A 57671-nucleotide genomic window follows, 5' to 3' on the forward strand; every position below is an offset into this window, starting at 1 on the left:
GGCTTGCGATCTAATATCTCATTTTTTCGGGGGCCCCCGGCGGCCCGCGGCCCCCGGGGGGGGTGGCGGGGGGGGCCGCTCCCCCCCCCCCCCCCCGCCCGCGGTGCGCGCTACAACTCGATGGGGCCGCGCGGCTGCTGCGGCGGGATGGGCGCGGTCGCCGGGCCGCCGGAGTCCTCGTCCGGACGCGCGGGCTTGGCCTGCGGCGGGACGGAGGGCGCGGGGCCGTCGCCGACCGGGGACGGCTCGGGCTTCTTGACCGGGGGAGCGGTCTGCGGCGGGACCGGCTGTGCCGGGCTCGCCTGCGCCGGAGCGGCGGCGGGCGAGGGCTTGGCCGGGGCCGGGGCCGGCTTCGCGGCGGCCGGCGCCGGCTTCGCGACCGGCTTGGCCCCCGGGGACGCGGGCTGCTGGGGAGCCGCCTGCGCGGGCTGCGCCTGCGGGGCCGGCTTGCCCTGGGCGCGGGGCGGCGGGCTCTGCCGGACCGCGTCCTCGACCATCTTCTCCAGCGGACCGGCCTCGTTCTCGGCGGTCAGCAGGCGGTGCAGCGTCTCGCTGATCTCGGTGAGGCGCTGGAGGGCCTGGGTGTGGTTCTTGGTGAGCGCGGTGAGCCGCTGGGTCGCGCCCTCGTTGATCACGCTGGCGCGGCGCTCGGACGCGGTGAGGGTGCGCTCGGCCTCCAGCCGGGCGCCGGTCACCGTCTGCTCGGCCTCCTGCTTGGCGGCCGACAGGACGCTCTCGGACTCCTTCTTGGCGGAGGCGAGCACGTGCTCGGCCCTCTCCTGCGCCTGCGCGAGGTTCCGCTCGGCGTTCGAGCGGGCGTCGTCGATGATCCGCTTGGACTCCTGCTCGGCGTCCTTGCGGATCTCGGTGCCCCTGGCCTCGGCCTCGGCGAGCTTGTCCTGTGCCTCGTCCTCGGCGAGGTTGATGATCTGCCGGAGGCGGTCGCTGAGGTCGTCGCCGGTCGGCTTGCGGGCCTCCCGGACCTCGGCCATCTCGCGGCGGATCCGCTCGACCTCGTCCTGCGCGCGGGCGAGCCGCGCCTCTAGTTCACGGTGCTTCTGCTGGGCGCGGGCGATGTAGTCGTCGACCTGGCGGCGGTTGTAGCCGCGCATGACGATCTCGAAGGACTCTTCTTGGAGGAGGTTCGGCAGGATTTCGGCTTCGTTGCTCATGATGCCTAAGGGGTCGTTGGCGGGGGTCATCACCCCGTCAGGGTCGGTTGAGATGCGATCCTCACCCGCCGGTGAGCGGCCCACGGTGGGAAACGTCAGGACGACTCTTGTCCGGTCCACCCCATTCGCGCAACCGGAACCGCACTACTCGCAGCCGTTTCGTCACATGGACATGCGCGACAAACTATCCAATCTGCGGAGAAAACCCTCCGCCGGGGGGGCGGCTACCATCGGCGCCATGAGCTACCTGGGAGCGTTGGGCGAGGACCGGCCGAAGATCGACCCCGCGGCGTGGGTCGCGCCCGGCGCGGTCGTGGTCGGACGGGTGACGCTGGGCCGCGCGTCCAGCGTCTGGTACGGCTCGGTGCTGCGCGGGGACGACGAGGAGATCATCGTCGGCGAGGAGTGCAACATCCAGGACCTCAGCTGCATGCACTCCGACCCGGGCATGCCCGCGGTCCTGGAGGACCGGGTCAGCCTCGGCCACAAGGCGATGGTGCACGGCGCCCACGTCGAGACCGGCTCGCTCATCGGCATCGGCGCCATCGTGCTGAACGGCGCCCGGATCGGCTCCGGGACGCTGATCGCGGCCGGCGCGCTCGTCCCGCCCGGCAAGAAGATCCCGTCCGGGGTGCTCGTCGCGGGCACCCCCGGCAAGATCGTCCGGGAGCTCACCGACGACGACCGGGCGGTCCTGCGGTACACGCCCGAGGTGTACGTCCAGAAGGCCGAGCGGCACCGCACCGCCCAGTGGGACTGAACCGCCCAGGGGACTGAACCACGCAGGGGGCCGAGCGGCTCGCCCGACCGAAATGTGCGGTACGGCCGACCGCGAAGTGCCCCGCGGATCGTCCGCCCCCACTGTTTCCCGCCTCTGATAATTCGCTGACCTGCGGGGACACGGCGAATGGGCCGGTGAGGGGAGCCCCGGCCGGATTCTGCTGACTACCATGACCATCGTGGTGTGGGGACCGGGCTATGGCAGTGCTCCGCCGCCCAGCCCCGCTGCGGGGCAGGATCCGTTCACGGAGGCAGAGCGCGACACGAGGGCGATGGTGGCCGCCGCATGGTGGCCGTCGGCGCCTCCGCAGCAGCGCCATCACGCCATCGCGGGGCGCATGCTCGTCCTGCCGGACGGGACGTGGTGGCTGTTCGGGGCGTGGGCCCGCTGGTACCGGCTGCACCCGTCCGACGGGCAGTGGTACCTGTGCCCGCCGCCGCGCATCCCCGCCGTCCGGATGGCCGCGAGGCCCGCGCAGCAGCGGCCCGGGCAGGTGCCCGCGCTGCCGCCGCACGTCATCCCCGCCGGGCCCGACTTCTCCTACGACCCGCCGTCCGGGCTGCCCTTCGTCGCGCACGGGTTCGCGACCGAGCTGACCTCGCGGGTCCGCTCGACCGTCGAGTCCGCCGCCACGCTGGCCGCGCAGGACTACCCGCACTGGTGGCGGGAGTTCACGAGCGAGGCGCCGTCCACCGTCGCCGTCGCCTGGGGCGTGATGCTGTGGTGCTCCGCCGCGCCCGCGTTCGACTCGCGGCTGGACGCCCAGATGCTCGACCTGTGGAAGCCCTACCGGGCCAGGCCCCTCCCCGACGTGGACGGCCCGCGCTGGCTCACCCCGCCCGCCCTGGAATCGCTGGTCGCGCTCTACTCCGAGCGGCTGCGCGCCAGCCGGGTGGACGCGGCGGTCGTCGTCCTGCGGACGATGTGGGCCGTCGCCAGCGCGCTGCGCGACGACGTCCGGTTCCAGGTCAGGGCGGACGCGCTGCTCGCCATCCTCGGCACCACCCTGTCCAACCCCACCGTCGACTACGGGGCGCTGCCCTACGGTGACCAGGCGATCGTCCAGCAGTGGCTGACGCGGTGCCCGCCCAACCTCGTGCCCGCGCTGAGGAACGAGAGCTCGCCGGGGGACAACTTCCGGCACGCCTTCTACACGCTCAGCGAGCTGATAGCCGACCTGTCGGGCGACCCCGCCGAACCGGCCTACATCGAGCCCCGGCTGGTGGCCGCCGCGCTGCTGGCCGCCGACCTGGACGTCGTCCGCAAGGACATGGTGGGCACCATCGTCCCCTGGCTGGACCCGGAGATCCGCTACACCGTGCAGGCGGTGTCGGAGCAGCGGGGGCATCCGCTGCGCCGGCTGTGGCCGCAGGACATGCGCCTTCCGGAGCCGCTGCGGTCGGCCGCCGGATCCGGTCCGGGCGCCGAGTCGCTGCTGGCGGCCATGTACGAGGTCGACCTCGCGTGGTGCCGGCTCGGCGGCATGCCCGCCCGTCCCCGCGGCTTCCCCGTCCCGACCGCGATCGTCGCCGGGATCATCGGACGCAACCGGGCCCGCGCCACGGCCGCCGCGCCGACGTCCACGCCCAACCCGGTGCCGCAGCAGCCGTCCCCGTTCAACATGCCGAGCCAGCCCGGCCTCGCCCCCGGCGCGTCGCCGCAGGGGGCGTCCGGGGCGAACTTCGCGCCGTCCGAGCCCGACCGCCCCTTCGTCCAGCCGCCCGCGCAGCCCGGCTGGGAGAACGCGCCCGGCCCCGCCGCCGGGCATGCCCAGACCCCGGCGCCCGGCCAGGGGCAGCAGGCCGCGTTCAACTCCCCGGGGTTCGCCGCCCCGGATCCGATCTCGGGCGGCCACTCGCCCGCCGAGGACGACAAGGACGAGGCCGCCGCCGCGCCGCCGTACACCGAGCTCGGCTTCCAGCGCCCCGGCGCGGCCCCGCCCGCACCCGGGCAGAGTCCCGGAGCCGTGCCGCCCGCACCCGTGCAGAGTCCCGGAGCCATGCAGAGCCCGGCACCGCCCGCGCCGATGCAGAGTCCGCCGCCGCCCTCGTCTCCGGCGCAGCCTCCGTCTCCGGCCCAGCCCGCCGTGCCCGAGCCGGTCCAGGCGGGCCACATGCCCGCGCCCCCTCAGGAGGCCGGCGGCTTCTCGCCTCCCGAGGAGGAGAAGCAGGACGACGACTTCCTGCCGCCGTACACGCAGCTGGGCTACCAGCCTGCGGGCTCGGCGCCTCCGCAGCCGAACGTCCAGCCGAACATGCAGCCGGGTCCGGCAGGCCCTGCGCAGCCCCCGTCCCCGGCCGAGCCGCAGCCCCAAGCGTTCGACCCGTACGCGACGCGCGTGGAGGACCAGGGCGGCCCGCCCCAGCAGAGCCGGCAGGCCCCGCCGGGGCAGCCGCCGGGAACGCGCGTCCTCGGCCCGGACGACCTCGAAGACGGTCCGCCGAACCCCGCGCCGCCGCCCGTCCCCGGAGGCGGCCCGGGGACGAAGGTCATGTCCCAGACGATGGTCGGCGACTTCGACTTCCTGGACGACACGCCCTCGCCGGACCAGCCCGTCAGCGAGATCCCGCCGCCGAGCGACCGCAGCACCCGCCGCGTCCTGGAGCGGTTCGGGTTCGGCTTCGTGTACGGCGAGCACGACGCCGCGACGCTGCTCGGCGACCTGAAGGCGCAGGCCGAGGAGTGGAACGCGGCGGGCGAGGACATCGAGCGCACCCGCGTGGACGGCGCGCCGAGCTCGATCAAGGCGGGCGTGCCCGGCGTACTGCTGGTCGGCAAGCCGCACTCGGGGCAGCGGCGGCTGTCCCGGATGATCGCGCTGACGCTGGCCAACGCCGGACTCGGCGACGGGTCGATCCGCGCGCACGACGCCGAGGACGTCCGGAACGCGCCGCCGGAGCGGATCGGGCAGCTGCTCGGGCAGCCCGGCCCGGTGATCCTCTTCGAGCGGCTGGACGTGGCCGTCACCGCCGCGGCCGACCCGGCCGCGGTCGTCGGCGCGGTGCGCCGCGCCCGCCGCGACCCGGTGAACACCACCCCGGTGATCGCGACCTGCGAGCCGGGCGCCTACAAGCGGCTGCTCCAGGAGCACCCGAAGCTCGTGCAGGCGTTCCGCGTCCACCGGCTGCCCGACTTCGGCGACCTCGACAACCGGATGACGCTCCTGCACCTGCTGGCGGAGGAGCGGCGCGTCACGATCGGCGCGTCGGCCCTGGAGGTGGTCCGCGCCGACCTGGAGCGGCTCCGCGGACCGGGCGACCTGGTCAACGCGCGGCTCGTCGAGGCGTACCTGGACCAGGCGGCCCAGCGCAACATGGAGCGCGCCGGGGCGTCCCACGACCGGCTCGTGCTGACCCCGGACGACCTCGCAGGCGTCGCCGAGGGGATCGAGCCGGCGCTGCGCCCGCCCGGCGACATCGACGGCTACCTGCGGCAGCTCGACCAGCTCACCGGGCTGGATGACGTGAAGGCGGCCGTGCTGGAGCTGACCGAGGAGGCGGGCCTCGCGGCCGACCGGGCCCGGTACGGGGTGTCCGGCGGCGACGCGCGGCACCTGGTGTTCACGGGGCCGCCCGGCACCGGCAAGACGACCGTCGCCGGCCTCGTCGGCGGCATCTACGCGGCGCTCGGGCTGCTGGACTCCGGACACGTGGTCGCCTGCCGCCCGGTCCACCTGGCGGGCCGCGACCGGGTCGACACCGAGAACCGGGTCGCGGGCATGGTCGACCAGGCGCTCGGCGGCGTGCTGCTCATCCAGGAGGCGTACCTGCTCGACCGGTCTCCCGCCGTCGTGGAGGAGCTGCTGCGCCGTATGCGGCAGGGCGGGGAGGGCAGGGCCCGGTTCATGGTGGTCTGCTCCAGTCCGGCGGCGGAGATGGAGGGCTTCCTCGCGGGCAGTCCCGAGTTCCGCGCCGAGTTCGGGCGGATCCTGGAGTTCACCGGGATGGGCGACCGCGACATGGTCCGGCTGTTCCAGAGCTACGCCGAGCGCGACCTCTACATGCTGGACGAGGAGCTGCGCGTCGAGTTGCTCAACCGGTTCTCGCGGCTTCGGGAAGACCCGCAGTTCGCCTACGCGCGGACGGTGCGGGCGCTGTTCGAGCAGACCGTGGCGCGGCAGGCGGCCCGGCTCGCGGGCGCCGACGTCAACGCCGCGACCGTGGCCCGGCTGACGGTCCGCGACCTGCCCGAGACGTCGCTGGAGCAGATGCTCGGCGGCTTCCACCAAGGGACCCGGGAGGGGTTCCGGTAGGGGCGGTGACCGGCCCGTCCGTGCCATGCGGCACGGGCCGCGCGCATCAGACGGGCCCCACCTGGGAAGGCTAGGCAGTCCGGGGTGCGGCTCCTGGGATCGGTGGGCCGCGGCCGTCTGGCGGCGCCTACCCCTCGGCGGGGGACCTCCCCCGGACGGACAGGGTCGGAGTGGCCCTCGAATGGCCCTCTTGGGTCATGTGCCCGCCGGGGCGAGGCGCGTAGCCTCGACGACGGGTGTGGGGAACGAACGGAGGTGGACGCGGTGCGCCAGAACCTCGATTTGCGCGTCCACGACCGCGTTGCGCTGGACGAGATCGAACTCTATGCCGAGATGCTGAGCGCGGTGGCCGCGGCGGAGCGGCCGCTGACCATCGCGGAGATCGACATGGTGCTCGGAGTGCGGTCCGGCGAGGCCGGTCGTCGTGAGCTGACGCCACGGGATTGAACCACCGCTGCCGGGGACGCCGTTTGGGGCGTCCCCGGTTCGTCTTTTCAGTCCGCCGAAGCCCGCCGCCCAGGTCGCGGCACTGTAACGAATCTCACTCGTGGTCATCCCTGTCGGGATGCTCGGCCGTCCCGCAAGCCCCGTTCTGACGGGCGTTCCCCCAGATTGGGGACTTCTCGCGGGGTATGTACCTCCTGATCTAGGGCAACCTTGTAGGTGAGAGGATGGCGGACAGCAGCCGAAGCCAGGGCAAAGGTTCTTTTTACGGCTGGTTGCGCCTACGATCCTCTGCGGACTGTTCCGGCACTTCAGGAGAACGACGTGCGCTTGCGTCTCACGCCGCGTGAGGACAGCTTCTACGACATGTTCGCCGACTCGGCGAACAACCTGGTCACCGGCGCCAGGTTGCTCGTGGAACTCATCAGCGACGGCGCCGACCGCGCGGCGATCGCGGAGAAGATGCGCGCCTGCGAGCATGCGGGCGACGAAAACACCCACGCGATCATGCGTCGGTTGAACGAAACGTTCATCACTCCGTTCGACCGCGAGGACATCTACCGGCTGGCCTCCACGATCGACGACGTCATGGACGAGATGGAGGAGGCCGCGGACCTCGTCGTGCTCTACAAGATCGACGAGTTCCCGAAGGGCGTCGTCCACATGGTCGAGGTCCTGGAGCGCGCCGCCGAGCTGACCGCCGAGGCCATGCCCCGGCTGCGCTCGATGAAGGAGCTCAACGAGTACTGGATCGAGATCAACCGGCTCGAGAACCAGGGCGACCAGGTCTACCGCAAGCTGCTGGCCCAGCTGTTCAGCGGCGAGTACGACACCCTGACCGTGCTGAAGCTGAAGCAGATCATCGACCGCCTCGAGGACGCCGCGGACGCGTTCGAGCACGTGGCGAACACGGTCGAGACCATAGCGGTCAAGGAATCATGAGCGCTGCCGAGGACACCGGCGCCACCCTCACCCGCGAGTCCCCGGCCGGCGCCGAGACCCTGGGCGAGCAGGCGACCCGCCGGGTGTCCGGACGCGCCTGGCTGCTGCTGCTGGCGGGCGTGCTGGTCGTCATGATCGCGGGCGTGTTCGGCCTGCGCTCGGACGCCCAGATGGCGGTGCTGGCCCTCGTCGTCGTGGTGGCCCTGGTGTTCGACTACACCAACGGGTTCCACGACGCGGCCAACGCGATCGCCACGGCGGTCTCGACCCGGGCGCTCACCCCGCGGGTGGCGCTCGGCATGGCCGCCGCGATGAACATGATCGGCGCCCTGCTCGGCGTCGGCGTGGCCAAGACGGTCAGCGAGGTCATCACGCCGCCGACCGGCCTGCACGGCCTCACCGTCGTCGCGGCCGGCGTGCTCGGCGCGATCACCTGGAACCTGATCACCTGGTACTTCGGGCTGCCGTCGTCGTCCTCGCACGCGCTGATCGGCGGGGTCGTCGGGGCCGGGCTGGCCTCGCTGTCGAACGTCAACTGGGCCAGCGTGGTCGACAAGGTCGCGGTGCCGATGGTGCTGTCCCCGGTGGTCGGGTTCTGCCTCGCCTACCTGGCCATGGTCGCGATCCTGTGGATCTTCCGGCGGTCCAACCCGAGCCGGGTCGGCCGCCGCTTCCGCATCGCGCAGACCATGTCCGCCGCGTCCCTCGCGCTCGGCCACGGCCTGCAGGACGCCCAGAAGACGATGGGCATCATCGTCCTCGCGCTGGTCACGACCGGGCACTCGGACGGCAAGACCGTCCCCTGGTGGGTCATCATCGCCTGCGCGGGCGCGCTTTCGGCCGGAACGTACGCGGGCGGCTGGCGCATCATGCGCACGCTGGGCCGCAAGGTGATCGAGGTCGATCCGCCGAAGGGGTTCGCCGCGGAAGCGACCGCCTCCCTCGTGCTGTACGCGACCGCGTTCATCTGGCACGCTCCAATCTCCACCACTCACACGATCACCTCGGCGATCATGGGGTCGGGCGCCACCAAGCGGCTCTCCGCGGTCCGCTGGGGCGTCGCGGGCAACATCCTCATCGCCTGGGTGCTCACGATGCCCGCCGCCGGGGCGGTCGCGGCGATCGTCTACTACATCGTCCACTTCTTCGGCGCGTGACCTCCGGGGGCCCGCCCCCCGAGCGAAGTACCGAGCGGACAAGTGTGTGGCCCGTGTCCCGGCGCCTGAGGCGCCCGGGACACGGGCCACACCTGTGATCGATCACCTACCGGAGATCATCACTTGCCGGAGATGCGGTCCAGCGCGGGCGGGGAGATCGTGCCCTGCGCGGCGAAGTAGGCGACGAGCGTGTCCAGGTCGACGGCGCCGAGGACCTGGTCCTTGCCCTCGGTGAAGACGGTGAAGCCGTCACCGCCGCCGAGGAGGAAGTTGTTCGCCGCGACCTTGTAGACGGCGGCCGGGTCGACCGGGGTCCCGCCGATGGTGATCGCCGAGACGCGGTCGCCGACCGGCCTGGTGCGGTCGATGGTGAAGTGCAGGTTCGCCGACGGCTGGAGGATCTTCTCGCCCGCCGGCGTCCACTGCTGCTCCAGGAGGGCGTCGAGCTGCGCGCCGGTCAGCGACGTCACGCCCATCACGTTGCTGAACGGCTGCACGGCGAACGCCTCGCCGTAGGTGACGACGCCGTCGCCCTCGTTGCCGCTCGCCTTGTAGATGAGGTCGGTGCGGACGCCGCCCGGGTTCATCAGCGCGATCTGGGCGCCGAGGTCCTTGGTCCCGGCGAGCTGGCCGTCGGCGATGACGTCGCCGAGCGGGGTCTCGCCCGCGGCGGACGGTTTCCGGTCCAGATCGGCGGTGATCTTGCCGATGGGCTTGTCGGCGATCGCGGAGACCCGGTCCTTCCAGGTCTGGACGAACCGCTGCGTCGCCGGGTCCGGCGTGACGTCCCGCGTCACGACGTGGTTGTCGCCCGTGACCGAGGACCGGACGATGTCGCCGGTGCGCCGGTCCACCTTGAGGTTCACCTCGGTGATGACGCGGCCGAACGAGGAGCCGGAGGAGAACAGCCGCGGTTTGCCCGCGGGGTCCTTCACCGAGCAGACGTACTGCTGGTGGGTGTGCCCGGACAGCACCATGTCGATCTCGGGATCGGCCTGCTGGGCGATGCGCGTCCCCGCGCCCGGCACGACGCCGCACTCGTCCGGCCGCGAGCCGGACTTGACCTGGTCGCCCTCGTGCACGAGCAGGACCATCGCGCGGACGTGGCGGCGCTTCAGCTCGCGCGCCGCCCGGTTCGCGGCCTCGACCTCGTCCTGGAACTTCAGGTCCTTGATGCCCTGGGGCGTGACGATGCCCGGGGTCGTCTTGGTGACGACGCCGATGAAGCCGATCCGGACGCCGTTGACGCGGCGGATCGTCCACGGCCTGATCGCGGGGCGGTCGTTCTTCTTCAGCAGGACGTTCGCGCCGAGGTAGTCGAACTTCGCGCCGCGCCACGTGCCCGCGGGGGAGCAGCCGTCGACCGGGTGGCAGCCGCCGTTCTGGATGCGGAGCAGCTCCTGGTAGCCCTCGTCGAACTCGTGGTTGCCGACCGCCGACGCCGTGACGCCGACGTCACCGAGGAACTGCACGGACGGCTCGTCGTGGTAGGCGGCCGAGATCAGTGGCGAGGCGCCGATCAGGTCGCCCTGCGCGACTGTGAGGGTGTCGCGGTTGCGCAGCTGCTTGAGATGCGCCGCGATGTAGGCGGCGCCGCCGGCGAAGACCTCGTCGCCGTTCTCGTCGATGGCCTTCCCCGAGCTTCCGGTGGGAGGTTCGAGGTTGCCGTGGAAGTCGTTCAGGGCGAGAAGCCGCACGGACGCGGTCGGCGCGGGGCGCGCGGCGGCGGGTTGCGCGGCCACGCCCACGACCGTCAGCCCCGCCGCGGCGCAGGCCAGGAAGGTGCGTCGTCGAATCATTCTGAGGACGGTAGATTCGCTCGGCATCCAGTACTCGGCGGCCTGATGACGTTTCTATGACGAATTGACCAGGGGACATGCTCTCTGGGGGGTTCGCTTGGCGTGTGCGTTACGTCGGCGGCCGTCGGCATAGGCTGTGGACCGTGAGTGAGCTGCGGGCGCGCGGGACGCTGGGGGACGGAGAGGTCGCCGAGGTGCTGGCGCTGGCGCTGGCCGCGACGGAGGCCGACGGTGTGGGGCCGTTGTCGGAGCACGCTCTGCTGGCCCTGCGGGGCGGCCGGTCCGGGCTCGCGGTGTCCGACCGGGGCGCGGTCGTGGCCTACGCCCACCTCGATCCGGCTTCCGGGGAGGAGCCCGCCGCGGGGGAGCTGGTCGTCCATCCCGAGCACCGCCGCCGGGGGCACGGCCGGGCGCTGCTGCGCGCCCTGCGGGACGAGGCCGGCGGGCCGCTGCGGGTGTGGGCGCACGGTGATCTTCCGGCCGCCGCCGCGCTCGCGTCCGCCGAGCGGATGGAGCGGGCCCGCGCGCTGTTCCAGATGCGGCGCCCGGCCGCCGATCCGCTGCCGGAGGTCCGTGCCGCCGAAGGCGTGACGATCCGGGCCTTCGAACCGGGCCGGGACGAGGACGCGTGGCTGGAGGTGAACGCCCGGGCGTTCGCCGACCATCCGGAGCAGGGCGCCTGGACGATGGCCGACGTCCGCGAGCGCGAGGCCGAGGAGTGGTTCGACCCGGCCGGGTTCTTCCTCGCCGAGCGGGACGGGCGGCTCGCCGGGTTCCACTGGACGAAGGTGCACCCGGGCGGGATCGGCGAGGTCTACGTCGTGGGCGTCGACCCGGACGCGCAGGGCCTCGGGCTCGGCCGCACGCTCACCCTGCGGGGCCTGCACCACCTGCGCGACATCGGCATGGACCAGATCATGCTGTACGTGGACGAGTCGAACGTCGCGGCCGTCCGCCTCTACGAGTCGCTGGGCTTCACTCGCCACGCCGTGGACGTCATGTACGCCACCACCGCGTAGCTCCCCGGCCCGCGCGGCACCCGACCGCGCGGCACCCGACCCGTGCAGCGCCTGCGACCTGGGAAAACCCGCGGTTACCCGCATCCCGGCGGGCCAACCCTCCTTGGGGCGGCCTCGACCGGGATTTTGGGCTTCTGAGCTGCACTGTTAACCCGGTGTCCACGACATATCGGGACATTCTTCGTAACTCTGCTCGTCCGCGTTCATTCGCCGTTCACCTGGATCGGGGCGGCTGGTCACCTCGCCTGCTTAGCGTCGTTTTCGACGGCGAACCCGTCGTCCGGTCGACGTGGGCCGGGGCGGCTCGGGGGACCCGCCCGACGAAACTCAAGGAGACCCTCCGGTGAAGAACGGTTCCCGACTCGCTGCCCTGGGCGGTGTGGTCGTCGCGGGGGCGCTGGCCCTCTCCGCTTGCGGAAGCGACAACAACACGACGGCGAGTTCGAGCGCTGCGCCGTCAGGCGACATCGACTGCGCCAAGGCCAGCGTCAACGCGGCCGGCTCCAGCGCGCAGAAGAACGCTATGGAGGAGTGGACGAAGCTCTACTCGTCCAAGTGCGCGGGCGCCAACCTGAACTACAACCCGAGCGGCTCGGGCGCCGGCATCCAGGCGTTCACGAGCGGCCAGGTGTCGTTCGCCGGCTCGGACTCGGCGCTGAAGCCCGAGGAGGCCGCCGCCGCGCAGAAGCGCTGCCAGGGGAGCAACGCGCTCAACCTGCCGATGGTCGTCGGCCCGATCGCGGTCGTGTACAACGTGAAGGGCCTGGACGCCCTGAAGGTCTCGCCCGAGACGCTCGCGAGCATCTTCTCCGGCAAGATCAAGACCTGGAACGACCCGGCGATCGCCAAGGAGAACGACGGCGCCAAGCTGCCGTCCGAGCCGATCAAGCCGGTGTACCGCTCGGACGAGTCCGGCACCACCGAGAACTTCACGAACTTCCTGAACACCACCGCGCCGAAGATCTGGACGTGGGAGAAGGCCAAGAAGTGGCCGAACTCCACCGGCCAGGGCGCGCCGAAGTCCGACGGCGTCACCAGCCAGGTGAAGAGCACCGAGGGTGCGATCTCCTACGTGGAGCTGTCGTACGCGACGAACAACAAGCTGCAGACCGCGCACGTCAAGAACGGCGCGGGCGAGTTCACCGAGCTGTCGCCGGAGAGCGCGTCCAAGGCCGTCGCCGGGGCGCAGGTCGTCGGCACCGGCAACGACGTCGCGCTGAAGATCGACTACTCGACCAAGGAGCCGGGCGCCTACCCGATCGTCCTGGTCACCTACGAGATCGCGTGCGAGAAGGGGCTGCCGGCCGAGCAGGCCAAGTTCGTCAAGTCCTTCCTCACCTACACCTCCAGCGCGGACGGCCAGAAGATCCTTACCGACAAGGGCTACGCGCCGGTCCCGCAGACCGTGCTGACCAAGGTCCAGGCGTCCGTCAAGGCGCTGTCCTGACAGCAGAACACGGAAACCGCAGCCCCGCCGCCGATGATCTCGGCGGCGGGGCCGCCGCGGGTTCCGCCGACATGATCGAAGGAGGACCTCCCGTGACGAGCGAGACCGGTGTCCGGGCGGCCACCGGCGTCGACCGCCGTGCCGCCGGGATGCGGATGAGCACCGGGCGGGCCGGAGACAGGCTCTTCGTCTCGGCGGCCCGCGGCTCCGGCATCATCGTGCTGCTGATCATGGCCGCGATCGCGGTCTTCCTGGTGTGGAAGGCGATCCCGGCGCTGCAGGACAACAAGGCGAACTTCCTCACCGCCGAGGAGTGGAACCCGAACGCGGCGCCGCCGAGGTTCGGCATCGCGCAGCTCGCGTTCGGGACCGTCGTCTCGTCGCTGCTGGCGATGCTCATCGCGACCCCGGTCGCGGTCGGCATCGCGCTGTTCATCTCCTTCTACTCGCCGCGGCGGCTCGCCTCCGGGCTCGGGTACGTCGTGGACCTGCTCGCGGCGGTGCCCAGCATCGTCTACGGCCTCTGGGGCCTGGCGTTCCTGTCGCAGCACATGGAGGGGATCAGCAAGTTCCTGAACGGGACGCTCGGCTGGATCCCGCTGCTCGGCGGCGACTCCCCGGGCAAGAACTCGATCTTCACCGCCTCCGTGGTGCTCGCGATCATGATCCTGCCGATCATCTCGTCGATCTCCCGCGAGGTGTTCCTGCAGGTGCCGCGGGCCAACGTGGAGGCCGCGCTCGCGCTCGGCGCCACCCGCTGGGAGACGATCCGGATGGCGGTGCTGCCCTACGGCCGCTCCGGCATGATCGGCGGCGCCATGCTCGGCCTCGGCCGCGCCATGGGCGAGACGATCGCGGTCGCGATGGTGCTGACCTTCGTCCCGGGGATCAACTGGCACATCCTGGAGAACGGCGGCGCCACGTTCGCCTCCAACATCGCCAACAGCTTCGACGAGGCGACGACGACGGGCCGCGGCGCCCTGATCGCCTCCGGCCTCGTGCTGTTCCTGATCACGCTGCTGGTCAACATGGCCGCCCGCGCGGTCGTCGCGCGCCGGAAGGAGTTCGTGTGAGCGCCGTCCCCACCCGAGGGCCCGCCTCCGGGGCCCGGCTCGCCCCGGTCTCCGCCGGGCGCAAGATCAAGGACCGGGCCGCCCAGGGGGCGGTCTACCTCGCGTTCGTGCTGGCGCTCATCCCGCTGGTCTCGGTGCTGTGGACGGTCGTCGTGAACGGCGCCAAGCGCCTCGACCCGACGTTCTTCCAGTTCTCCATGAACGCCGTGAGCGGCAGCGACCCGGGCGGCGGTGCCTACCACGCCATCGTCGGCACCCTGGAGCAGGTGCTGATCACCAGCCTGATCGCCGTTCCGATCGCCGTGCTCACCGCGATCTACCTGGTGGAGTACGCCGGGAACGGCCGGCTCGGCAAGGTGATCAGCTTCACCGTGGACGTCATGACCGGCATCCCGTCGATCGTCGCGGGCCTGTTCGTCCTGGCGCTGTGGCTGCTGACCTTCGGGTTCGACTTCTCCGGGCTGGCGGGTTCGCTGGCGCTGACGATCCTGATGATCCCGACGGTGGTGCGGGCCAGCGAGGAGATGCTCAAGCTGGTGCCGGCCGAGCTGCGGGAGGCGTCCTACGCGCTGGGCGTGCCGCGCTGGCGGACGATCATGTTCGTGGTGCTGCCGACCGCGCTCACCGGCATGATCACCGGGATCATGCTCGCGGTGGCCCGGGTGATGGGCGAGACGGCGCCGCTGCTGCTCACGATCTTCTTCACCAAGGCGATCAACACCAACGCCTTCAGCGGCCCCCAGGGGTCGCTGCCGACGTTCATCTGGGAGCAGGCGAAGGATCCGAACCAGCACTCGATCGACCGTGCCTGGACGGGCGCGCTGGTGCTGATCATGATCATCATGCTGCTCAACCTCGTCGCCCGTCTCATCGCGGGCCGGCGCAGGCCCGCGGGCCGCTGACACCCCGATAAGGAGTTATCACCCCATGGCCAAGCGGATCGAAGTCTCCGGGCTGCACGCCTACTACGGCGGCGTCCACGCCATCGAGGACATCTCGATGACGATCGAGCCGCGCTCGGTGACGGCGTTCATCGGGCCGTCGGGCTGCGGCAAGTCCACGTTCCTGCGCACCCTGAACCGGATGCACGAGGTCATCCCGGGCGCCCGCGTCGAGGGCAAGGTCATGCTGGACGACCAGGACCTCTACGACTCGGCCGTCGACCCGGTCGCGGTGCGGCGCGTCGTCGGCATGGTCTTCCAGCGGCCCAACCCGTTCCCCACCATGTCGATCTACGACAACGTGGCGGCCGGGCTGAAGCTGAACGGCGTCCGCCGCAAGGGCCGGCTGGACGAGGTCGTCGAGGAGTCGCTGCGCGGCGCCAATCTGTGGAACGAGGTCAAGGACCGGCTCGGCAAGCCCGGTGCGGGCCTGTCGGGCGGGCAGCAGCAGCGCCTCTGCATCGCGCGTGCGATCGCCGTCCAGCCGCAGGTGCTGCTGATGGACGAGCCGTGCTCGGCGCTCGACCCGATCTCCACCCTCGCGATCGAGGACCTGATCGAGAAGCTGAAGACGCAGTACACGATCGTCATCGTCACGCACAACATGCAGCAGGCGGCCCGGGTCAGCGACCGCACCGCGTTCTTCAACATCGCGGGGACCGGCAAGCCCGGCAAGCTCATCGAGATCGACGACACCAGCAAGATCTTCGCGAACCCGGAGCAGAAGGCCACCGAGGACTACATCACCGGCCGCTTCGGCTGACCGCCCGACCCTCAGGGCCGGCGGGTGCTGGTCCTTCGGGTCAGGGACCATGGCGCCGGCCGGGAGTCCGGCTCCTGGCCGCCGAGGATCGCCCTGGCGCAGGCCGCGCCCTGGTCGCGCAGGGATTGGGCGACCGTGGTCAGGCCCAGGGGTGCCGCCACGGCCGCGTCGTCCCAGCCGGTGACCGCCACGTCGCCGGGGACGGCACGGCCGGCCGCGCGCGCCGCTCGAACGACCCCGGACGCCTGCCGGTCGCTCATCGCGGCTATCGCGTCGGGTGGCTCCGCGGAGGTCAGGAGGGCCGTCGCGACGCGCTCCGCCTCTGCGGCGTCGTTGCGCGCGCATACGGCGACGGTCACGTCATGCCAGGCGGTCCCGGCGGCTTCGGCCGCCTCTCGATACCCCTCCAGGCGCTCGCGCGTCACCGGGAACAGGACGTCGGGGAGCTCCGCGCCCTTGGTGATCGCGGTCGTCCGGTCCCGCGAGAGCGGGAAGCTCACGATGGCCGGACGTGCGGCGCCCGCGAAGGCGACGGCGCCCACCGCTCGGGCCGCCGCGCGGTTGTCGATGCTCACCAGGCCCATCCCGTCCAGCGCAGGCCCGCCGTGGACCACCGCGGGACGCTTCGTCCCCCGGACGGCCGCGAGGACGGGGTCGTCGTCGGACGTGGTCCACACGACGAACCCGTCGACGGCGGCGTCGGTGATCCGGGAGACGTCGTCGGCGGCGCCCGTGATCGGCACGATGGTCATGCCGTAGCCGTGGTCGGCGCAGACGTCGGCGATCCCCGCCAGGAAGGACACCGCCTCCGGGTCGTCGAACGCGTAGCTCAGGTGCTCGCCCATCACCACGCCGAGCGTGCGGGTGCTGCCCCGGCGCAGGGACCGGGCACTCGGGTCGGGGCCCGGATAACCGAGGCGGGTCGCGGCGGCCAGCACCTTCGCCCGCGTCCCGTCCGATACGCGGTTCGGCCGGTTGTAGGTGTAGGAGGCGGTCATCACCGACACACCGGCCAGTTCCGCCACCTGGGCCAGGGTCGCCCGCTTCGCGCCTCGGGAGTGTTCCATGGCCCTCAGTTTAGATGTGTATCGTTACACAGATGAGGGTCGGCAATGGGATGACGTTCCGGGCTTACCTGGGCTTCGGGGCGTTCGGAGCGTTCTGGGGGGTGTGGGGCGCCTCGGTGCCGCGGGTCCAGGAGCAGGCCGGCGTCGGGGACGGCGGGCTCGGCTTCGCGCTGCTGTTCGTGGGCGCGGGGGCCCTCCCGGCGATGCTCCTGGCCGGACGGGCGCTGGATCGATGGGGGCCCGGAGTCGCGGGCGCGGCCCTCGCCGCTCTCGGCGGCGCCGGCATCCTCGTGGCGTTCACCGCTGTGGGCCTGGCGAGCCTTTGCGTCGGGTTGGCCGTGGTGGGGGCTACCAGTGGGGCGGCCGACGTGGCCATCAACGCGGTCGCCGGGCGGGCCGAGAAGGCCGCCGGAAGACCCGTCATCACCCGGGCTCACGGCGTCTTCTCCAGTCTGGTGGTGCTGGCGAGCCTTGGGACCGGGCTGGTGTCGTCGCTGCCGATCGCCGTGCCGTTCGCTGTCGTGGCCGCTGTGTGTGCGGGGGCGGGTGCCGGCTTCAAGGCGGGTGCCGGACAGGGGGCGCGGTCTCGGCAGGCCGGTGCGCTTCCTGAGGGGGACGTCGTCCGGCAGGAGGCGGCGGTGCCGCTCGGGCGGCGCCGGACGGTCCCGTTGGTGCTCGTCGGGGTGCTGGGGGCGTTCGCGTTCGCCAGCGAGAACGCCCACCAGAGCTGGAGCGCGGTCTTCCTCCACGACGAGTTCCACGCCGGCGGGCTGAGCGCCGTCGCGCCCGCCGTCTTCGCGGGGACGGTCGCGATCACGCGGTTCGCGGCGGGCGGGCTGACCGCCGTCCGCGGCGTCCTTCTCGCGGGGGCGGCGGGGGCCGCGGGCGGGGCCGCCGTCATCGCCGCCGCGCCCACGCCGGCGGTCGCCGGGGCCGGGCTCGCGCTGGCCGCCGCCGGGACGGCCGTGCTGTTCCCGACGCTGCTCCGCCTGGTCGCGCGGAACGTCGACGAGGACCGCCGCGGACGCGCGACCTCGGTCGTCACGACCGTGTCCTACCTCGGGTTCCTCGCCGGGCCGGTCTACGTCGGGCTGTGGGCGGACGCCGTGGGGCTGCGCGGGGCCATGGTCGCGGTCGCGGCGCTCGCGGTCGTCCTCCTGGTCCTGACTGCGCCGCTGCTCCGCCTCAGCGGCTTCGGCGGTGCGGCACGGGACGGTCAGGCGCGGGCGGGAGTCCTCTCCTCGGCGTCGCCCGGGCGGTGGTCGGGGACGAAGCGGTAGCCGACGTTGCGGACGGTGCCGATCAGGGACTCGTACTCGGCGCCGAGCTTGGCGCGCAGGCGGCGGACGTGGACGTCGACGGTGCGGGTGCCGCCGAAGTAGTCGTAGCCCCAGACCTCCTGGAGGAGTTGGGCGCGCGTGAAGACGCGGCCCGGGTGCTGCGCCAGGTACTTCAGCAGCTCGAACTCCTTGAACGTCAGGTCGAGGACGCGGCCGCGGAGCCGGGCCGTGTAGGTGGCCTCGTCGATCGTGAGGTCGCCGCTGCGGATCTCGCCCGGGACCTCGTCGGCCTCCGCGCCGGCCGCGGCGCGCCCGACGGCGAGGCGGAGGCGGGCCTCGACCTCGGCGGGGCCGGCGGTCTGTAGCAGCACGTCGTCCAGGCCCCATTCGGGGCTCAGCGCGGCGAGCCCTCCCTCGGTGACGATCGCGAGCAGCGGGCAGTCGAGTCCGGTGGTGCGCAGCAGGCGGCACAGGCTCTTGGCCTGGACCAGCTCGCGGCGGGCGTCCACCAGCACGACGTCGGCCGGTGGCGCGTCGATGAGCGCGGACGCCTCGGCGGGCGCGACGCGCACGGAGTGCAGCAGAAGTCCGAGCGCCGGCAGGACCTCGTCCGAGGGTTCCAGCGCGTTGGTCAGCAAGAGCAAGCTGCTCAAATGCCGCCTCCCGTCTCTAAAAAGACGTAGGACCCAGGCGGCTCACCCTCCAGCCCCGGCACACGGCCAGCGGCTCGAAGACGAGGTGACCATGAAGGGCCTTTCGGATGAACTCCATGGCCTCGTCGCCCGGATCCCTCACCCCTGAGCATAACCGAGGTGGCCCCGGCGTCCATGGCGCGACCTGGCCGGACCGTGTCAGCGGGGGATGAGAGCCTGTATGCATGGCCAAGGGAACGATCCGGTACTGGGCGGCCGCCAAGGCGGCGGCGGGGACCCATGAGGAGCCGTACGACGCGGTGACGCTGGCGGACGCGCTGGCCGCCGCCATGGACGCGCGCGGCGACGAGTTCGCCCGGGTCGTGGGCAGGAGTTCGTTCCTCATCGACGGTGACCCGGTCGGGACCCGCCCGCACGCGTCCGTGGCCCTGCCGGAGGGCGCCGTCGTGGAGGTGCTGCCGCCCTTCGCCGGCGGTTGAGTTCACCGCCGGAGGTCACGGTGGGTGGTCGGCGTCACGGTCAGTGACTGGGTGCGCATAAGGTGGCTGATCTCACAACCGGGTGATTTTTCGGTCTCAGAGGTCATCCTCCGGTGCGACCCCTTGCGGGCGGTTCGTTCACTAAGGTGTGGCGGGCGCGTGCCGCAGGCCGAAGGAGAGACATGCGGAAAGTACTGCTGGTCCTGCTGGTCCTGGTCGCCGCGGGGCTGGTCGCCGCGGACCGGATCGGGGTCCGGGTCGCGGAGGACAAGATCGGTGAGCAGGTCGCCGCGCAGTACAACCTGCAGGAGCGGCCGGACGTCACGATCCACGGCATCCCGTTCCTGACCCAGGCGGTCGGCGGCGAGTACAAGCACATCGAGGTGGGCATCGGCGACTGGACGCAGCAGGGCGTGACCGTCACCGGCGTCAAGGTCGACATGCGGGGCGTGGACGCGCCGCTGTCGGAGGTCACCAAGGGCAGCGCCGCCGATGTCACCGCGCGCACCGCGACCGCCTCGGCCGTCGTCCCCTACGACGTGATCCAGAAGCGCGCGCCCAAGGAGGTCAAGCGGATCGGGCCGAAGGGCGACGACCTGTCGGTCGACCTGACCGGCAACGTCCTCGGCGTCCAGCTGGCCGGCACCGCTGTCGTGCAGGTCAAGCCGACCGCGAAGGGCATCGCGATCTCGCCCGTGTCGGTGGGGTCGAACGGCGCGGCGCAGATCCCGCTGGCGCTGGTGAAGTCGCAGCTCACCTGGACCGTGCCGGTCTCCGATCTGCCCGTCGGGTCGCGGATCAGCCAGATCCAGCCCACGCCGGAGGGGCTGCGCGTGGCCGCGACCGCCGAGAACGTCCGGCTGAACGACCTGCAGGCGCCCACCGGGCAGTGATCCCCGTCCCCCCGGGAGAGTGATCCCCGCCACGCCGGGAAGAAGCGGCGGGGCCGCGGGGTTGTACGGGCGATGATCGGAGCAGTGGTCGCCGCGTGCGTCCTCCTCGCGGCCACGGTGTTCGGCCTGGTGAGGCGGCGCCGTGACGGTGTGCTGCGCGCCCGGCGGGAGAGGGGCGGCGAGGTGGGCGAGACCGTCGGCGCGGACGAGCTGGGCGCCGAGCTCGGCGAGAAGGCCACGCTGCTGCAGTTCTCCAGCGCGTTCTGCGCGCCGTGCCGGGCCACCCGCCGCGTCCTCGGCGAGGTGAGCGAGATGGTGGAGGGCGTCGTCCATGTCGAGCTCGACGCCGAGGCGCATCTCGATCTCGTCCGGCGGCTGAACGTCGTCCGCACTCCGACCGTCCTCGTCCTGGACGCCACCGGACGCGTCGTCCGGCGCGCGGCCGGAGCCCCCCGCAAACCCGACGTCATCGCCGCTCTCGGGGAGGCCATCACATGATCCACTACGTGAGCGGCGCCCGGATGACCTGCGCTAAGACGAATGTCACTGTCTCGCAAGGCGAGACGGATGTGACAGCCCGTGGATTGTCGGCTTAACATCGTGTCCGTGCGTTACTGGACAGAGCAGATGCTCACGAAGCGCCGCGCGGTCGACTTCTGCCGCGTGGCCGCCTCGCTCTGTCGTACGGCCTGAGGCATCGAGCCCGTCCGCCCCCCGAGCAAACTTCGTCTTCTAGCTCGTACGCACGCTTCCACTCCGCCAGGAGCACCCCGATGCAGGTTGATCCGCGTGGGCAGCGCTTCGTCGCGTCCGTCACCACGGTCGTCCTCATCGCCGTGCTGGTGACCGGAAGCTGGGCACTGCTCGCCGCTCAGGCCGTCGTGTTCGCCATCGCGACCTTCCTCGGCCTTCGGTACGCCCCGTACGGACTGGTGTTCAGAGTGCTCATCCGTCCCCGGCTCGCTCCCCCCAGGGAACTGGAGGACGAGGCCGCGCCCCGCTTCGCGCAGGGTGTCGGGCTCGCCTTCGCCCTCGTGGGCACGGCCGGGTACGCGACGGGGACCACCTGGCTCGGCATCGGTGCCACCGCCCTCGCGCTGGCGGCGGCGTTCCTGAACGCGGCGTTCGGGTTCTGCCTCGGCTGCGAGATGTATCTGCTCATCCGCCGCATCACCGCGAAAGTCCGCTCCGAAGGGAAGGTTCCCGCATGAGCCGCTCAGACGTCCTGGTAGACACCGACTGGGTCGAGGCCCACCTGGACGACCCCGGGCTCGTGCTCGTCGAGGTCGACGAGGACGTGTCCGCCTATGACAAGGGCCACATCCGTGGCGCCGTGAAGATCGACTGGAAGACCGAGCTGCAGGACCCGGTCCGCCGCGACTTCGTGGACAGGACCGGCTTCGAGCAGCTGCTGTCGAGCAAGGGCATCGCGAACGACGACCTCGTCATCCTGTACGGCGGCAACAACAACTGGTTCGCCGCGTACGCGTACTGGTACTTCAAGCTGTACGGCCACGACAAGGTGAAGCTCCTCGACGGCGGCCGCAAGAAGTGGGAGCTCGACTCCCGCGAGCTGGTCACCGACGTCCCGACCCGTCCCGCGACCCAGTACAAGGCCAAGGACCAGGACCTGTCCATCCGCGCCTTCCGCGACGAGGTCGTGGACGCGATCGGCAAGCAGAACCTGATCGACGTCCGCTCGCCGGACGAGTTCAGCGGCAAGCTGCTCGCCCCGGCGCACCTGCCGCAGGAGCAGTCGCAGCGCGCCGGCCACGTGCCGACCGCGGCCAACATCCCGTGGTCGAAGGCGGCCAACGACGACGGCACCTTCAAGTCCGACGAGGAGCTCCGCGCCCTCTACACCGAGGCCGGCGTCGACCTGAACAAGGACACCATCGCCTACTGCCGCATCGGCGAGCGCTCCTCGCACACGTGGTTCGCCCTGCGCGAGCTGCTGGGCCTGGACAACGTGAAGAACTACGACGGCTCGTGGACCGAGTACGGCTCGCTCGTCGGCGTGCCGATCGAGCTCGGCGCGGGCAAGTAAGTCCGCCAGCACAGTCCGGCAGCACCACACTTGGAGGAACCATGACCCAGGGCTGCGCAGCGCCCGAGCAGACGGCGCACCTTCCGGCGACCGTCGACCTGACCAACGAGGCCGTCATCCAGGGGACCGTCACCCGTGACGGCGTCCCGGTGTCGAGCGCCTACGCCCGCCTGCTCGACTCGTCGGGCGAGTTCACCGCTGAGGTGGTGACGGGCGAGGAGGGCGTGTTCCGGTTCTTCGCCGCCGACGGCGACTGGACGGTCCGCGTCCTGGCGGCCGGCGGCGTGAGCGTCGACACCGCCGTCACCGCGAAGACCGGCACGGTCGCCGGCCTCGAGGTCGCGATCTGACCGGCATGATCTGATCGGCGCGGTCTGATCGGCGCCGGCCGACCGGTGCCGTCCGACCCGCGCCCTGGTCCGCGAACCCCGTCGTCCCCCCATCGGGACGGCGGGGTTCGTTACGATCGGCGCGATGTCCGCTCTGTCCGCGCGTTCCCCGCTGGTCCTCCCCTGGGCGACGCTGAAGCTCGCGGGGCGGTTCGTCCTGCCGCTCGCCCTGTGGTTCACCGTGGGGGAGTTGCTGCGCTACGGCGCGATGTACGCGGGCTACCGGCTCGGCGCGATGAAGGGCATCGCGGCGAACGTCGCGCCGATCACCACCGTCGGCCTGCTGGTGGTGATCACCCTGGCGGTGACGGTGCTGATGGTGCACAGCGTCCGGGAGGGCCTGGACGTGGTCACCGCCCGCGACTCCGGCGGCGGCCTCACGCCGTGGGCGGTGGGCAACGAGGAGTCGGTGCTCGGCGCGATCGGCCGCGCCGCGCTTCCGTTCGTCATCTTCTACCTGGCGTGGGGCAAGCAGGGCGAGGACGCCCGCGAGTTCGCGGGCATGGCCGCGAGCCGCGGGTTCGCCGAGGGCGGTTTCGAGGGGCAGCTCAAGGGCGCCGGGATGCTGCTGACGATGGAGCGCCACCTCGGCCTCGCGATCGGCCTCACCGCGGGCCTGTTCGTGCTGAAGGTGCTCGCGGAGTGGCGGCTCGAGGAGCGGCTGCCCCGCGCGATCGGCGCGCTGGTGGCGTTCCTGGAGATCAACTTCGCGCTGTTCGGCATCTTCACGATCGACCATCTGCGCGGCGAGGGCGTCGACTGGTTCACCGCGCGGCAGGCGTGGTCGTGGGTGGACGGCGCGGCGGGACCCGTCCTCGACCTGTGGCCGCCGTTCAAGGACGCCGTGCTCGGCGCGCTGATCTGGCTCGTGATCGCCGGAGTGGTCCTCGGGCTGGACGCGGGGGACGAGCGGGTCGTGCTCGGCGGGAGCCGCGCTGCGCGGCGGCTGGCCCGCGCCGGCGGGATCGACCGCTCGGGCAGCCCCCGGGAACTGCTCACCCGCGGGTTCCGCGAGATGTGGCTGCCCGCCTGGTACGGGCTGCGGCTGGTGCGCCGGTCGGGACTGATGCCGTTCGCGGTGTTCTGCCTGCTGTTCGCCGGCCTGGACGTGGCGGAGGAGGCCTCCCGCCGGGTCGTCTACGAGCTGATCGGCCCGCACGAGGTGACGTGGTGGATGCGGGCGCTGCCGTTCGTCGGGTACGGGACGGGCCTGGTGTTCGAGATCCTGCGCGTGTGCCTGCTCGCGGCGGCGTTCAACCTGGTGATGGCGCGGGTCAGCGCGAGAACCGCAGCGAAACCTGCGGGGCCCCCGGCTTCCGTGACGTCTTCGGCGCCCGGATCTCCAGTTCCAGCGAGTCCGCCATGGCGCGGGGCACCGTCCCCCTGACGGTGACGGCCATCGCGACGCCCGCCGCCGGCTCGCGCGTCCGCAGCGCCGTCGCCGACCACGCGCGGCCGTCGTCGTCGCGGAACCGGTAGACCAGGCCGTAGGAGCCGACCGCCTTGGCGCTCGCCGCGTCGGACGGGCGGACGGCGAGCTGCAGTCGCAGTTCCGTCACGTCGCCCTGGGCCTTGCCCAGCGGCGCGGCCTTCTGCCGTCCGAAGACCTTCCATCGCGCGCCGGCCAGCTCACCGATCCGTCCCTCCGCGACGGTGGTGACCTTCTCCGGCGGATCCAGGTTCTTGCGGACGGTGCGGGTGTCGTCCGCCCAGTGCACGGCGAGGTACGCCGACATCGCGCACACGAGTGCGATCGCCTGGACGACGCGCCGGTCCCTCGGCCGCAACCGGGACCGGTCGGACGGGGTGGGGAGCGGGATCCCGTCGGGGTGGGTGTCGGCGGCGGTCACGGGCCGTCCGCCCTGACCTTGTAGCGCTCCGGGGCGGCGCGCAGCAGTGCCGCCGCGCGGTCCGCGGTGAGGCCGAGGTCGATGTCGGCCGCGGCGGACAGCTGCGGCAGCAGACCGCCGGTGCCGACGACGAGGTGCGCGCCCGCCACCCGGTTCCTCGGCAGCTCGAACAGGAACGTCGCGGGCGTCCAGATCATCGGCTCGAACGTCGGCTGCGCGCCCGCGGAGGCCGACCCGGTCCGCGGGTCCTCCCGGAACGTGTAGCCGCCGGGCGTCTCCAGGACGGCGGAGGAGAGCTGGAGCGGCTCCTCCCGGCTCGTCGCCCGCAGCCGGACCACGAGGTAGACGCCGTCCGTCCCGACGGGCGGCGGATTGCCGAGGCTGAGGCTCGGCTCCAGCGACCGCGCCGCGTCCACCCGCTCGACCCGGACGCTGAAGTACCGGGTCGCGACCTCCTCGCCGATCGCGCCGCCGGTCCGGATCGGGTCCAGCTCCGCGGCCCGAACCTGGGGGCGGACGGAGTGCAGCCACATCGCGCCGGCGAGCAGGAGCGTCCCGCCGACGCCGGCGCCCGCCCGCAGCAGGACCTCGCGGCCGTTCACCGCGGGCTCACCGGGAGGGTGAGGCGGCCGGCGAGCACGTCGCTCTTCGGGTCGACCAGCCAGTTGTAGTCGTCGTCGGTGAACCCGTGCTCGTACTCCCACTTGCGCAGGCCCACGGTCAGTTCGGTGGGCGCGTCCGCCGGGCCCATCTTCCACATCGCGGACGCCTCCACCGGCAGCCCCGGCTGCGTCATGTCCGTCTTCGAGCCGCCCGCGACGCCCTCCACGTCGTCGGGTTTCAGCCACTTGCCGGCCTTGGTGAGCGCGACCACGCCGTCGGACAGGCCGCCGATGCCGAGCGACTCGGTCTCCTTGCCCTTGTTGAGCACCCGCAGCCGCACGATGAGGCGGCGCTCCCTGCCGGCGCCGAAGCCGCCCTCGACCTGCCCGATCCGCGCGTCGTGGACGGTCACCTCGAACAGCCCCAGGTCGAGAGGCTTGCCGGGCTTCGCGGCGGGCTGCTTGGGCGTCTCCTTGAACCCGCCCGTCACCCACAGCACGGGGACCAGGACGGCCGCCACTCCCGCGGCCGCGGCGGGCGCGAGCCATCGCGGCCGCGGCGCGCGGCGCGCGGGGCCTGCCGGGGGAGGGGGAGCCGGTGCGGAGGGCAGCACGCGCCAGATCGTAACGCGCCCGGTCCCAGCGCACCGGATCAGGAGCACGCCGGTCGTGTCCGGGACGGCGTGATCTGTACTCCGCTGATCCCTTAGAGTCGTGTGGTTCGCACACGTCAGGAGAGACGAGGAATGCGCGGAGGGCGAATCGCGGCGGGCACCGCAAGCCTGGCCCTGACGTCCGTTCTGGCGTTCGCCCCGGCGGCGGCCGCGGCGCCGGCGGACCGGCCCCGGGCGGCGCCGACGACCACGGCGAAGCCGACGGCCACCAAGAAGCCGCAGGTCACCACCAAGCCGAAGCCGACGCGGCGGCTTCCGACGCAGGCCCCGGCGCCCAAGTGCAACGAGCAGATCGGGCAGCCCGCGTCGGCGATCACGGTCGAGCCGTGGGCGCAGCGGCGGCTGGACTTCGAGCAGGCCTGGCCGATCACCCGCGGCCGGGGCGTGACGGTCGCCGTCGTCGACAGCGGCATCAACGCGAGTCACCCGCAGCTCAAGGGCAAGATCGCGGCGAGCTACGACGCGACCGGCAGCACCACCGACGACTGCCTCGGGCACGGCACCGAGGTCGCGGGCATCATCGCCGCGACCGACATGCGCGCCCGCGACGTCCCGTTCGTCGGCGTCGCGCCGCAGGTCAGGCTGCTGAACGCCAAGTTCGCCAGCGGCGAGAGCACGCAGGACAACTCGCTCCTGCCGAAGGCCATCGACTGGGCCGTCGCCCACGGCGCGAAGGTCATCAACGTGTCGTCGGCCGCGCCGGACACGCCCGCGCTGCGCCGGGCCGTCGAGGGCGCGCAGAAGCACGACGCGCTCATCGTCGCCGCCGCCGGCAACGTCACCCAGGACCAGCGGGGCAAGGAGAGCGCCGCCTACCCGGCGAGCTACAAGGGCGTCCTGTCCGTCGCCGCGGTGGACGAGGCGGGCACCATCACCGGGTTCTCCAACCAGAAGACCCGCATCGACGTCTCGGCGCCCGGCCAGAACGTCATCTCGACCCTCGGCAAGGGCTACGTCGGCGGCCTGCAGGGGACGAGCTTCGGCGCCCCCTACGCGGCCGGCGTCGCCGCCCTCGTCCGCGCCCGGCACCCCAAGCTGAACTACCAGCAGGTCATCAACCGGATCCTCATCACGGCGGAGGGCGGCAACGGCTCGGGCAGCGGGCACGGCATGATCAGCCCGCTCCAGGCCGTGTCGGCCCTGGTCGACCCGAACGCCTCGCCCGGCGCGGTGCAGGCGCGCCCGCTGAGCGGCGCCGTCCCGATCGCGAAGCCGGCGCCCGTCGACCACCGGGCCCGCACGATCGGGATGGCCGTGGCGGGCGGCGCCCTCGCGCTCGCGCTGTGCGTCGCGTTCGCCGGGGCGATCATCCCGATGGGCCGCCGGCGCGGCTGGCGCCCGGGCCGGGCGGTCATCCCCGCCGAGGAGAGCGACTGACCCCGGACGGGTCAGGGTTTGACGGCGGACGCCAGGAACATCGGCAAGGCCAGGAACAGCCGGTCGCGTGCGGCGCGCTCCCGCTGGTCGGCGAGCCACGCGTCGGCCTCCTCGCCGGTGATGTCCCCGCCGGTGCGGCACGCCTCGATGAGGTTGGCCAGTACGGGCAGCGCCTCTTCATCGGTGAACACGGCGGTGTGGACCTCGACGGCCGCGTCGCGGAAACCGGCGTCCAGCAGCAGGTTGCGGTACCGGCGGGCGGCCCGCGGGGACGGTAGGCGGTCGGCGCGCGCGTGCACGATCGTCCGGGTGAGTTCAGGGTGGGCCGAGTCCACGACGAACGCGTCCCAGTCCTGGCCGCACAGCACGGCGCGTCCGCCGGGGGACAGGACGCGCCACGCCTCGGCGACGGCCGCGGCGGGTTCGGGCAGAGCGTGCAGGACCTTGTCAGCCCGGTAGCCGCCGAGTTCGCCGTCCCGGAACGGCAGCGCCGTCGCGTCGCCGAGGCGGAAGTCGCCGTCCGTGAAGCGGTCGCGCGCCATCGCGAGCATCTTCTCGCTCAGGTCGACGCCGACGGCCCGCGCGCCCAGGTCGGCCATCTCGGCGACCGCGCGTCCGGTGCCGCAGCCGACGTCCGCCACGGGCATGCCCGGAGCGACGTCGAGCAGTTCGTAGGAGCGGGCCCGCAGCCGCGTGGCGTCCGGCTTCGCGTCGTGGGCGTCGAGCAGGGCGATGAGTTCTTCGATCGGGGTCGGCATGGCGCCCATGCTGCGACTTCAAGCCGACTTGAAGTCAAGCCCGGCCCGCGGAACGCGGAACGCCCCGGGCTCACGAGCCCGGGGCGTTCCGCGTTCCCGCCGGTTACTGCTGCTGGCCGTAGAAGGCCGTCTGGATGAGGCGCTTGCCGCTGCGGCGGTCGGCGTGGGTGCCGCGGCCCGGGGGCAGCGGGCTCGGCCGCACGTCGAACAGGTTGCCCTCGTCCTTGTTGCCGGACATGATCAGCGCCGGGCTGGCCATGTCCTTCAGCCGCTGCAGGACCGGGTCGAACATCGCGCGGCCCGCCCCGCCCATGGTGCGGGACAGGATCACGTGCATGCCGATGTCGCGGGCCTGCGGCAGCAGTTCGGCCAGCTGCGCGAGCGGGTTGCCGGACGGCGTGGCGACCAGGTCGTAGTCGTCCACCACCAGGAACAGCTCCGACCCGCTCCACCACGACCGGTTGCGCAGCTGCTCGGGCGTCAGGTCGGACGGAGGGAGCCGGTTGACCAGGGCGCCGTGGACGTCCTTCATCAGCCCGCCCGCGGCCGTCGAGGACGCCGCGAACCCGATGACGTGCTCGCTCTCCGCCGAGTCCAGCAGCGCCCGGCGGTAGTCGAGCATGATGATCCGCGCCTCGGCGGTGGTGTACCTGGCCTTGATCGACTCGACGATGAGCCGCAGCAGGTTGGACTTGCCGCACTCGTTGTCGCCGAGGACGACGAAGTGCGGGTCGTTCTCGAAGTCCAGCAGGACGGGCGACAGCGTGTCCTCGTCGATGCCGATCGGGATGCGCTTGCCGGTCTCGGCGACGGCGGGCAGCGACGCGGCCGGCAGCACGTCCGGCAGCATCCGCACCGGCGGCGCGGGCGGCCGGCCCTGCCAGCCGGCCTGGATCGTCTGCACCAGGTGCCGGACGCCGTCGGTGAGGTCGCCCGCCGAGGCGCGGCCGTCGACGCGGGGCAGCGCGCCGAGGAAGTGCAGGCCCTCGCGGGTGAGGCCGCGGCCCGGACGCCCCTCGGGGACGTTCGAGGCGAGCTTTCGGTCCATCTCCGACTCGTAGGGGTCGCCGAGCTTCAGCTCCAGCTTCGTCGTGAGCAGGTCGCGGATCGTCAGCCGGAACTCCGACCACTTGTTGGTCGAGGCGACGACGTGGATGCCGTAGCCGAGGCCGCGCGCGGCGAGGTCGGTGACCGTCGCCTCGACCGCCTCGAACTCCTGCCGGACGGTCAGCCAGTTGTCGACGACCAGGAACACGTCCCCGAAGCCGTCCCCGGCGATCTGCCCCTCCGCCCGCATCCGCCGGTAGGCGGCGATCGAGTCGATGCCCCGCTCGGTGAAGAACCGCTCCCGCGACTCCAGCAGCCCCGACACCTCCGCGACCGTGCGCCGGACGCGGTCGGGGTCGAGGCGGCTCGCGACGCCGCCGACGTGCGGCAGGTCGGCCAGTGCGGCGAGCGCGCCACCGCCGAAGTCGAGGCAGTAGAACTGCACCTCCTGCGGCGTGTGCATCAGCGCGAGCGAGGTGATCAGGGTGCGCAGCAGGGTCGACTTGCCGGACTGCGGGTTGCCCGCCACGCCGATGTGGCCGGCGGCGCCGGACAGGTCCAGCCACATCGGGTCGCGGCGCTGGTCGAACGGCTTGTCCACGATGCCCGCGAAGGCGTGCAGCCGCCCGCGACCGTCCCAGCCCGCCGTGGTGAAGCCGAACTCCGGCGTCTGCTGGAGGTTCGGCAGCACCTGGTCGAGCGTGGACGGCTCCTCCAGCGGCGGCAGCCAGATCTCGTGCGGCGGCGGGCCCTGCCCGGCGAGCTGCTTGACGACGAGGTCGAACAGGCTGATCTGCGGGCCCTCGTCCTCCTTGCGGCCCTGCTGCTGCTGCGCCTGCTCCTGCATCTGCGGCCGCACGTACGCGGGCGTGAACGGGACGATCTGCGCGAGCTGCCGCGGCCCCTGCGGCGACTCGTCCGCCCGGCCGTCCTCCGGCTTGTACGGGCCCGAGACGTAGGCCGCGCGGAACCGCGTCATCGTCTCGGTGCCGATCTTCAGGTAGCCGTTGCCGGGCGCCTGCGGCAGCTCGTAGGCGTCGGGCACGCCGAGCACGACCCGCGACTCCGCCGAGGAGAACGTGCGCAGGCCGATCCGGTAGGACAGGTGCGTGTCCAGGCCGCGCAGCTTGCCCTCCTCCAGCCGCTGCGACGCGAGCAGCAGGTGGACGCCGAGCGAGCGCCCGAGCCGTCCGATCATGACGAACAGCTCGGCGAAGTCGGGCTTGGCGGACAGCAGCTCGGAGAACTCGTCCAGCACGACGAACAGGGTCGGCATCGGCTTGAGCGGCGCGCCCTGCTCGCGGGCCTTCTCGTAGTCGCGCAGCGAGGCGTAGTTGCCGGCGGCGCGCAGCCACTCCTGGCGCCGCACCATCTCGCCGTGCAGCGCGTCGTACATGCGGTCGACGAGCGGGAGCTCGTCCTCCAGGTTCGTGATGATGGCCGAGACGTGCTGGAGGCCGTCCATGCCGAGGAACGTCGCGCCGCCCTTGAAGTCGACGAGGACGAAGTTCAGCACCTCGGACGAGTGCGTCATCGCCAGGCCGAGCACCAGCGTGCGCAGCAGCTCCGACTTTCCGGAGCCGGTCGCGCCGATGCACAGGCCGTGCGGGCCGTACCCGCCCTGCGCGGCCTCCTTGATGTCCAGCTCGATCGGGCGGCCCTCGGCGTCCAGGCCGATCGGCACCCGCAGCCGGTTGCGCGGCGCCCGCGGCTGCCACGCCTGCCGCGGGTCGATCCGGGCCGGGTCGGGGACGCCGAGCAGCGTCGTCAGCGTCGTCGCGGCCGACAGCGCGTCCAGCTCGGGGCCGGCGGCGGCGCTGGCCCGCAGCGGCGCGAGCTGCCGCGCGAGGCCGTCCGCCTGGACGTAGCTGAACTGGTCGGGCCGGCCGAGCAGGTTCGGCACGTCCTTGCCGGTGCGGTCGCGGCGCAGCATCGCCATCTTGTCGGGGGCGACCCGCAGCCGCAGCATCGTGTTGTCGGCGGTCGGCGCGACGTGCCCGGTCAGGTCGATGACGCAGACGCCCTCGATGCCGTCCGAGCCGATCTGCGAGTCGGGGGTGACGGCGCCGCCGTCCACGATGACCACGTGGTAGGGCAGGTCGCTCTGCTGGAGGCCGGGGGTGAACCGGGCCCGGTCCTTCACCTCGGTGCCGAACATCCGCTCCAGCTCGGCGAGGCTGCCCGCCATCAGCCGGACCGGTCCCGCCGCGTCCGTCACCGTGGGGTGCATCGTGTGCGGCAGCCACTTCATCCAGTCCCAGTGCGGCATCGCGTCCGGCGACGCGCACACGCTGACCCGCATGTCGTCGGGCGAGTGGAACGCGGTGAGCTGGGCGATCATCGCGCGGACCATGGCGCGCACCGCGTCCATGTCGCCCATCGGCAGGATGCGCGCGAACGACGGCAGCGACACCGCCACCGGCAGGTTCGGCACCGTCGAGTGCGCCCGGACGAACCGGCGCAGCGCGCCCGCCGTCATCGGCTCCAGGTCCTCGATCGGGCGCGTCTCCGGCGGGATCAGCTGGACGGCGAGCTTCTGCGGCCCGGCGCCGATGCGCACGTTCCCGAAGTCGGGGTCGGTGGGGCGCCGCTCCCAGATCCGCGCGCTCATCACCAGCGACCACAGCGAGTCGGGGGACGGGCTGTTCCACTCCAGCGACTCGCGCTGCTGCTCGGCCGCGCGCCGCACCTTGCGCCGCACCTGCGACAGGTAGCGGAAGTAGTCGCGGCGCGCACCGTTCAGCTTGAACTTGCGCTCGCCCGAGCCGCGGCCGATCTGGCCGAGCATCATGCCGCCCATGGCCAGCGCCATGCCGCCGCTGCTGATCATCATCATCGGGCTCCTGGTCCCGCCGCCCAGGAACATCAGCCCCATCATGACCGGCATGACGGCCATCGGCAGGTACATGAGCACGTTCTGCAGGCCGCCGCTCTGCATCTCCGGGATCTCCGGAGGCGACTCCAGCAGCAGCTCGCCCTTGGGGGCCGGCGGCGGTTTGCGGCGCTCCTTGCGCCTGACGAGGATCGTGCTCACCTCGGCGTTCCTCCGGGAGCTCTCACGCCGGGGCGGCCGGTGCGGGGACGGCCGGCCCGTGGGGGTGATGTGGTGCTTGTGGTTGATTTAGCGTAAGCGGACGTCACATCCTAAGCTGCGCGTCGATCGGATCCGCGCCTGATCTGACCTGGAGACGGGAGCTCCCCCGTGAATTCGCCCGCCACGACCGAACTCTGCAGGGTCACCATCGTCGCGCCGAAGCGGCGCATCGACGTGTCCCTGCCCGCCGACGTGCCGCTCGCGCACATGCTCCCCACGCTGCTGCGCGCCGCGGGCGAGGACATGGCGGACGCCGGGCTCGCCCACTCCGGGTGGGTTCTGCAGCGGCTGGACGGCGACCCGTTCGACGCCTCGCAGACCACCAGCGCCCTCGGCGTCCGGGACGGGGAGATCCTGTACTTCCGGCCGCGGATGGCGCAGCTGCCGGAGATGTCCTTCGACGACGTCGCCGACGTCATCGCGTCCGGGATCCGGGAGCGCACCGACCGGTGGCGCCCGACCACGACCCGCTCCTTCGGCCTCGGCGCCGGCGGGATCGCGCTGGTCGTGGGCGCGATCGTGATCGCGCTGTCCGGGCCGCCGTGGATCGTCCCGGCCGTCGCCGCGGGGCTCGTCGCGCTCGTCACCCTCATCATGGCGACGGTGCTCTCGCGGGCCGTCGCCGACTCCGGCGCCGGCGTCATCCTCGGCTACGCGGCGCTCCCGTACGCGTTCCTCGCCGGGCTGGCGGCGCCCGCCCGCAAGAACCTCGAACTGCTCGACCTCGGCGCCCCGCACCTGCTGGCCGGGTTCGGGGTGACCGCGCTCGCCGCCGTCATCGCCGCGTTCGCGATCGCCGACGGGCTGCCGGTCTTCCTCGGCGTCGCGTTCGCCGCGTTCGTCGGCGCGATCGGCGCGGGCGTCGGGTTCGCGTTCGACGGCCTGCCCGCCGCGGGCATCGCCGCCGTCGCCGCGGTGGTGGTGATGATGTTCATCGCGGCCGTCCCGTCGCTGTCGTTCAAGCTGGCGCGGATGCCGCTGCCGCCCGTCCCGAGCAGCGCCGAGGACCTGCGCCGCGACACCGAGACGGTGGACGGCCGGCAGGTGCTCGCCCGCACCGCGGCCGCCGACCGGTTCTCCACCGGGCTCATCGCCTCGATCGCGCTGGTCGCGGCGGGGGCGATGCTGTTCCTGTTCGGCGAGGACGGCTGGGCCGGCCCGGCGACGTCCGCGACGATGTCGGTGTCGCTGCTGCTGCGGGCCCGCATCTTCCGCGGGGTCTCGCAGCGCTCGTGGATGCTCGTGGTCGGGCTGTTCGGCCTGGTGCTGACGACGATCGGGATGGCGCTGCACGGGAGCCAGGTGGTCGCGCTCGCCGCGGCGCTCGTCCCGCTGCTGGTGCTCACCGGGATCGTCGTCGCGGTGACCCTGTGGCTGCCGGGCCACCGCCCCACCCCCGTCTGGGGCCGCTGGGGCGACATCCTCGACATGCTCGTGATGATCGCGCTGATCCCGCTCGCGCTCGCGGTACTGGACGTCTACGCCCGCGTGCGCGGGCTGGCCGGGTGACGGACCGATGCAGAACCGGCGGGATCTGTACCAGGCGCACCGCCTGATGACGCAGCGGGTCGGGCTGGCCCTGCTGCAGGGCGAACCCGACGTCGCCGAGTCGCCGATGCGGCGCCTCTCGGTGGGCGCGTTCGCGGGAGTGATGGTCGGGCTGCTCGTCATCGCGGTGTTCGGCATCTGGGGGATCCTGTCCCCGGGCGGCGCCAAGGGACTGGACGAACCCGGCAAGCTCATCATCGAAAAAGAGACCGGGACCAAGTACATCTACGACGCCAACACCAAGAAGATGTTCCCGGTGGCGAACTACGCGTCCGCGCTGCTCGCCCTCGACTCCGACAGCTCGCCCGAGCGCCGCACGGTGTCGCGCAAGTCGCTGGCGAAGTTCGAGCGCGGCGCGATGATCGGCATCCAGGGCGCGCCCGACTCGCTGCCCGACAGCGCCCAGCTCATCCGCGGCCCCTGGTCGGTGTGCACCCGCGAGGCCGCCGGGCCGACCGGCGTGAAGCGGCAGATCAGCGCGCTGGCCGCCGGCCGGCAGGTGGGCGGGCGCCGGCTGGGCGAGGGCGAGGCCGTCGTCGTGCAGACCGGCGGCGTCCCGTGGGTGGTCTGGAAGGACCACCGCATGCAGCTGACGATCGCCGCGAACCAGGTGACGGCGCTGACCGGCGGCCCGGGCGCCGTCGAGGTCCCGGCGACGTGGCTGAACGCGATCCCGGCCGCGGGCAACTTCGGCTCGCCGGACGTCCCCGACCGCGGCAAGGCGGTCCCCGGCCCCCGGGGCGGGACGGCCCGCGTCGGGCAGGTGTTCAAGGCCGAGACCGGCGCCGGCGGGCAGGCGCTCTGGTACGTGATGCTCGCCGACGGGCTCTCCCAGATCAACGAGACGCAGGCGCAGCTGCTGCTGCGGGACGTCAGGACCGCCGCCGCCTACCCGGGCGAGCAGGCCAGGCCGCTGCCGACGGACGTCCCGTCGGCGCAGGCGCGGGCCTCCGGGACGCGGCTGCTCGACAACAACCTGCCGCCGACGCTTCCGAGGTTCGTCGCCTGGGACACCTCCACGCCGCTGTGCTCGGTGTTCCCGGTCGGCTCCGCGAAGGCGCAGCTGACGATGGGCGGCTCGCTTCCGGCGCCGTCCGCGGGCGTGCTCGGCTCCGGCACCGCCGGCTCGTCCGGCACGATCGACCAGATCGTGCTGCCGCCCGGCGGCGCGGCGCTGATGAGCCTCGTGCCCGCCGGCGGCGACAGCTCCGGGGACGGCTCCGGCGGCGGCTCGGGGTCGCTGTCGCTCGTCAACGACCAGGGCGTCCGGTTCGCGCTGCCGTCGGCGGAGATCGCCAAGAAGCTCGGCTACGACGCCAAGAAGGCGGCGCCCGTCCCGTCCAGCGTCATCCACCTCATCCCGCAGGGGCCCGCCCTCGACCCGGCGCTCGCGCGGAAGCCGATCTCCACCTCGAAGGCGTGAGGTGACCCAGATCACACGAACCGATAGATCATCAAGAACGTCGACATAGATGGCGTGAAACGCCTATGATCGCTGACATTTCGTGTCGTCAGGAGTGCTCCCAGGCCAGCCCTGCGAGGTGGGCCGCTCTCCACTCTCCTGAGGCGCGCGACCCGAATTCGCAAACGGAGGTGACACTGTGGGTAACACGTCCGCAGCCGACAGAGCAGCAATGCAGCAGGCCGCCACGCGGATCGAGGACTCCGCGGGCATCGTCAAGGGCCTGCAGAGCCAGCTCGAAGGGCACAAGTCGCAGCTCATGTCCGGCTGGGCCGGTAACGCCGCGGTGTCGTTCGACCGTGTCTTCAACGAGTTCCAGACCGAGATGAACAAGGTGCGCACCGCCCTCGAGGGCATGCACCAGAAGCTCGTGCACACGAAGATCACGTACGAGAGTACGGAGCAGGAGCAGCAGGACGCGGTGAACAAGATCAACCAGCTGCTCAACGGCGGCACCTGATCGGCTCCCTTTCCCGTCATTCCTCCGACCGCAAAGGACTCCTCCCGTGAGCGACAGCTACACAAAGGCCAATTTCGGCGCGATGCAGCAGGCCCAGGCCGACTTCACGCTGGCCTACCGCGCCCTCGTCGACGAGCTCGACGACCTTGAGAAGAACCTCGAACAGCACCTCTCCCAGTGGGAGGGCGGCGCCCAGGCCGCCTACTGGGACGCCAAGCGCCAGTGGGACTCCGCCGCGGCCCACATCGGGCAGGTCCTGAACCAGCTCGGTGTCGTCATCGGCGACGCGCACAGCAACTACAGCGGTGCGGAGCGGGCCAACCAGAACATCTGGGCGGGCTGACCCCGGGGCACATGCCCTGGTCTACGTCGTGCAGGACCTCGGCCGGGGGTCTGCACGGCGTAGTCGTGCCGGGGGCAGGGACATGATTCGCCAGGAGGGCGAGCGATGGGCGACAAGTTTCATCTGACAGACGAGCAGCTCAAGAACGTCGAGTACACCGAAACCGTCGGGGCCAACGAGTACAGCGCCGGCCAGACCGTCACGGTGCACGGGCTCACCCAGGACGAGTGGGACGACCTTCCGGAGTGGCGCCAGCGCGACCTGTACTACGAGTACAGCGCGGGCGCCCACGCCGGTAAGTGGGACGACCCGAAGAACGCCCTCCCGCGCGGCCAGGAGCCCGACCGCAGCAAGTGGGACATGAAGGCCGAGAAGGGCTACGACGTCGATCCCGCGGAACTCCGCCAGCTCGCGAAGGACATGAAGTACAAGCTCGACATCTGGAAGCGCAAGCTCAACCAGGTCGGCTCCACCCAGATCAGCACGGCCGACCTCGGCGGGGCCAAGGGCTCGGAGAAGTTCGTGGAGGTCGCGAACGCCAGCAAGAGCGGCTTCCAGGAGTACATCTCCGCCATCGAGACCGCCTACAACGGCGTGATCGGCAAGCTCAACGCGACGGCGGACCAGTACGAGAACGCGCACCACAACACCAACACCCGGGTGAAGGGCGTCGACCCGACCGGCAACGGCAACCCGAACCTCAAGTGACGGCCGTCCCGGAAGGAGGGACCCATGGGTAAGCGGAACCCCGAGTCGTACCCGATCAGGGACGGGATGGAGTTCGGGAGCTACAGCTTCGGCGACGAGAACTTCGACGACGTCAAGAACAAGCTCAAGAACATCAAGCCCGAGTCCGTCGGCCACGCGTCGACCGCGTACAAGGACGCCTCCGACGTCCTCGCGGAGATGACCGACGAACTGCGCAACAACTTCGCCAAGCGGATCGTCAAGCACTGGCAGGGCGACGTGGCCCAGGAGGCCCTCGACCAGCTCGGCCAGGTGTACGAGACGTCGGGCAAGCTGTCGGACGACAGCCACAACAACGCGCAGCTCTACAACTGGTACAAGACCAGCATCCTCGACTGGTACAAGACGACCGGCGAGACGATGGAAGACGGGTACATCAACACCGACGGTGACAACGAGCGCGCCCGCGAGTTGATGAAGAACTTCAACACGCGGATGAAGGAGGCCTTCGAGGGCCACCCGCTCAAGATCACTAAGGACCTCCCGACCTCGATCGGCGGCGGGCATGACAAGCCCGGCGGCCCCGGCAGCCCGCCCGGCGGTCCCGGCAGCCCGCCCGGCGGTCCCGGCGGTCCCGGGAGCCCGCCCGGCGGCCCGGGTGGCGTGCCCCTTCCGAAGTCCGACACCGCGAGCCCGTTCCACCCGCCGGGCAACAACAGCCCGTTCCACCCGGGTGGGACCCCGAACAGCCCGTTCCACCCGCCCGGCAACACGGGCCCGTACCACCCGCCCGGCGGCGTTCCGGGCAGCAGCCCGTTCGGCGGCCACACGGGTACCGATCTGTCGGGCATGCCCGGCGGCGGTCCCCCCGGCGGCGGCCCCGGTCTCGGCGGCGGCCCCGGCGGCGGCCCTGGCTTCGGTGCCGACCCGGGCGGCCTCGGCGGCGCGGGCACCGGCCCGGCGGGCGGTCCCGGCGGCGCCTTCGGCGGCGGCGCCGGCCTCGGCGGAGCCGGCCGCGCCGGCGCGGGCATGCGCGGCCCCATGGGCGGCATGCCGATGGGGCAGGGCGCCCAGGGCGGCAAGGACGAGGAGCGCGAGCGCAACACGTGGCTCACCGAGGACGAGGACGTGTGGGGAGCCGACGACGACACCGCTCCTCCGGTGATCGGCTGAACCCGAACGGGACGTGATGCGGGCGGACGGGGCCACGGGCCGCGTCCGCCCGCACCGGCGCGGCGGACTAGGGAGTGTGCGACAGATGCGGTGGCTGCTTCGGACGGCGGCGGCGGTGGCGGCGATCGGACTGGCGGCGGCGCCGCTCGTCCCCGCGCACGCCATCCCGGGGCCAAGGGCGGACCAGTGGTGGTTCGACTCGTGGGGCATCCAGCAGGACGTGTGGCCCCTCACCAAGGGCAAGGGCGTGACGGTCGCCGTCATCGACACGGGCGTCAACGCCCAGTTGCCCGACATGCGGCCCGTGGTGATCCCCGGCACCGACCTGACAGGCAATGGCGGGGATGGCCGGCAGGACACCGACTCCTACAAGCACGGCCATGGCACAGGCATGGCGAGCCTCATCGCATCGCAGGGCACCAAGACGGGATTCGTGGGCATCGCTCCCGAGGCCAAGATCCTCCCGATCGTCGCCTCGGTGAGCGGCACCACGACGGGCAAGGCCGTCCGCTACGCGGTCGATCACGGCGCCAAGGTGATCAACATCTCGGAGGCCAGCGAGTCCGCCGACATCTATCCGAACCAGTGCCCGCCGCAACTGCTCGAAGCCATCGAGTACGCCGCCGCGAAGGACGTCGTCATCGTCGCCGGCGCCGGCAACTCCGGTGACTTCAACAACAAGCCCGCTTATCCGGCGTCCTGCCCGGGCGTCGTCGCCGTCGGCGCGCTCGGCCAGAACGGCAAGCCGTGGAAGTCCACCCAGCGGCAGCCCTACGTCACCGTGGGCGCCCCAGGCGCGGACGTCGGCTGGATCAACAAGGATGGCCACGCCTACAACGCCGGTGAGGGGACGAGCCAGGCGTCCGCGCTGACCTCCGGTGCCGTCGCCCTCATCCGCAGCCGCTACCCGCAGATGCCTGCGCGCCAGGTCGTGCAGCGCCTGACGGCCACCGCCAAGGACTTCGGCCCGCCCGGCAAGGACGATCTGCTCGGCTACGGGGTCATCAGCATCCCGCGGGCCCTCAAGCAGAACGTCCCGTCCAGCGCGCCGAACCCGGTGTACGAGCGGCTCGACAAGGTCGCGGGTGCCAAGAAGGCCGGGGCCGGGGCCACGAAGACGGCCGCCGAGAAGGACGACTCCGGCGGCTTCCCGACCCTCATCGTGGTCGGCGTCGTGGTCGTGCTGGTCGTCGTGGGCGGCGTCCTGTTCCTGGTCCTGCGGGGCCGCAAGAAGCCGTCCGCGCCGTCCGGGCCGATGCCGGGGCCCATGGGCCCGCCGCAGCCGTTCGGCGCGCCCCAGGGCGGTCCGCAGCAGTCGCCGTACCAGTCGGGTCCGCAGCAGCGGCCCCCGGCGGGCCCGCCGGCCGGTGGACCGCACAACCCGCCGCCCGGCCGCTGACGGGATGCGCCGGAGGCTGACCGCGCCGACGTTCATCCTCTCGTCGGTGCGGACGGGTTCGACGCTGCTGCGCGCCGTCCTCGGCGCGCATTCCGAACTGCACGCCCCGCACGAGACGCACCTCGGCGACATCACGGTGGGCTTCGAGTCCCGCCAGGTCGCCGCCTCGATGGAGCGGTTCGGGCACACCGAACGCGAGCTGCGCTTCCTGCTCTGGGACGCGGTCCTCGCCGAGGAGCTCGCGCGCAGCGGCAAGCGGCACCTGGTCAACAAGTCGCCCAACGACGTCTTCATCCGCGACGAGATCGCGGCCTGCTGGCCGGACGCCCGGTTCGTCTTCCTGATCCGCCACCCGGCCGCGATCCTGCGGTCCTGGCGCAACGCCCGGCCGTACTACTCCCGCGACGACCTGGTCGCCGACATCGTCCGGTACTGCGAGGCGGTCGAGGCCGCCCGCACGGAGCTGCCGGGCCCGACCGTCCGGTACGAGGACCTGGTCGGCGACCCGGCCGGGACCGTCCGGGGCCTCTGCGACTTCCTCGGCGTGGAGTGGCAGGAGGAGATGCTCGACTACGGGAAGGCGGGCACGGACACCTTCGTCCCCGGGCTCGGCGACTGGATGGAGAAGATCAAAACTGGTCGGATCCAGCCGGACCTGCTGGTGCCCGGCCCTCCGCCACCGCAGCTGAAGGACGTCTGCGTCGCCTGGGGCTACCCGCCGGACTAGCGGCTCAGGCAGTCCTCGCACGCCGCGAGCGTCTTCGCGATCTCGCGGGCGGCCGCCTCGGCGCCCGCCCGCGCGGCCGCCTCGTCCAGCGGCACGGCCTTGCCGACCTTGGGGGAGCCGTCCACGCCGAGCGGCGACGTCGTCCCCCGGAACCGGACGCTGATGACCGCGTTGCGCAGGCGCACCGTCGCGGCGACGGAACCGGACCGGCCGAGCGGCCCGGTGAGCGTCAGATGCTGCGTGAACGCCTGGTCGCCGATGCCGATCGCGGCGGGGGCCTCGGCGTGCAGGGAACCGGGCGCGCCCTTCGCCGTGCCCGCCATGGACCGGGCCCCGTCCCACGCGGCGTCGTACTCGGACTTCGCCGAGGTGAGCCCGTCCAGATGCAGCCGCACCGAGACGTTCAGCCGCCGGGACGTGCCGACGCCCTTGGCCCCCACCGGCTCCGCCCACTCGCACGCCTCGTACCGCTCGTCCGGCGAGTTCCTCGCCTTGCTGGGGACGGGCGGGTCGGACATGGGCACGTACCGTTCGAGCGTCTCCCCGGGCACCAGCGAGCACGGCTCGGGCATGGACGTGAACCGCGCGGGCCCCGACTCGCCCGAAGACCCGCTCACGGCCCAGACACCCCCGGCGGCGGCGACCAGGACCAGCGCACCGGCCCCCAACGCCCACCGACTAGCCCACCACCGCCGCGGCACGGCGACATGCGCCTCAGCCTCTTCGGCGGCCGGCTCCGGAACCTCGACGCGCGCCTCTTCGCCCAGCCGGTCAGACCCGTCCAGCTGCTGGTCCGGAGCCAAGAACTCCGGACGCCCCCCATCCGACAAGGTTGCGAGCCCCCAACCCCACGCCCGACATTCCGCCGCGAGGCTAACACCTCCGCCCCCACTCCCGACGCAGGCCGCGTCACTCTTGACGGTCGTCGAGAGTCAGTTTGCGCATGATGGCGTTGACGCGAGAGTCCCGGTGGACCTCGAAGCACGCGGGGCGCTCGGCGACGGCCTCGTCACCTTCCAGCCACCGCACCCATTTCGGAAGCATCCGGCGGGGCGGATGGGCGTAGACCACGGCCACCCCCATACAGACGACGGCCAGGACGAGCAGGGAGATGAGCAGCGCGCTCGGGGCGTCGGCGAAAATCATCGCGGCGACGAGCAGCAGGACGGACGCCGCGACCCAGGTGGCGGCCAGGGGTGAGTAGGCCCAGGTGAAGAACGTGTTCCCGTGCCAGGAGCGCCACCGGCCCTGGTAGGCGCAGATCCCGAGGAACAACATGCCGACCACGACCAGCAGCATGATGCCCGCACCGACCATCCGCGGCGTCGAGATCGCGCCGGCGATCGAGAGGGGGAGTGTCATGGTGCACCTTGCCCGCGTTCAGCCGCGATGAGGCTGGGTCTTGTCCACGTACTCAAGGCCCGGGTCCTTCTCTCCGTCCTCGCCGCTCCCGTACTCGCCGCCTTTGAGGCCGAACAGGCCCGCCAGCTTCTCGCCGCCCTGCTCCAGGACGGGACCGCCGTTCCGGGTGTCGACGGCGCCGAGGCCGCTTACGGCGCGCTCCGAACCGCTGAGGGGCGCGACCCGGCTCGCCTGCGGAACCCCCGTCCATCTCCCGACAGGGACCTCACCCATGTACTTGCCGGTGAGCTTCTGCTCCAGGTAGGCCAGACTCCCCTTCAGCATGTCGTCGAGCCCGTTGACAGTGGCCTTGCGCATTTCCGTGACGACCCCCTCGTTTCCGTGGGCCATCTGCCACCCCACGTTGCCCGCCACAGCCCCGCCGTAGATGACGGCCGTGCTGCCGAAGGTAACGGTCAGCACCTTCGAGCCGATGCTGAGGACCTTGTAGGCCATGCTGGCGAACTGGTTCGCCTCCGCCTCCAACTCCAGGGCCGCCGGTGCGCCGATGACGGTGCCGGCCGCGACGCAGATGGCCGCGGCGAAGATCGCGAGCAGGCTCACGATGACGAACATCAGGTAGATGAACACCGCGATCATGACGGCGAGGATCCACAGAGAGATGGCGGCGACCCAGGCCATGGCGATCGTGCCGTCGAGCTGCTGGACGTACTCCTTCATCCGCTTCTCGAAGGCAGTGCGGTCGTCGCCCTCCCACGCGGACTCCTGGACGCCGCGCGTCAGCGACTCGATCTCGTCCTTGGCCTTGGTGAGCTCGTCGATCGTCTCCTTCCAGCCGTCGGCAGCGTCCCAGATCTTCTTGGGGTCGCCCTGCGCCTGGTAGACGATCTGGTTCATCGGGATGGCGGCGGGGATCACGACGGAGGCGAAGATGCACTCGTACATCGCCGCCTCGGCCAGTCCCTTCGCGGCCCCGAGAGTGTCGGTCATCAGTCACCCTTGCTGATCGTCGACTTGCGTTCGGCCTCTTGCTGGATCGCGGCCGCCTTGTGCAGGCGGTCGTTGACGTCGATCAGAACCTCGCTCTTGGCGATGAGGTCCTGGTCGGAGAACTCGATCAGTTCGGTGTACGCCATCGCGCAGAAGAACCCGAAGGTCGTGAAGGCGTCGGGCTGGGCGTCGCGCGGCTTGACGTTCAGCTTGTAGCGGGCGTTCTTAAGGATGGCGCCCACGTCCTTCTCCATGGCGTCCCCGAGCCGCCGCAGCGTCTCCGGCGAGAAGTGGACCTGGCCGCTGCTCTTGCCGCTCGGCGGCGCAGACGGCGCAGACGGCGCGGGCGGCGCGGGTGCCGGGCCCGGCGAGGGCGACGGGGTGCCTCCGGCGGGCGGCGCTCCGGCGCCGGACGGAGCGGGGGAGGGGTCGGGGGACGGCGAGTTGATGATGTTGTCGATCTTGTTCTTGCCCACGGGCTCTCCGTTCTCGGTGCTCGCGTTCGCCCGGCCGCGTCAGCGGCGCGGAGCCTGGTCCGCGATCCCGAGATTGCGCCTGAGCTGGTCGATCATCGCCTGGGTGTCCCGGCCGGCCTTTTCGAACATGCCCTGGACCTCGCCGAGCGTCTCCTTCAGCTTCTCCTTGTCCTTCATGGCGTCGAGGGGATTCACCGAGTCCCCGAACTGGAAGGCCGTGAGTTCCTCGACCTGGCGGTCGAGGTCGCGCCGGGCCGATTTGGCGGCGCTGCGGATGGCTTCGGAGAGCTCTTCGGCGGACATGCGCATCGCGCGCGGGTCGATGCGCAGTTCCGAGAGAGGGTCATGCGGACCGCACGTCACCTCGACGCGCCCGTCGGCGGCTTCGGCGTGCCCGGTGAGCTTGGCGGTCTGTTCTCGGACGGCGGTCATCTTGGCCACGCGCTGCTGCGCGTCCTCAAGAACCTTGTCCACGTCGAAGTCGTTCGCATCGAACATCGGGGGGAGCCTCGCGAATGTCGGCGACCATTAGGGCATGATGCGGGGATCGTGATCAGGCGATCACGATCCGGACATCCTACTCGCCGTTGACTTTGTGTCGCAGACATTGTCAGAGAATGAGAGCGGCGGCGGGCCCGGCGGATGGGGGCGGCGTCAGCGATGATGGTGGACCATCGATCAGTTCGATGACTGGTTCTGAAGAGGTTTTGTTGTGCCTGTGATCGTCGGCACCGTGGCGTATGCGCTGCTGGGGCTCGCCTGCGTCGCCTCGGGAGTGCGGGCTCGCAAAGGCGTGGGGAATTACACGGTTTCCCGCGGCGTCAAGGTGCCCTATGGAGAGTTGCCGCATCGGGAGCGGGTGCGCACGGGGAATGCGCTTCTCGTGCTCGGGGTGCTCTTGCTGCTGTGCACTCCGTTCGGGCTTCTGCCGGAGGCCGCCGTGGCGGTGCTCTTTCTCGCGGCGCTCTCCTCCTTCGTCGCCTACGCGGTCATTCAGACGGGGCTGCGGCGGGCGGCTCAGGAGATCGCTCGGGGCAAGGCGAGCTAGCGCGTCCTACGACGGGGGTGGGACGAGGAGGCGGTGCCAGCGGAGGGTGCGTTTTGCTCGTTCGCGGGTGGCGGGGTCTTCGGGGGGAAGTTGGGCGTTCGCGGCCCGGATGTGGTGCAGGAGGTCGGGCTCGGGCGGGATGTCGTGGTGCTCCAGGTGGTGGGGGACTCCGCCCAGCCAGATCCAGGTGCCGTCCGTCTGGTAGGTGTCGGGGACGGTGGACGGGCGCGCCGGGTCGAAGGCGTCGGAGAAGAAGCGTCCGCTGTCGTAGACGACCGGGGCCTCGCGCAGGTAGCGCAGGACCGCGTCGCGTTCGGCCGGGTCTAGGGCGGGGCGCTTCATGGTCTCCGGGTCGCCCGGGACCGGGTTGTTGGCCAGGCGCAGCGACTGCTCGTACGTGTCCGCGCGGTCGCGGAGGGCGGCCAGGGTGGGCGACTCCTGCACGGCCGCGTCCGGGGGGACGGCGCCCGCGACGGGGTCGGCGGGCATGGCGCGGCAGTGGGAGAGGACCTCGGACGCGGGGACGTTCCGGGCGTGCAGGTCGCGGAGCCGCTGGATCCAGACGCCGGCGGCGTCGCTGCCGAGGGCGGCCGCGTCGGCGCGGGGCTGGAAGAGGGCGGCGGTGCCGCCCTGCCAGAGGTAGCCGAGGACGACGCCGTCCTGCACGACCGGCAGGTACCGGACGGGCCCGTCGGTGGTCAGGTCGTAGCTCGGCGGCAGCTCGAAGTGGAGCGGCCCCCAGCCTTCCGACCGGTCCATCGGGGTGCCGTCGGGGAACTCGCCGTGGCTGAGGGACTCCCACGGGGAGCGTTCGGCGCCGGGGTTGGCCAGTTCGGCCAGGGCCTGCCTGCCGTCCGCGGTCTCCTCGCGGGCATCGGCCGGGACGCCGCCGCCGCGCGGGTCCTCGGGGCGGCCGATCCACTGCCGGATCGCCTCACGGGACGGCAGCCCCCTCGTGTAGGACTCCCGGAGCCGCTCCGACCACACGGCGGGCGCTCCGAACGCCTCCTGCACGTACTGGTTGCGGCGGATGAAGCCGGCGGACCTGTCGTCCATGCCCGCCCACAGGTACCCGACGTGGAGGCCGTTCAGCACGACGGGGAGGTACACGATCGGCGTGCGGGTCGTGTAGGAGTACGACTCGCTCGACTCCGCGGTCCGCGGCGCCTGGGGGAAGCCCTGCGGGCCGTTCGGCGGGGGGAGGTTCATGACGACTCCGAGCCGGTGATGGTCGCGACCGCGGCGGAGCGGACGTCGTCGGCGACGTCCGGCACCTGGAACCCGGTCTGCCGGATGTGGGCTGCGAGCTCGGGCTCGGGAGGGACGCCGTGGGCGCGCAGGTAGTAGCCGACGGCGCCGGGCCAGATCCACGTGCCGTCGGTGTGGAAGGTCAGCGGGACGTTCCGCGCGTGGTCCGGGTCGAGGGCGTCGCTGTCGTAGCTGCGCGCCGCCAGCACGATCGGGGCCTGCTCCAGGTAGCGGACCATCGCGTCGCGCTCCGCGCCGGGGACGTCGGGCCGCCGCGCCTCGGGCCGCCCGTCGGGGGCGGTGCCGTCGAAGGGCTTGGCGATGCGCATGCTTTGCGCCTGCGGGGCGCCCAGCCAGGCGGGGGTGTGCTCGGGGTCGCGCGGGAACCTGCGGCGTTCGGCCTCCGCCGCGTCCGGGGGCGGGGGGTTCTGCCAGCGCGGCTCGCCCTCGCGGTCGTAGCGGACGTCGTAGGTGAACGGGAACGTCAGCTTGAAGGTGGCGGAGAACCAGGTGCCGAGGCCGGGGGCGTACATGCCGGTGCGCAGCCGCTCGAACAGCTCGCCGAGCGCGGCGGGCACGTCGAACGGGCTGGGCAGCCCGGGCCCGGTGACCATGCGGAGCTGCCCCAGGGTCTCGGTGTGCGACCCGAGCGAGCGGTGCACGACCGTGCATTCCCCCCACCCCGGGGGGAGGGTGTGCGTCAGCAGCAGGGTGATCTGCTGGAGCAGGTCGTTCTGCTCGACGGGGTTCAGCGGCCCGTTCTCGCTCACGACTTACCTCTTTCCGTCCGTCCGAGGGTCATCGGCCCGCGCCTGCGGCCTGGTCGAGCCGCTCTCGCAGCCAGCCGGGGATGTGCTCGTCCGCGCGGGGGAACGCCGCGAGGTCGCGGGCCCACGCCTCGGGCGGGACGGGCGGGTCCCACAGGGGGTCGAAGTCCCCGTTGAAGCTGACCCAGTAGGCGCTCGGCGGGTCCATCATGAACCGCATCCCGAACCAGGTCCCCTCGCCGGGCCGGTACATCATCGACCGCAGCTCGCCCGCGATGAGCGCGCACTCGCGGGGCGGGTCGACGGCGGGGGAGCCCCCGTCCGGCATGATCACGGTGAGGCGGAGGTCGGTGACGCCGGCCAGCATGAGGATCTTCAGGTCGATCCGCCGCCAGCCCGCCGGGGCGACCTGCAGCACCGCCCGTCCGAGCTGCTGCGTCAGCTCCTCGTAGCGCTGCCGGTCGTAGGGCCGGGGCTCCTGCGGCGGAACCGGCACCTCGGCGGGGGGCTGGTTCATCGTGTCGCTGCTCCTCTCCTCGTCGCGCAAGTCTATTGCTCCCACCGCATCCGGCCGTGCGTTGCCAGCCGCGCGCCGAGCCATTCCGGGACGTGCGCGTCCGCGCGGGGGAAGGCGTCGAGGTCGCGTCGCCATTCGGCGGCGGGGAGCGGCGGGTTCCACAAAGGGTCGAACGCGCGGTTGTAGCTCACCCAGAAAGCGTCCGGCGGGTCCATCATGAACCGCATTCCGAACCAGGTCCCCTGGTCGGCTCGGTACATGAGCGACCGTATTTCCGCGGCCGTTTCGGCGAGTTCCGGAACGGGCTCCACCAATGGCCTGCCGCCGTTCTTGCGCACCACCGTCAGTTGGGCATCGCACACGCCGACCAGCATGAGGAACTTGAGGTCGATGCGCTTCCAGTCCTGCGGAGCGACGGCGACCAGGGTCTGCTTCATGCGGTCGAGGAGCTGCGCATGACGCTCCTCGTCGTAGGGGCGCGGCTCCTGCGGCGGGACGTCGGGTGCGACGAGCCGGACGGGCTCTCTCCTGGCCATTCCTACTCCCCGAAGTCCCATTTGTCCCGGAGCGGGACGGGTGTGCCCCCGGGCTCGCTGATCTCGACGATGTCACCGGCCTCGAGGTGGTCGCGGATCGAGCGTTCGAGGACGTAGGCCCGGCCGCGCTCGTCGGGCAGCCGCTTCGGTCCGCGTTCTCCCGGCCGGTAGACGGTCCTGGAGTCCGGGACGAAGACGGTCGCCTCAAGTGGCCGCAGGAGCCGGTAGACCCGGTAGGGCGTGTCCTCCGGATAGCCGTGCAGTTGCCGCCGCTCGAACGGCGTGCCGATGGTGAAGAGGGTGCCGAGGTTATCCCCGTCGTAGGTGTCCAGTTCCGTTCCGGCTTCCAGCGTCACCGTTTCGTCGGGGGCGGGCGGCGGGACCTTGGCCTTGGGCAGCGATGACCGGACGTGCCATTCGAAGATCTGGTGCGTGCTGACGAAGTCGCCCTTGGCGGGCACGCGGCCGGGATGGACGATGAAATACCCGCCCGGCCTGTTGTCCAGCGGCGAGAGCGCGAAGTAGGCGCGGCCTCGGGCGGCGGGGCCGTTCGGCCGCTCGGCGCCGATCGAACGCCGGATCTGGGCGGTGCCGTTGCCGAAGGGGGTCGTGATCTGGGCGGTGCCGTTGCCGGAGGGGGTCGTGAGCCTCCAAGCGTCGACACCGTCCTTGCGGACGGTGGTCCTGCTCAGGACGTTCGCCCCCTGGAGGACCGAGGAGTTCACTTCCGCGCCTGCCTCGGCGAGCGCGGCGCCGGCCGCGAACGCCGCGGCGGCCGCGGGGTCGCCGAACGCCCGGCGCTCGACGCACTCGCCGTCCGCCATGCGCACGGCCAGCCATGCGGGCGCCAGATGGACGATCGACCAGCGGCCGTCCGCCAGGCGGCCGACCAGGAACCGGTCGCCCGGCTCGGCGGCCAGGTGGTCGCGCAGCCTGGCGCGCGCGGTGTCGAACACCCCCCCGAGCCCGTCGGGCAGGGCGGCTTCCAGGTCGGATTCCGGCTGGGATGAGAACTCGTCCGCGTCGAAACGGTCCGCCGCCTCCTGGACGGCCGCCAGGCGCGCCATCCAGTCGGGGACGCGGTGGGGCTCCTGCGGGAACATCCGCAGCTCCTCGGCCGCGGCGGCGGGGGTGATCTCGTCCATGAAGGTGATCTCGTCCACGCTCTTGAACCTGACCTCCCAACGGGGGGTGCCGCCGTCCGTGACCGAGGTCGCCGCGGGCCGGAAGTGAACCTTCAGGTCCATCTGCAACCAGGTGCCGTCGCCCTCGACGTACATCCGCGATCGAAGCTCGCGCACCAGCGGATAGACACCGGAGTGCGGGAGGAGCGCCTCGGTCTCCATCGATCCGAAGGGAAGCACTCCGCGTTCCAGGGAGGTGCCCACCGCGGAATAGGCGAACCTCATGGACTCCAGACCGCCGGGCGCAAGATGGACGAGCAGCGATGCGATCTCGTCCAGGCGCTCATCCTGCTCAGCCGTGCTCAGCATGCTTCTCACCTCCTTGCCGGATGGGTTCAGCCGTCCCGGCGGCGTTGCGACTCACGTTGCTCCGTGTAGATCCGGACGGCCTCCGCTTCGGTGATCCGGGCGATGTCCCCGGCTTCGAGGAGGGCCGCGAGAGAGCGTGGAAGGAGATATCCCGTGCCCTTGGGCGGCGCTCCGTCGGCGCGAGCCCTGCCACGCGCGGGGACGGTGGTGTTCCTGACCGGGAACCCCTGATAGACGCGGATGGGCCGCCGCACAAGGTAGAACTTGCGCACGAGTTCCGCGCCGGCCCCGAAGAGCCCGCGCCGATCGAAAGGCGCGTCCAGGGTGAACAGGTACGGCTCGTCGGCGGGGGCGAAGGTGTCCAGAAGCGTGTTCTCCGCGAGTTCCTCCCCGGTGCTCGCACCGAAGTCGCCGGGAAGGCGGCCCCGGACGTGCGCCACGAAGAGATCGTGCTCGGCGAGGAAGCGGCCGCCGTCCGGACGGGGCGTCCGCGGGAGCACCCGGTAGCCCCTGGGGTCCTCGAACACTGGATCCAGGACGATCCAGGACTCTCCGTACCGGGGGCGTCCCTCGTCGCGAGAGGCCGCCACCAGGCGCTCGCCCTCGTCCGTCAGCCGCCACACCAGGCGCTTCGCGGACTCGTCCCAGATGTGATCGATGACGCCCTGCTCTCGCCGCAGAAGGCCTTCGTGGAGCGTCACCTTCTCGTCGACGATCAGACCTGCGGCCGCGTACGCGGTGGCGTCCTGGGCCGACTCGAAGGAGGCCGCGTGTGCAGGCGTCGCCTCGTCCGCCGCCTCACCCGGTGCCTCGTCCGCGCAGCGGACGGCCAGCCACTCGCCCTCCCCGTGCAGCACCGACCAGCAGCCCGCGCTCAGACACCCCACCAGGAAACGCGAGGCCCGGTCGCCGGCGAAGTCGCGCAATATCCGGCGCGCCCAGACGAACGTCCAGGCGCTTTCCGGATAGAGCCGCTCGACGAGTTCGTGCTCGTCCTGCGGGACCTCTGGGAGCGTTTCAGGGGACATTCACGCGTCCTCGGGCGTCCCTTGCCGTCCCTGCGCGCGGAGTTCCGCCTCGAAAAGGTCGTGGGCGCGGAGGCGCAGCGTCTGGACGAGGGCCTTCTCCTCCGGCGTGAGGGGGCGGGGCTCGGCGCGGGCCGCCTCCAAGAGGCCGTTGATGGTCTCGTAGAGCGCGTACGCGGGGCCTTCACCGCGCAGATACCGTCCCCGGTACTCCTCGACCCGCTGGATGAACTCGTCCCGGGAAAGCGTGTCGATGTCCGCGGTGGTCCCGAACCAGATCTTGTCCAGGTAGGACTTGTCGAGCTGGAACTCGCCGGTCCGCGGGGACAGCGCCCAGACGAACAGGCCGCCGTCGGGCGCCTTGACGAACGCGACCGGCCTCCGCTCATAGGTGTAGTACTGCGGATACTCCTCAGCCATTTCGCCCCCTCACTGGCGCGCGAGTTCGCGCAGCGCGTCGAGGCCCGGCAACTCCTGCTCGGGCACGTCCCGGTCGACGGCGCCCGACAGCCTGTCCTCGGGCGCGAGCGCGCACCGCCGCAGCGCCTCCAGGGAGGAGGTGCCGTCCTGGTAGGCGTCGCTCAGCCGCATCCTCCACAGGCCGGCCGCGACCTCGCCCGCCGTTCCCGCCTGCTCCCGGCCCAGGTAGCCGGCGGCCTGGCCGTCCACCGAAGCCCACACGTAGCCCACGACCGTCCCCTGGAGCACGACGGGCAGGTACCGGACGGGCCCGGCCGCCTGGTCGGGGTAGGTCGGCGGCAGGACGCTGAACAGCGGCCCGAACCCCTGCGACCGGTCGGCGGGCGTGCCGTCCTCGAACCTGCCGTCCTGGACCGACGGCCCCTCCGGCACCGGGTAGCCGGGCGCGACCACCTGGTGCAGGGCCCGCAGGTCGGGAGCCTGCTGCTCCGCCTCGCCTGCCGGGATGCCGCCGCCCACCGGGTCCTCCGGGGCGCCCTTCCAGCGCCGTACGGCCTCGGCGGCGGGCACGTCCGCCGCGTACGCCTCGGCGAGCCGGTCCTCCCAGAAGTCGGCGGCGAACATCTCCTGCTCCGACACGTCGGGGACGAGCAGGAACCCGGCCGCCTGATGCCGGACCGACCCCCACAGGCAGCCGACCAGCCTGCCGCGCAGCCGCACCCAGTAGTAGATCAGCGGTTCCCGCGTCCAGTGCGCGTACGACGAGGCCGACGCCGGCAGCAGGCCGGTGTCGGGGAAGGGCGGCGGCGACCCGGGCGGGGGCGGGGGAGCGCCTGGGTCCCACGGGGGAGGCAGGTCACTCATCTCAGCGCGCACCTTTCACGTCGACGTCCGCCCATCATGGCCCTGACCTGGGCGTGGGCGGTCCCGGAGGGATGACCACGGCCTCTATATCGTAGGTGGGCCTGCGCTGCCGGGTTCCGTCGCGGAGCGTGACCGTCTCATAGCCGGTGTGCACGACACTGGTGATCTGATAGCGGGTGCCCCGCGGCAGGATCAGCTCGCGCTGGTCGGGGAAGGCGCTGCTGGAGCCCATCCACAGCCCGCGGCTCCCGGGCGGCAGCACCAGGTGGACGCGGTTGCCGAACGACTGCCCGTCCACCTCGGCGGGATCGCGCCCGAGCGAGGTGGACATGGGGGCGCCGTCGGTCTGCACCGTGCCGACCAGGTTGGCGACCGGGTCCCGCCCGGCGAGCGGCAGGCCGTCCCGTCCCAGCAGGAAGTTCAGGTCCGCCAGCCCGCGCACGGCCTGGACGGGTTCGGGCAGCGGCTGGTTCAGCGCCTGGTCGATCTCGGCGATGCGCCGCCAGAACGCCTGCTCCGTCGGCTCCTCGCCGAGGTACTGGCGCAGCCAGTGGCGCTCCTGGTGGTCGGCCCGCAGCTGTTCGAGGCGCGCCGTCACCGACGTCAGCGGCGGCGCGAGCAGCCGGTCGACGAGCTGCCGCTGGTGCGGGTCGAGGTCCGTGCGGCTCCGCAGCCGGACGATCTCCTCCAGCCGGGTCGGCATCCGCCCGCCGTTCAGGTGGTGCAGCTGGTTCGCCGACCACTCCGACCACGCGAGGCGGTTCAGGTGGGCGCCGACGTCCGGTCCGCCCGGACGCAGGAACCGGTTCGGCATCGACTGCCGCGTGTACCACCACGCGGCGCGCCGCAGATGGTCGGGCAGGTTGCGGAACACGTGCCCGAGCCGGTTCTCGCCGTAGCGCTCGCCCTGCCGGTCGGTGTCGAACCGGTGGACCCCGTCGGGATCGGTCCGGCCCTCCGGCCGCAGCCAGTCGCGCAGCCCGCGCGCCTCGGCGTCCTGCGGCTCGCCGCCGTGCTCGCGATGGCCGGCGTCGCCGGGATGGCCGGGCGGGTGGCCGCCGTCCCCGGCGAGGACGGTGCCGTCGGGGCGGTGCACGTCCCAGCCGCCGTCCGGCGGCCAGGTGGGACGCTGCTGCCCGTCCGGGCCGGGACGTCCGGAGGATGCGAACACGTTGCCGTCGGAGTCCGACCAGGCGAGCCCGCGCGGGGCCACCACCGGGACGCCGAGCTGCTGCGCGAGCCGCGCGGCGAAGTCGCCCTCGCCCGTCCGGCAGGACAGCAGCATGACCTGGCGGCCGTTCCAGTTCGGGTCGTTGCGGATGAGCGCGGCCATGTCGTCGACGCTCAGCCGCCGCCCGTTCACCAGCACACCGTCCCGGTCGCCGTGGCCGTCCACGACGAAGGTGTCCGGGTCGGGCTCGACGCGGCGCGCGAGGTCGCGCATGGCTGGCTCGTCCGGGCCGAAGAACGACCGTCCGGCCGGGGTGCTCTCGCTGTCCCGGTAGAGGTCGTGCAGGTGCTCGGGGAGGTCGGCGGGCACCGGGTCGTCCCCGCCGTCCGCCGTGTCGTCGTCCTTGCCGGCGGTGCCCTCGTCGTCGTCGTCCTTGCCGGCGCCGTCGTGCACGGGGTCCTCCGAGTGCGGCGGCCGGACGCCGTCCGTTCCGCTCTCGGGGGGCGTGCCGTGCGAGGGCGCGGGGGCCTCGGGCGCGGGCTCGGAGTACCAGCCGTACTTCGCGGCGACCTCGGGACGCGGCGCCGTCTCGGGGCGGGCGGCCTGGCCGTCGCCCGAAGGCGCTTCGTGCGAACCCGCGTCGTGCGGAGCGGCGGTCCGGGCGTGCGGCGGCGGGCCGTGGAGCGCCTCGTCCAGGGCCTCCTGGAAGCGGCCGATCACCCGCTGCTTGATCGCCTCGTCGAGCGCGAGCTCCTCCGGGGTGACGGTGCGGTTCTGGGCCTCCGCGACGTTCGGCAGGTCCCGGCGCACCTCGTACAGGGAGTGCTCGTAGGAGGCCACGTCGTCGATCGACCGCAGGTGAAGCCGCAACTCGCCGATGTGCCCGTTCGGCATGCGGACCGTCATCTGGACGTCGCGGTAGCCGCTCGGGACCGGGTTCTGCATCCGGTCCTTGACGGACACGATCTCCACGCCGTGCTTTCCGGCGATCCGTTCGATGTCGCCGAGCGCCCGGTAGAGCCCGTCCACGGAACGGAACTGGATGCGGGCACCGAGCAGGTCGTTCAGCCGGCTCGCGTCCCCGACGTAGTCGCCCATGATCTTGTCGAGGGCTCGGGTCCGGTCCTTGTCGCCGGGGCGCAGCTTCGGGTCGGCGCCCATCTCCGCGAGTTCCGGGTCGTGGACGAGCGCGTGCAGCAGGGCCTCTGACTCGTGCTTGGCGTGGTAGAGGCCGTCCAGGTAGGCGTTGATGTACGGGTCGTCGCGCCCGGCCTCGGGGTCGACCCTCGACGGGTCGAAACCGGGCTGGTCCGGCGCAACATGCGGAACGGCCTCCTCGCCCGGTCGCCGCCCTTGCACCACGGAGTCGGCCAGCCGCCGGCTGACCTGCTCCTGCTCGGGCGTGAGAGGCGTCGGCTGCGCCTTCACCCTCTCCCCGCCGAGGATGGCGTCCGCGCCGCGCTGGTTGACGTCGTGCACGGCCCCTTCGAGGATCCGCACGGCCTCGGGGTGGCTCAGCACGCTGTTCAGCGTCTTCGGGCGTTCGAGAAGCGACTCGCGGAGGGACGTCTCCACGTCGTTCAGGCCGTGTCCCGCGACGATGCGGGCCAGCTCGGGGTGGTTCGGAAGTGCGTCCTGCAACTGCGTGCGCAACTGCTCGCCCAGCGGCTCCCCGGCCCGGTCCAGCATCTCCCGGACGCGCGGATCGTCGTGGACCTGGCGCATCACCTCGTCGGACGCCCGGTGCTCCGGCGCGGCCTCGTCCGAGTCGCCCTGCCCGCGCTCCGGCCCGGCCTCGCCGGCCGGTTCGGACCGGGACCCCGCACCGTCCCGCGGCATGGGTTCCGCGGAGCGGGTCGCCGGGTCCGCGGGCGGGGGCGTGCTGTTGTGCGGTGTCGTGCCGTGCTGCGGCGTGGGTTCTGCGGAACGGGCCGCCGGGTCGGCGGGCGGGGGCGTGCTGTTGTGCGGTGTCGTGCCGCCCTGCGGGGTCGCTTCTGCCGAAGGGGTCGCCGGGGCGGTTGGCGGTGTTGTGCCACTCTGCGGAGGCGGCTCGGCGGAGCGGGTCGCCGGGTCGGCGGACGGAGTCGCGTCGTTTCGAGGAGTGGTCCCGTCCTGCGTGGGGGGATCGGTCGAGCGGGACGCCGGCTGGGGCGGCTCCGGTGACCTGGCGGCCGGTTCCGCCCAGCCGAACGGGCGCGCCGGGCTCTTCGGCGTGCCGTCCGGATTGAGAGGTGTCGTGGGCGGCGTGCCGAGCTGACCCGGCGGCAGGTTGTAGAAGGTCCGGTAGTGGACCGTCGTGACCGGCGGATTGCCTGTGAAGTCGGTCTGTGCCCATCGCGCGTGGACCACCCGCGGCGTGTACGCGAGGTCGCCCGCGGCGCTGCGGTTGGGCTCGGCGAAGAACTCGAACCGGTCGACCCTGATGTTGTTGTCGGGGTCCTTGTCCAGCGTCGCGAGCTGCCTTTCCAGCCCGTACCAGCTCTCCGGCCGAGTGACCTGGTGGGCGTTCCTGCCCTGGTTCTCGATCTCCCATTGCGGGAAGTAGTTGATGCGCTCCCTCGGACCCCGCCCGTCATGGCCAAAGATGTGGCCGCCGTTGAAGTCCGCCCTGGGGTACTCATCCTCACCCATACCCCCGACGTGTTGCTGAGCCCCGTAACGGCGGCCGCCGCCCGTCTCGTAGTCGGGACGGCCGGTGGCCATGTCGGCCTGGCCGTTCTCGTCGGTGTGGAAGAGGAACGTGCCGGGCTTGACCTGGTAGTCCTCCCGGGGAGGCGGCGATGCCTCGGATGGATCGGGGAGCCCGTCGTCGGGCGTCCTCTGGGCGCCGAGATCGCCGCGTCGAACGGCGTCGATCGGGTCGAAGTCGGCGGGGTCGAGGTCCGTGAACCGGGTGCGCGGCTCGACCATGTAGTTGACGTTGGGGAGCGGGACCCCGTCGTCCTTGTGCAGGAGCAGGCCGAGTTCAGGGTTGTAGTGGGCGGCGCCGTTCCTGTCGCCGTACCACGTCCGGACGTGGGTGATGTTGCCGTCGCCGTCCGTCCAGAAGATGCCGTGCAGGCGGTTCTGGTTGTCGTAGACCGCGATCCTGGAGTTCTCGGCCAGCGGCTGCCGCGCGCTGTAGGGCCCGCTCGACGGGTCGTGCCCGGTCTCGGTGACCTCGTTGAGAGGCTCGCCGTCGGCCGTGTGGGTCGGCGGGTCGAAGGGTGCGGCGGCGGGTGACACGTTGTCGTCGGTGCCGACGAAGACGTGCGGGTCGCCTTGCCCGAAGTCGATCTGGTGGACGACGCCGGGCCTCGGCCGCGTCAGGTCGATGTTCTCGTTGGGGTTCCGCAGCGCGCCCGGTTCGCCCTCCGCCTGCGGGTTCGTGATGTGGGTGACCTGGCCGTCCGCGTTCGTGTAGACGATGGAGCGGACGATCTGGCGCCCGTTCTCGTCCAGGACGGGGTGGCCTGCCTCGTCCACCGCCAGAATGCGGTGGCGGCCTTCCCGCTTCGGATAGTCGACGTCCGCGGCGTGCTGCTTCGCGTTCAGGGAGTGGTTCTGGGTGTCGGCCCTGTTCACCTGCGGCGGATTCCACGGATCCTGCTTGGGTGAGCCGCGGGTGGCGTCGCCCTCGCCTGGGCGCTCGGCTGCGGAGCCCGCGTCGGACACCGGGTGGCCGGGGGCGTATCCGTCGCGCCCGGCGGGGGCGGTGCCGCCGTCCGGGCGGTGGGTCTGCCAGCCGCCGTTCGGCGGGAGGTCGGGCCGGGTCCGCCCGTCCTCGCCGGGGCGTCCGGACGAGGCGTAGACGTTGCCGTCGGCGTCCGACCAGGCGAGCCCGTGCGGGGCGGTCACCGGGACGCCGAGCCGCTGCGCGAGCTGGGTGGCGAACTGGCCGTCGCCCGTCTCGCACGACAGCAGCATGACCTCGCGGCCGTCCCAGTTCGGGTCGTTGCGGATCAGGTCGGCGACGTCGTCGACGCTGAGCCGCCGGCCCCCGACCCGCATCCCGTCCGCGTCACCGTGCCCGTCGACGATGAACCGGTTCGGGTCGGCGGGCACCCGGCTCGCGAGATCCCGCATGGGACCCTCGTCGGGCCCGTAGAAGGCACGCCCGCCAGGCGTCTCCTGGCTGCCCCGGAAGACGTCGTGCAGGTGGTCGGGAAGACCGTCGGGCGGTGTCTCACCGGGGTCCGCGTCGTGGTCGTGAGTCCCGTCCTCGTCGCGGGGCTGCCCACCGTCCTCCGACCGCGCCGCCGGGTCGTGCGCTCCCGCGCCACCGTCCTCCCCACGCGCAGCGGCCCCCTCGCCTCCGCGCGCAGCTGGGCCTTCCCCACCACGTGCGCCAGGTCCTTCGCCTCCGCGTGCCGCAGGGCTTTCCCCGCCACGTGCGGCTGGGCCTTCTCCGCTACGTGCGGCGGGTCCTTCGCCTCCGCGCGCGGCGGGTCCTTCGCCTGCGCGTGCCGCAGGGCTTTCCCCGCCACGTGCGGCTGGGCCTTCGCCTGCGCGTGGGGCGGGGGTGGTCTCGTTGCGTGCTGCGGGGGTGTCGGTGCTGGGGTGTGGGGGCGCGCTGGTGTTGGTGGGGTCGGCCGGGTTGTCGCTGCGTGGTGCCGGGCCCTCATTGCTACCCGGAACGGGGTTGTCGGTACGTGGTGCCGGCCCGTTGTCGCCGGGGGCCGCGGGGCCGTTCTCGTTGCCGCTTGCGGGCGGGGTGTTGTCGGTGCCGGGGCGCGGCGCCGGGTCGTTCCCGCCAGACGACGGGGTGGTGCCCGGGTCGGTGGGCGGCGTGGAGCGGAAGCGCGGCGGCGGCCCTGGGTGGGACGAGCCAGGGCCGGACGACCCGGTGTTCGGCGGCGTCCCAGGATGCGGCGAAGGCCCAGGGGTGGGCGACGGGCCGGGGTGCGGCGACGGGCCGGGGTTCGGTGGCGCGCCCGCCCAGGCCGGGTTGGTGCTGTGCGGGGCGGCGACGTTGCCGGCGCTGAGCGGGTCGGGGGCCGGGGCCCCCGGGGGGATCACCGTGGCGCGGATCTCGACGATGGGGTTCCCGTCGGCGTCCCGGGCGTTGGTGTCCACATGGGTGATCTGGTACTGGGTGCCGCGCGGCAGGATGAGCTCGCGCTGGTCCGAGAAGGCGCTGTTGCGTCCCATCCAGACGCCGTGCGAGCCCTCCGGCAGGTCCATGTGGATCCGGTAGCTGAACGGGCTGTTGTCGACGACTGCGGGATCGCGTCCGAGCGACGTCGACATGTACGCGGGCTCGTGCTGGATCGTGCCGACGAGCAGGTGCGCGTCGCGCGGGCCGAGCGCCGTGCCGTCCGGGAGCCGCATGAAGCTCACGTCGTGCAGACCGCGCTCGGTCTGCACGGGCTCCGGGAGAGGCTGGTTCAGCGCCTGGTCGAGCTCGCCGATGCGCTGGTTGAACGCGTCCACGGTGGGCGTCTCACCGAAGTACTGGTTCAGGAACGACCAGTAGCCCGCGTCCTTGCCGATCTGGCCCAGGCGGGCCTCCGGGTCGTCGGACAGCAGCACGTCGTCGATCAGGGCGCGCTGCTCCGGGGTGAGGTTCGGGTGCGACGACCAGCGTTCGAGGTCTCCCACCGACGGGAGGGTCCTGCCGTCGTTCATCCCGGCCAGCGCCCAGGCCCTGTTGAACTCGCCCTGCCAGTGGTTCAGCGCGCCTTGCAGGTCGGCGCCCGGCCGCAGGAACGCGTTCGGCATCGACTGGACGGTGTACTGGTACAGCGCGTTCTGCAGGTGCGGCGGCAGGTTCCGGAACTGGTCCCCGAGACGGTTGTCGCCGTACCACTGGCCTTCGTCGTTGCTGGGGAAGCGGCGCACCGGGTCGGGCGCCACCTCGCTGCCGTCCCGGTCGTGGACGGCCCAGCCGGACGACTCGGGGCGGCCGTGAGCGTTGAGGTCGACCGCCCCCGTCGGGGCCGTGACGCGGACCCCGAGGTGCTGCGCGAGGTCGGC

General features: G+C 72.1%; 52 protein-coding genes (1 of these 52 running past the window's edge). 29 read left to right on the forward strand and 23 right to left on the reverse strand.

Going from position 1 to position 57671, the window contains the following annotated elements:
* Positions 1-110: 110 nt before the first annotated feature.
* Complete coding sequence (locus AB0C21_RS31010; protein ID WP_500208987.1) at positions 111-1172, reverse strand: DivIVA domain-containing protein; 1062 nt, start codon at positions 1170-1172, stop codon at positions 111-113.
* Between the two features lie 238 nt (positions 1173-1410).
* On the opposite strand from AB0C21_RS31010, the gene AB0C21_RS31015 reads away from it, so the two are divergent.
* From AB0C21_RS31015 to AB0C21_RS31035, 5 genes are all read left to right on the forward strand, one after another.
* A complete protein-coding gene (locus tag AB0C21_RS31015; RefSeq protein WP_500208989.1) occupies positions 1411-1932 on the forward strand; it encodes a gamma carbonic anhydrase family protein in 522 nt (173 codons plus the stop codon).
* A 190-nt stretch (positions 1933-2122) separates the two neighbouring features.
* On the forward strand, positions 2123-6205 hold the full coding sequence (locus AB0C21_RS31020; protein ID WP_500208991.1) for an AAA family ATPase: 4083 nt from the start codon (positions 2123-2125) through the stop codon (positions 6203-6205).
* Between the two features lie 255 nt (positions 6206-6460).
* On the forward strand, positions 6461-6652 hold the full coding sequence (locus AB0C21_RS31025; RefSeq protein WP_308800926.1) for a hypothetical protein: 192 nt from the start codon (positions 6461-6463) through the stop codon (positions 6650-6652).
* Between the two features lie 321 nt (positions 6653-6973).
* Complete coding sequence (locus tag AB0C21_RS31030) at positions 6974-7591, forward strand: DUF47 domain-containing protein (protein WP_149263130.1); 618 nt, start codon at positions 6974-6976, stop codon at positions 7589-7591.
* Positions 7588-8748: an inorganic phosphate transporter gene (locus AB0C21_RS31035; RefSeq protein WP_500208993.1), complete on the forward strand. Its 1161-nt coding sequence runs from the start codon at positions 7588-7590 to the stop codon at positions 8746-8748. Before AB0C21_RS31030 ends, AB0C21_RS31035 begins: the two co-directional genes overlap by 4 nt.
* Before the next feature lie 119 nt (positions 8749-8867).
* Here the strand turns inward: AB0C21_RS31035 and AB0C21_RS31040 are convergent, their stop codons facing one another.
* On the reverse strand, positions 8868-10547 hold the full coding sequence (locus AB0C21_RS31040; RefSeq protein ID WP_500208995.1) for a bifunctional metallophosphatase/5'-nucleotidase: 1680 nt from the start codon (positions 10545-10547) through the stop codon (positions 8868-8870).
* A gap of 143 nt (positions 10548-10690) precedes the next feature.
* On the opposite strand from AB0C21_RS31040, the gene mshD reads away from it, so the two are divergent.
* The 5 genes from mshD (at position 10691) to pstB (ending at position 15790) form a co-directional block, all read left to right on the forward strand.
* Complete coding sequence (gene mshD, locus AB0C21_RS31045; protein WP_500208997.1) at positions 10691-11566, forward strand: mycothiol synthase; 876 nt, start codon at positions 10691-10693, stop codon at positions 11564-11566.
* Positions 11567-11909: 343 nt separating this feature from the next.
* Entirely contained in the window at positions 11910-13013 is a 1104-nt protein-coding gene (pstS, locus tag AB0C21_RS31050) for a phosphate ABC transporter substrate-binding protein PstS (RefSeq protein WP_500208998.1), read from the forward strand.
* Positions 13014-13105: 92 nt separating this feature from the next.
* Entirely contained in the window at positions 13106-14086 is a 981-nt protein-coding gene (pstC, locus tag AB0C21_RS31055) for a phosphate ABC transporter permease subunit PstC (RefSeq protein ID WP_500209000.1), read from the forward strand.
* The gene (gene pstA, locus AB0C21_RS31060) at positions 14083-14988 is read left to right on the forward strand and encodes a phosphate ABC transporter permease PstA (RefSeq protein ID WP_500209001.1); all 906 of its coding nucleotides are present in this window, start codon (positions 14083-14085) and stop codon (positions 14986-14988) included. Before pstC ends, pstA begins: the two co-directional genes overlap by 4 nt.
* Positions 14989-15013: 25 nt before the next feature.
* Positions 15014-15790 carry a phosphate ABC transporter ATP-binding protein PstB gene (pstB, locus tag AB0C21_RS31065; protein ID WP_500209003.1) on the forward strand — a complete coding sequence of 259 codons (777 nt, stop codon included), beginning with the start codon at positions 15014-15016 and terminating at the stop codon, positions 15788-15790.
* Between the two features lie 11 nt (positions 15791-15801).
* Here the strand turns inward: pstB and AB0C21_RS31070 are convergent, their stop codons facing one another.
* Complete coding sequence (locus tag AB0C21_RS31070) at positions 15802-16857, reverse strand: LacI family DNA-binding transcriptional regulator (RefSeq protein WP_500209005.1); 1056 nt, start codon at positions 16855-16857, stop codon at positions 15802-15804.
* A gap of 32 nt (positions 16858-16889) precedes the next feature.
* Between AB0C21_RS31070 and AB0C21_RS31075 the strand changes: the two genes are divergently transcribed.
* Positions 16890-18137, forward strand: coding sequence for an MFS transporter (locus tag AB0C21_RS31075; protein ID WP_500209007.1), 1248 nt, complete (start codon positions 16890-16892; stop codon positions 18135-18137).
* Here AB0C21_RS31075 and AB0C21_RS31080 read toward each other — a convergent pair.
* Positions 18074-18790 (reverse strand): winged helix-turn-helix transcriptional regulator, encoded by a 717-nt coding sequence (locus AB0C21_RS31080; protein WP_500209009.1) that lies wholly within the window; start codon positions 18788-18790, stop codon positions 18074-18076. The genes AB0C21_RS31075 and AB0C21_RS31080 overlap by 64 nt on opposite strands.
* A 224-nt stretch (positions 18791-19014) precedes the next feature.
* On the opposite strand from AB0C21_RS31080, the gene AB0C21_RS31085 reads away from it, so the two are divergent.
* The 8 genes from AB0C21_RS31085 to AB0C21_RS31120 all read left to right on the forward strand — a co-directional run bounded on the left by AB0C21_RS31085 (position 19015) and on the right by AB0C21_RS31120 (position 23985).
* Positions 19015-19269 carry a MoaD/ThiS family protein gene (locus AB0C21_RS31085; RefSeq protein ID WP_500209011.1) on the forward strand — a complete coding sequence of 85 codons (255 nt, stop codon included), beginning with the start codon at positions 19015-19017 and terminating at the stop codon, positions 19267-19269.
* Positions 19270-19451: 182 nt separating this feature from the next.
* Positions 19452-20162 (forward strand): LmeA family phospholipid-binding protein, encoded by a 711-nt coding sequence (locus AB0C21_RS31090; protein ID WP_149263119.1) that lies wholly within the window; start codon positions 19452-19454, stop codon positions 20160-20162.
* A 183-nt stretch (positions 20163-20345) separates the two neighbouring features.
* Positions 20346-20660, forward strand: coding sequence for a TlpA family protein disulfide reductase (locus tag AB0C21_RS31095; RefSeq protein WP_500209225.1), 315 nt, complete (start codon positions 20346-20348; stop codon positions 20658-20660).
* Between the two features lie 129 nt (positions 20661-20789).
* Positions 20790-20855, forward strand: coding sequence for a putative leader peptide (locus tag AB0C21_RS31100; protein ID WP_360761443.1), 66 nt, complete (start codon positions 20790-20792; stop codon positions 20853-20855).
* A gap of 80 nt (positions 20856-20935) precedes the next feature.
* A complete protein-coding gene (locus AB0C21_RS31105) occupies positions 20936-21373 on the forward strand; it encodes a DUF4395 domain-containing protein (protein ID WP_500209014.1) in 438 nt (145 codons plus the stop codon).
* Complete coding sequence (locus AB0C21_RS31110) at positions 21370-22209, forward strand: sulfurtransferase (protein ID WP_500209016.1); 840 nt, start codon at positions 21370-21372, stop codon at positions 22207-22209. The genes AB0C21_RS31105 and AB0C21_RS31110 overlap by 4 nt, the downstream gene beginning before the upstream one ends.
* 41 nt (positions 22210-22250) lie before the next feature.
* Positions 22251-22559 carry a DUF1416 domain-containing protein gene (locus tag AB0C21_RS31115; protein WP_353819267.1) on the forward strand — a complete coding sequence of 103 codons (309 nt, stop codon included), beginning with the start codon at positions 22251-22253 and terminating at the stop codon, positions 22557-22559.
* 124 nt (positions 22560-22683) lie between these two features.
* On the forward strand, positions 22684-23985 hold the full coding sequence (locus AB0C21_RS31120; protein WP_500209018.1) for a hypothetical protein: 1302 nt from the start codon (positions 22684-22686) through the stop codon (positions 23983-23985).
* On the opposite strand, the gene AB0C21_RS31125 is transcribed toward AB0C21_RS31120, so the two are convergent.
* Genes AB0C21_RS31125 through AB0C21_RS31135 form a run of 3 tightly spaced genes read right to left on the reverse strand, consistent with a single transcriptional unit; the run spans position 23873 to position 25664 of the window.
* Positions 23873-24448 carry a hypothetical protein gene (locus AB0C21_RS31125; protein ID WP_500209020.1) on the reverse strand — a complete coding sequence of 192 codons (576 nt, stop codon included), beginning with the start codon at positions 24446-24448 and terminating at the stop codon, positions 23873-23875. The genes AB0C21_RS31120 and AB0C21_RS31125 overlap by 113 nt on opposite strands.
* Entirely contained in the window at positions 24445-25050 is a 606-nt protein-coding gene (locus AB0C21_RS31130; protein WP_500209022.1) for a hypothetical protein, read from the reverse strand. The genes AB0C21_RS31125 and AB0C21_RS31130 overlap by 4 nt, the downstream gene beginning before the upstream one ends.
* On the reverse strand, positions 25047-25664 hold the full coding sequence (locus tag AB0C21_RS31135) for a hypothetical protein (protein ID WP_500209024.1): 618 nt from the start codon (positions 25662-25664) through the stop codon (positions 25047-25049). The genes AB0C21_RS31130 and AB0C21_RS31135 overlap by 4 nt, the downstream gene beginning before the upstream one ends.
* A 132-nt stretch (positions 25665-25796) precedes the next feature.
* Here AB0C21_RS31135 and AB0C21_RS31140 point away from each other — a divergent pair, with 132 nt between their 5' ends.
* Positions 25797-27101, forward strand: a complete 1305-nt coding sequence (locus tag AB0C21_RS31140) for a S8 family peptidase (RefSeq protein WP_500209026.1) — start codon at positions 25797-25799, stop codon at positions 27099-27101.
* A gap of 11 nt (positions 27102-27112) precedes the next feature.
* Here AB0C21_RS31140 and AB0C21_RS31145 read toward each other — a convergent pair whose 3' ends face one another.
* A complete protein-coding gene (locus tag AB0C21_RS31145; RefSeq protein WP_500209027.1) occupies positions 27113-27859 on the reverse strand; it encodes a methyltransferase domain-containing protein in 747 nt (248 codons plus the stop codon).
* A 103-nt stretch (positions 27860-27962) separates the two neighbouring features.
* Positions 27963-31940, reverse strand: coding sequence for a type VII secretion protein EccCa (gene eccCa / locus AB0C21_RS31150; protein ID WP_500209029.1), 3978 nt, complete (start codon positions 31938-31940; stop codon positions 27963-27965).
* A 168-nt stretch (positions 31941-32108) separates the two neighbouring features.
* On the opposite strand from eccCa, the gene eccD reads away from it, so the two are divergent.
* From eccD to AB0C21_RS31190, 8 genes are all read left to right on the forward strand, one after another.
* Entirely contained in the window at positions 32109-33509 is a 1401-nt protein-coding gene (gene eccD, locus AB0C21_RS31155; protein ID WP_500209030.1) for a type VII secretion integral membrane protein EccD, read from the forward strand.
* Positions 33510-33516: 7 nt separating this feature from the next.
* Positions 33517-34971, forward strand: coding sequence for a type VII secretion protein EccB (gene eccB, locus AB0C21_RS31160; protein WP_500209031.1), 1455 nt, complete (start codon positions 33517-33519; stop codon positions 34969-34971).
* Between the two features lie 211 nt (positions 34972-35182).
* Complete coding sequence (locus AB0C21_RS31165) at positions 35183-35470, forward strand: WXG100 family type VII secretion target (protein ID WP_149263105.1); 288 nt, start codon at positions 35183-35185, stop codon at positions 35468-35470.
* Between the two features lie 46 nt (positions 35471-35516).
* On the forward strand, positions 35517-35813 hold the full coding sequence (locus tag AB0C21_RS31170; protein ID WP_353819261.1) for a WXG100 family type VII secretion target: 297 nt from the start codon (positions 35517-35519) through the stop codon (positions 35811-35813).
* A gap of 105 nt (positions 35814-35918) precedes the next feature.
* Positions 35919-36521, forward strand: coding sequence for a hypothetical protein (locus tag AB0C21_RS31175; RefSeq protein WP_500209033.1), 603 nt, complete (start codon positions 35919-35921; stop codon positions 36519-36521).
* A 24-nt stretch (positions 36522-36545) separates the two neighbouring features.
* Positions 36546-37673, forward strand: a complete 1128-nt coding sequence (locus tag AB0C21_RS31180; RefSeq protein ID WP_500209035.1) for a magnesium and cobalt transport protein CorA — start codon at positions 36546-36548, stop codon at positions 37671-37673.
* Positions 37674-37758: 85 nt separating this feature from the next.
* A complete protein-coding gene (locus tag AB0C21_RS31185) occupies positions 37759-39072 on the forward strand; it encodes a S8 family serine peptidase (RefSeq protein ID WP_500209036.1) in 1314 nt (437 codons plus the stop codon).
* Between the two features lie 4 nt (positions 39073-39076).
* On the forward strand, positions 39077-39799 hold the full coding sequence (locus AB0C21_RS31190; protein ID WP_500209037.1) for a sulfotransferase family protein: 723 nt from the start codon (positions 39077-39079) through the stop codon (positions 39797-39799).
* On the opposite strand, the gene AB0C21_RS31195 is transcribed toward AB0C21_RS31190, so the two are convergent.
* The 5 genes from AB0C21_RS31195 to AB0C21_RS31215 form a co-directional block, all read right to left on the reverse strand.
* Positions 39796-40602, reverse strand: a complete 807-nt coding sequence (locus AB0C21_RS31195) for a hypothetical protein (protein ID WP_500209039.1) — start codon at positions 40600-40602, stop codon at positions 39796-39798. The two genes, AB0C21_RS31190 and AB0C21_RS31195, sit on opposite strands and share 4 nt — an antisense overlap.
* Before the next feature lie 106 nt (positions 40603-40708).
* Positions 40709-41161, reverse strand: a complete 453-nt coding sequence (locus tag AB0C21_RS31200; protein ID WP_500209041.1) for a hypothetical protein — start codon at positions 41159-41161, stop codon at positions 40709-40711.
* Positions 41162-41179: 18 nt separating this feature from the next.
* Positions 41180-42151, reverse strand: a complete 972-nt coding sequence (locus AB0C21_RS31205; protein ID WP_500209043.1) for a hypothetical protein — start codon at positions 42149-42151, stop codon at positions 41180-41182.
* Positions 42151-42627 carry a hypothetical protein gene (locus AB0C21_RS31210; protein ID WP_500209045.1) on the reverse strand — a complete coding sequence of 159 codons (477 nt, stop codon included), beginning with the start codon at positions 42625-42627 and terminating at the stop codon, positions 42151-42153. The genes AB0C21_RS31205 and AB0C21_RS31210 overlap by 1 nt, the downstream gene beginning before the upstream one ends.
* A gap of 39 nt (positions 42628-42666) precedes the next feature.
* Entirely contained in the window at positions 42667-43125 is a 459-nt protein-coding gene (locus AB0C21_RS31215; protein ID WP_500209046.1) for a YbaB/EbfC family nucleoid-associated protein, read from the reverse strand.
* A 220-nt stretch (positions 43126-43345) separates the two neighbouring features.
* Between AB0C21_RS31215 and AB0C21_RS31220 the strand changes: the two genes are divergently transcribed.
* Positions 43346-43675, forward strand: coding sequence for a hypothetical protein (locus AB0C21_RS31220; protein ID WP_500209048.1), 330 nt, complete (start codon positions 43346-43348; stop codon positions 43673-43675).
* A gap of 6 nt (positions 43676-43681) precedes the next feature.
* Here the strand turns inward: AB0C21_RS31220 and AB0C21_RS31225 are convergent, their stop codons facing one another.
* The 9 genes in view from AB0C21_RS31225 to AB0C21_RS31265 are tightly spaced (at most 34 nt apart) and all read right to left on the reverse strand, a layout consistent with a single transcriptional unit that may run on beyond the window.
* Positions 43682-44884 carry a hypothetical protein gene (locus tag AB0C21_RS31225; protein WP_500209050.1) on the reverse strand — a complete coding sequence of 401 codons (1203 nt, stop codon included), beginning with the start codon at positions 44882-44884 and terminating at the stop codon, positions 43682-43684.
* The gene (locus tag AB0C21_RS31230; RefSeq protein WP_500209051.1) at positions 44881-45693 is read right to left on the reverse strand and encodes a hypothetical protein; all 813 of its coding nucleotides are present in this window, start codon (positions 45691-45693) and stop codon (positions 44881-44883) included. The genes AB0C21_RS31225 and AB0C21_RS31230 overlap by 4 nt, the downstream gene beginning before the upstream one ends.
* Before the next feature lie 28 nt (positions 45694-45721).
* A complete protein-coding gene (locus AB0C21_RS31235; RefSeq protein ID WP_500209053.1) occupies positions 45722-46207 on the reverse strand; it encodes a hypothetical protein in 486 nt (161 codons plus the stop codon).
* 32 nt (positions 46208-46239) lie between these two features.
* Positions 46240-46743 (reverse strand): hypothetical protein, encoded by a 504-nt coding sequence (locus AB0C21_RS31240; RefSeq protein WP_500209054.1) that lies wholly within the window; start codon positions 46741-46743, stop codon positions 46240-46242.
* A 2-nt stretch (positions 46744-46745) separates the two neighbouring features.
* On the reverse strand, positions 46746-48236 hold the full coding sequence (locus tag AB0C21_RS31245) for a glycohydrolase toxin TNT-related protein (protein WP_500209055.1): 1491 nt from the start codon (positions 48234-48236) through the stop codon (positions 46746-46748).
* Positions 48237-48262: 26 nt separating this feature from the next.
* A complete protein-coding gene (locus tag AB0C21_RS31250; RefSeq protein WP_500209056.1) occupies positions 48263-49264 on the reverse strand; it encodes a hypothetical protein in 1002 nt (333 codons plus the stop codon).
* The gene (locus AB0C21_RS31255; RefSeq protein WP_500209058.1) at positions 49265-49681 is read right to left on the reverse strand and encodes a hypothetical protein; all 417 of its coding nucleotides are present in this window, start codon (positions 49679-49681) and stop codon (positions 49265-49267) included.
* 9 nt (positions 49682-49690) lie between these two features.
* Positions 49691-50545: a hypothetical protein gene (locus AB0C21_RS31260; RefSeq protein WP_500209059.1), complete on the reverse strand. Its 855-nt coding sequence runs from the start codon at positions 50543-50545 to the stop codon at positions 49691-49693.
* Between the two features lie 34 nt (positions 50546-50579).
* Positions 50580-57671 carry the 3' portion of a DUF8616 domain-containing protein gene (locus AB0C21_RS31265; RefSeq protein WP_500209061.1) on the reverse strand. Its footprint extends 4836 nt past the window's final position, so only the last 7092 of its 11928 coding nucleotides appear in the window; its start codon lies beyond the right edge, outside the window; the stop codon is at positions 50580-50582.

Source organism: Spirillospora sp. NPDC049024 (assembly GCF_040649235.1).
In the GTDB taxonomy this organism is placed as follows: Bacteria; Actinomycetota; Actinomycetes; order Streptosporangiales; family Streptosporangiaceae; genus Spirillospora.

Bases quoted from the DNA above. Each gene is read 5' to 3' on its own strand.
- AB0C21_RS31010 (WP_500208987.1), bottom strand. From the start codon at position 1,172: ATGAGCAACGAAGCCGAAATCCTGCCGAACCTCCTCCAAGAAGAGTCC.
- AB0C21_RS31015 (WP_500208989.1), top strand. From the start codon at position 1,411: ATGAGCTACCTGGGAGCGTTGGGCGAGGACCGGCCGAAGATCGACCCC.
- AB0C21_RS31020 (WP_500208991.1), top strand. From the start codon at position 2,123: ATGACCATCGTGGTGTGGGGACCGGGCTATGGCAGTGCTCCGCCGCCC.
- AB0C21_RS31035 (WP_500208993.1), top strand. From the start codon at position 7,588: ATGAGCGCTGCCGAGGACACCGGCGCCACCCTCACCCGCGAGTCCCCG.
- AB0C21_RS31040 (WP_500208995.1), bottom strand. From the start codon at position 10,547: ATGATTCGACGACGCACCTTCCTGGCCTGCGCCGCGGCGGGGCTGACG.
- pstB (WP_500209003.1), top strand. From the start codon at position 15,014: ATGGCCAAGCGGATCGAAGTCTCCGGGCTGCACGCCTACTACGGCGGC.
- AB0C21_RS31070 (WP_500209005.1), bottom strand. From the start codon at position 16,857: ATGGAACACTCCCGAGGCGCGAAGCGGGCGACCCTGGCCCAGGTGGCG.
- AB0C21_RS31075 (WP_500209007.1), top strand. From the start codon at position 16,890: ATGAGGGTCGGCAATGGGATGACGTTCCGGGCTTACCTGGGCTTCGGG.
- AB0C21_RS31085 (WP_500209011.1), top strand. From the start codon at position 19,015: ATGGCCAAGGGAACGATCCGGTACTGGGCGGCCGCCAAGGCGGCGGCG.
- AB0C21_RS31090 (WP_149263119.1), top strand. From the start codon at position 19,452: ATGCGGAAAGTACTGCTGGTCCTGCTGGTCCTGGTCGCCGCGGGGCTG.
- AB0C21_RS31105 (WP_500209014.1), top strand. From the start codon at position 20,936: ATGCAGGTTGATCCGCGTGGGCAGCGCTTCGTCGCGTCCGTCACCACG.
- AB0C21_RS31110 (WP_500209016.1), top strand. From the start codon at position 21,370: ATGAGCCGCTCAGACGTCCTGGTAGACACCGACTGGGTCGAGGCCCAC.
- AB0C21_RS31115 (WP_353819267.1), top strand. From the start codon at position 22,251: ATGACCCAGGGCTGCGCAGCGCCCGAGCAGACGGCGCACCTTCCGGCG.
- AB0C21_RS31120 (WP_500209018.1), top strand. From the start codon at position 22,684: ATGTCCGCTCTGTCCGCGCGTTCCCCGCTGGTCCTCCCCTGGGCGACG.
- AB0C21_RS31140 (WP_500209026.1), top strand. From the start codon at position 25,797: ATGCGCGGAGGGCGAATCGCGGCGGGCACCGCAAGCCTGGCCCTGACG.
- AB0C21_RS31145 (WP_500209027.1), bottom strand. From the start codon at position 27,859: ATGCCGACCCCGATCGAAGAACTCATCGCCCTGCTCGACGCCCACGAC.
- eccB (WP_500209031.1), top strand. From the start codon at position 33,517: ATGCAGAACCGGCGGGATCTGTACCAGGCGCACCGCCTGATGACGCAG.
- AB0C21_RS31165 (WP_149263105.1), top strand. From the start codon at position 35,183: ATGCAGCAGGCCGCCACGCGGATCGAGGACTCCGCGGGCATCGTCAAG.
- AB0C21_RS31175 (WP_500209033.1), top strand. From the start codon at position 35,919: ATGGGCGACAAGTTTCATCTGACAGACGAGCAGCTCAAGAACGTCGAG.
- AB0C21_RS31180 (WP_500209035.1), top strand. From the start codon at position 36,546: ATGGGTAAGCGGAACCCCGAGTCGTACCCGATCAGGGACGGGATGGAG.
- AB0C21_RS31185 (WP_500209036.1), top strand. From the start codon at position 37,759: ATGCGGTGGCTGCTTCGGACGGCGGCGGCGGTGGCGGCGATCGGACTG.
- AB0C21_RS31190 (WP_500209037.1), top strand. From the start codon at position 39,077: ATGCGCCGGAGGCTGACCGCGCCGACGTTCATCCTCTCGTCGGTGCGG.
- AB0C21_RS31200 (WP_500209041.1), bottom strand. From the start codon at position 41,161: ATGACACTCCCCCTCTCGATCGCCGGCGCGATCTCGACGCCGCGGATG.
- AB0C21_RS31205 (WP_500209043.1), bottom strand. From the start codon at position 42,151: ATGACCGACACTCTCGGGGCCGCGAAGGGACTGGCCGAGGCGGCGATG.
- AB0C21_RS31215 (WP_500209046.1), bottom strand. From the start codon at position 43,125: ATGTTCGATGCGAACGACTTCGACGTGGACAAGGTTCTTGAGGACGCG.
- AB0C21_RS31225 (WP_500209050.1), bottom strand. From the start codon at position 44,884: ATGAACCTCCCCCCGCCGAACGGCCCGCAGGGCTTCCCCCAGGCGCCG.
- AB0C21_RS31235 (WP_500209053.1), bottom strand. From the start codon at position 46,207: ATGAACCAGCCCCCCGCCGAGGTGCCGGTTCCGCCGCAGGAGCCCCGG.
- AB0C21_RS31240 (WP_500209054.1), bottom strand. From the start codon at position 46,743: ATGGCCAGGAGAGAGCCCGTCCGGCTCGTCGCACCCGACGTCCCGCCG.
- AB0C21_RS31245 (WP_500209055.1), bottom strand. From the start codon at position 48,236: ATGCTGAGCACGGCTGAGCAGGATGAGCGCCTGGACGAGATCGCATCG.
- AB0C21_RS31250 (WP_500209056.1), bottom strand. From the start codon at position 49,264: ATGTCCCCTGAAACGCTCCCAGAGGTCCCGCAGGACGAGCACGAACTC.
- AB0C21_RS31255 (WP_500209058.1), bottom strand. From the start codon at position 49,681: ATGGCTGAGGAGTATCCGCAGTACTACACCTATGAGCGGAGGCCGGTC.
- AB0C21_RS31260 (WP_500209059.1), bottom strand. From the start codon at position 50,545: ATGAGTGACCTGCCTCCCCCGTGGGACCCAGGCGCTCCCCCGCCCCCG.